At 70.4% G+C, this 56,601-nt stretch carries 52 protein-coding genes (2 of these 52 running past the window's edge); 40 read left to right on the top strand and 12 right to left on the bottom strand.

Annotated features, from left to right (window positions below; translation table 11 throughout):
- The 18 genes from ABZX12_RS00500 to ABZX12_RS00415 all read left to right on the top strand — a co-directional run.
- Positions 1–2, top strand: a 2-nt sliver of a protein-coding gene (locus tag ABZX12_RS00500; protein WP_355688488.1) for a class I SAM-dependent methyltransferase. Its footprint begins 1,225 nt before the window's first position; a 2-nt sliver of its 1,227-nt coding sequence is all that appears in the window; its start codon lies beyond the left edge, outside the window; only part of the stop codon is in view: it crosses the left edge, with 2 bases visible at positions 1–2.
- Positions 3–27: 25 nt separating this feature from the next.
- Positions 28–882: a sugar phosphate nucleotidyltransferase gene (locus ABZX12_RS00495; protein ID WP_355688486.1), complete on the top strand. Its 855-nt coding sequence runs from the start codon at positions 28–30 to the stop codon at positions 880–882.
- On the top strand, positions 882–1,532 hold the full coding sequence (locus ABZX12_RS00490) for a PIG-L family deacetylase (RefSeq protein ID WP_355688484.1): 651 nt from the start codon (positions 882–884) through the stop codon (positions 1,530–1,532). Before ABZX12_RS00495 ends, ABZX12_RS00490 begins: the two co-directional genes overlap by 1 nt.
- 14 nt (positions 1,533–1,546) lie before the next feature.
- Positions 1,547–2,686 carry a class I SAM-dependent methyltransferase gene (locus ABZX12_RS00485; protein ID WP_355688482.1) on the top strand — a complete coding sequence of 380 codons (1,140 nt, stop codon included), beginning with the start codon at positions 1,547–1,549 and terminating at the stop codon, positions 2,684–2,686.
- A gap of 1 nt (position 2,687) precedes the next feature.
- Positions 2,688–3,236: a dTDP-4-dehydrorhamnose 3,5-epimerase gene (gene rfbC / locus ABZX12_RS00480; protein ID WP_355688480.1), complete on the top strand. Its 549-nt coding sequence runs from the start codon at positions 2,688–2,690 to the stop codon at positions 3,234–3,236.
- Entirely contained in the window at positions 3,233–4,549 is a 1,317-nt protein-coding gene (locus ABZX12_RS00475; protein ID WP_355688478.1) for a glutamate-1-semialdehyde 2,1-aminomutase, read from the top strand. The genes rfbC and ABZX12_RS00475 overlap by 4 nt, the downstream gene beginning before the upstream one ends.
- Positions 4,550–4,558: 9 nt before the next feature.
- Positions 4,559–5,203, top strand: coding sequence for a phosphatase PAP2 family protein (locus ABZX12_RS00470; RefSeq protein WP_355688476.1), 645 nt, complete (start codon positions 4,559–4,561; stop codon positions 5,201–5,203).
- A complete protein-coding gene (locus ABZX12_RS00465) occupies positions 5,200–6,174 on the top strand; it encodes a glycosyltransferase family 2 protein (protein ID WP_355688474.1) in 975 nt (324 codons plus the stop codon). The genes ABZX12_RS00470 and ABZX12_RS00465 overlap by 4 nt, the downstream gene beginning before the upstream one ends.
- 1 nt (position 6,175) lies before the next feature.
- On the top strand, positions 6,176–7,396 hold the full coding sequence (locus ABZX12_RS00460; RefSeq protein WP_355688473.1) for a polysaccharide pyruvyl transferase family protein: 1,221 nt from the start codon (positions 6,176–6,178) through the stop codon (positions 7,394–7,396).
- Positions 7,393–8,706, top strand: coding sequence for a hypothetical protein (locus ABZX12_RS00455; protein WP_355688472.1), 1,314 nt, complete (start codon positions 7,393–7,395; stop codon positions 8,704–8,706). The genes ABZX12_RS00460 and ABZX12_RS00455 overlap by 4 nt, the downstream gene beginning before the upstream one ends.
- The gene (locus tag ABZX12_RS00450) at positions 8,703–9,869 is read left to right on the top strand and encodes a glycosyltransferase (RefSeq protein ID WP_355688470.1); all 1,167 of its coding nucleotides are present in this window, start codon (positions 8,703–8,705) and stop codon (positions 9,867–9,869) included. Before ABZX12_RS00455 ends, ABZX12_RS00450 begins: the two co-directional genes overlap by 4 nt.
- Before the next feature lie 12 nt (positions 9,870–9,881).
- A complete protein-coding gene (locus tag ABZX12_RS00445) occupies positions 9,882–10,775 on the top strand; it encodes a phytanoyl-CoA dioxygenase family protein (protein ID WP_355688468.1) in 894 nt (297 codons plus the stop codon).
- 194 nt (positions 10,776–10,969) lie between these two features.
- Positions 10,970–12,445 carry a sugar transferase gene (locus ABZX12_RS00440; protein ID WP_355688466.1) on the top strand — a complete coding sequence of 492 codons (1,476 nt, stop codon included), beginning with the start codon at positions 10,970–10,972 and terminating at the stop codon, positions 12,443–12,445.
- Positions 12,445–13,386, top strand: a complete 942-nt coding sequence (locus ABZX12_RS00435; protein ID WP_355688465.1) for a GDP-L-fucose synthase — start codon at positions 12,445–12,447, stop codon at positions 13,384–13,386. The genes ABZX12_RS00440 and ABZX12_RS00435 overlap by 1 nt, the downstream gene beginning before the upstream one ends.
- A complete protein-coding gene (gene gmd, locus ABZX12_RS00430) occupies positions 13,383–14,369 on the top strand; it encodes a GDP-mannose 4,6-dehydratase (protein WP_355688463.1) in 987 nt (328 codons plus the stop codon). The genes ABZX12_RS00435 and gmd overlap by 4 nt, the downstream gene beginning before the upstream one ends.
- Positions 14,369–15,148, top strand: coding sequence for a WecB/TagA/CpsF family glycosyltransferase (locus tag ABZX12_RS00425; RefSeq protein ID WP_355688461.1), 780 nt, complete (start codon positions 14,369–14,371; stop codon positions 15,146–15,148). Before gmd ends, ABZX12_RS00425 begins: the two co-directional genes overlap by 1 nt.
- Positions 15,149–15,157: 9 nt before the next feature.
- A complete protein-coding gene (locus tag ABZX12_RS00420; protein ID WP_355688460.1) occupies positions 15,158–16,420 on the top strand; it encodes a hypothetical protein in 1,263 nt (420 codons plus the stop codon).
- A gap of 258 nt (positions 16,421–16,678) precedes the next feature.
- Positions 16,679–17,629 (top strand): type IV toxin-antitoxin system AbiEi family antitoxin domain-containing protein, encoded by a 951-nt coding sequence (locus ABZX12_RS00415; protein ID WP_355688459.1) that lies wholly within the window; start codon positions 16,679–16,681, stop codon positions 17,627–17,629.
- Positions 17,630–17,780: 151 nt separating this feature from the next.
- On the opposite strand, the gene ABZX12_RS00410 is transcribed toward ABZX12_RS00415, so the two are convergent.
- A complete protein-coding gene (locus tag ABZX12_RS00410) occupies positions 17,781–19,310 on the bottom strand; it encodes a fibronectin type III domain-containing protein (protein ID WP_355688457.1) in 1,530 nt (509 codons plus the stop codon).
- A gap of 134 nt (positions 19,311–19,444) precedes the next feature.
- Positions 19,445–21,664: a LamG-like jellyroll fold domain-containing protein gene (locus ABZX12_RS00405; protein ID WP_355688455.1), complete on the bottom strand. Its 2,220-nt coding sequence runs from the start codon at positions 21,662–21,664 to the stop codon at positions 19,445–19,447.
- Positions 21,665–21,834: 170 nt separating this feature from the next.
- Between ABZX12_RS00405 and ABZX12_RS00400 the strand changes: the two genes are divergently transcribed.
- Together ABZX12_RS00400 and ABZX12_RS00395 are read left to right on the top strand one after the other, a co-directional pair.
- Entirely contained in the window at positions 21,835–23,457 is a 1,623-nt protein-coding gene (locus ABZX12_RS00400; protein WP_355688453.1) for a Wzz/FepE/Etk N-terminal domain-containing protein, read from the top strand.
- Between the two features lie 8 nt (positions 23,458–23,465).
- On the top strand, positions 23,466–24,740 hold the full coding sequence (locus ABZX12_RS00395; protein ID WP_355688451.1) for a hypothetical protein: 1,275 nt from the start codon (positions 23,466–23,468) through the stop codon (positions 24,738–24,740).
- Here ABZX12_RS00395 and ABZX12_RS00390 read toward each other — a convergent pair.
- Complete coding sequence (locus tag ABZX12_RS00390; RefSeq protein ID WP_355688449.1) at positions 24,726–26,240, bottom strand: right-handed parallel beta-helix repeat-containing protein; 1,515 nt, start codon at positions 26,238–26,240, stop codon at positions 24,726–24,728. The genes ABZX12_RS00395 and ABZX12_RS00390 overlap by 15 nt on opposite strands.
- A gap of 42 nt (positions 26,241–26,282) precedes the next feature.
- On the bottom strand, positions 26,283–27,695 hold the full coding sequence (gene uxaC / locus ABZX12_RS00385; RefSeq protein WP_355688447.1) for a glucuronate isomerase: 1,413 nt from the start codon (positions 27,693–27,695) through the stop codon (positions 26,283–26,285).
- 141 nt (positions 27,696–27,836) lie between these two features.
- Between uxaC and ABZX12_RS00380 the strand changes: the two genes are divergently transcribed.
- Both ABZX12_RS00380 and ABZX12_RS00375 read left to right on the top strand, forming a co-directional pair.
- Complete coding sequence (locus tag ABZX12_RS00380; protein ID WP_355688445.1) at positions 27,837–28,835, top strand: LacI family DNA-binding transcriptional regulator; 999 nt, start codon at positions 27,837–27,839, stop codon at positions 28,833–28,835.
- Between the two features lie 46 nt (positions 28,836–28,881).
- Positions 28,882–30,264, top strand: coding sequence for a mannitol dehydrogenase family protein (locus ABZX12_RS00375; protein WP_355688444.1), 1,383 nt, complete (start codon positions 28,882–28,884; stop codon positions 30,262–30,264).
- On the opposite strand, the gene ABZX12_RS00370 is transcribed toward ABZX12_RS00375, so the two are convergent.
- Together ABZX12_RS00370 and ABZX12_RS00365 are read right to left on the bottom strand one after the other, a co-directional pair.
- Entirely contained in the window at positions 30,239–31,822 is a 1,584-nt protein-coding gene (locus tag ABZX12_RS00370; protein WP_355688443.1) for a right-handed parallel beta-helix repeat-containing protein, read from the bottom strand. The genes ABZX12_RS00375 and ABZX12_RS00370 overlap by 26 nt on opposite strands.
- 130 nt (positions 31,823–31,952) lie before the next feature.
- Complete coding sequence (locus ABZX12_RS00365) at positions 31,953–33,656, bottom strand: right-handed parallel beta-helix repeat-containing protein (protein ID WP_355688441.1); 1,704 nt, start codon at positions 33,654–33,656, stop codon at positions 31,953–31,955.
- Between the two features lie 60 nt (positions 33,657–33,716).
- On the opposite strand from ABZX12_RS00365, the gene ABZX12_RS00360 reads away from it, so the two are divergent.
- From ABZX12_RS00360 to ABZX12_RS00340, 5 genes are read left to right on the top strand one after another with little or no spacing between them, the layout of a single operon-like run.
- Positions 33,717–34,934, top strand: coding sequence for a glycosyltransferase family 4 protein (locus ABZX12_RS00360; protein WP_355688439.1), 1,218 nt, complete (start codon positions 33,717–33,719; stop codon positions 34,932–34,934).
- 43 nt (positions 34,935–34,977) lie between these two features.
- Complete coding sequence (locus tag ABZX12_RS00355) at positions 34,978–35,439, top strand: adenylyltransferase/cytidyltransferase family protein (protein WP_355688437.1); 462 nt, start codon at positions 34,978–34,980, stop codon at positions 35,437–35,439.
- Positions 35,440–35,450: 11 nt separating this feature from the next.
- Positions 35,451–36,182, top strand: coding sequence for a CDP-alcohol phosphatidyltransferase family protein (locus tag ABZX12_RS00350; RefSeq protein ID WP_355688435.1), 732 nt, complete (start codon positions 35,451–35,453; stop codon positions 36,180–36,182).
- A complete protein-coding gene (locus ABZX12_RS00345; RefSeq protein ID WP_355688434.1) occupies positions 36,182–36,598 on the top strand; it encodes an adenylyltransferase/cytidyltransferase family protein in 417 nt (138 codons plus the stop codon). The genes ABZX12_RS00350 and ABZX12_RS00345 overlap by 1 nt, the downstream gene beginning before the upstream one ends.
- On the top strand, positions 36,598–37,788 hold the full coding sequence (locus ABZX12_RS00340) for a glycosyltransferase (RefSeq protein WP_355688433.1): 1,191 nt from the start codon (positions 36,598–36,600) through the stop codon (positions 37,786–37,788). Before ABZX12_RS00345 ends, ABZX12_RS00340 begins: the two co-directional genes overlap by 1 nt.
- On the opposite strand, the gene nadA is transcribed toward ABZX12_RS00340, so the two are convergent.
- Positions 37,785–38,966, bottom strand: a complete 1,182-nt coding sequence (nadA, locus tag ABZX12_RS00335) for a quinolinate synthase NadA (protein WP_355688431.1) — start codon at positions 38,964–38,966, stop codon at positions 37,785–37,787. The genes ABZX12_RS00340 and nadA overlap by 4 nt on opposite strands.
- Positions 38,967–39,048: 82 nt before the next feature.
- Between nadA and ABZX12_RS00330 the strand changes: the two genes are divergently transcribed.
- The 8 genes from ABZX12_RS00330 (at position 39,049) to ABZX12_RS00295 (ending at position 47,182) form a co-directional block, all read left to right on the top strand.
- On the top strand, positions 39,049–39,624 hold the full coding sequence (locus ABZX12_RS00330; protein ID WP_355688430.1) for a nucleotidyltransferase family protein: 576 nt from the start codon (positions 39,049–39,051) through the stop codon (positions 39,622–39,624).
- Between the two features lie 38 nt (positions 39,625–39,662).
- A complete protein-coding gene (locus tag ABZX12_RS00325; protein ID WP_355688429.1) occupies positions 39,663–40,538 on the top strand; it encodes a MoxR family ATPase in 876 nt (291 codons plus the stop codon).
- Positions 40,539–40,543: 5 nt separating this feature from the next.
- Complete coding sequence (locus ABZX12_RS00320) at positions 40,544–41,632, top strand: VWA domain-containing protein (RefSeq protein ID WP_355688427.1); 1,089 nt, start codon at positions 40,544–40,546, stop codon at positions 41,630–41,632.
- Positions 41,625–42,773, top strand: a complete 1,149-nt coding sequence (locus ABZX12_RS00315) for an XdhC/CoxI family protein (protein WP_355688425.1) — start codon at positions 41,625–41,627, stop codon at positions 42,771–42,773. The genes ABZX12_RS00320 and ABZX12_RS00315 overlap by 8 nt, the downstream gene beginning before the upstream one ends.
- A gap of 71 nt (positions 42,774–42,844) precedes the next feature.
- On the top strand, positions 42,845–43,309 hold the full coding sequence (locus tag ABZX12_RS00310) for a (2Fe-2S)-binding protein (RefSeq protein ID WP_355688424.1): 465 nt from the start codon (positions 42,845–42,847) through the stop codon (positions 43,307–43,309).
- Positions 43,306–45,705: a xanthine dehydrogenase family protein molybdopterin-binding subunit gene (locus tag ABZX12_RS00305; protein WP_355688422.1), complete on the top strand. Its 2,400-nt coding sequence runs from the start codon at positions 43,306–43,308 to the stop codon at positions 45,703–45,705. Before ABZX12_RS00310 ends, ABZX12_RS00305 begins: the two co-directional genes overlap by 4 nt.
- A complete protein-coding gene (locus ABZX12_RS00300; protein WP_355688420.1) occupies positions 45,702–46,556 on the top strand; it encodes a xanthine dehydrogenase family protein subunit M in 855 nt (284 codons plus the stop codon). The genes ABZX12_RS00305 and ABZX12_RS00300 overlap by 4 nt, the downstream gene beginning before the upstream one ends.
- On the top strand, positions 46,553–47,182 hold the full coding sequence (locus ABZX12_RS00295) for an SRPBCC family protein (RefSeq protein ID WP_355688418.1): 630 nt from the start codon (positions 46,553–46,555) through the stop codon (positions 47,180–47,182). Before ABZX12_RS00300 ends, ABZX12_RS00295 begins: the two co-directional genes overlap by 4 nt.
- Before the next feature lie 3 nt (positions 47,183–47,185).
- On the opposite strand, the gene ABZX12_RS00290 is transcribed toward ABZX12_RS00295, so the two are convergent.
- From ABZX12_RS00290 to ABZX12_RS00275, 4 genes are all read right to left on the bottom strand, one after another.
- The gene (locus ABZX12_RS00290; protein WP_355688417.1) at positions 47,186–48,964 is read right to left on the bottom strand and encodes an FtsX-like permease family protein; all 1,779 of its coding nucleotides are present in this window, start codon (positions 48,962–48,964) and stop codon (positions 47,186–47,188) included.
- Between the two features lie 5 nt (positions 48,965–48,969).
- On the bottom strand, positions 48,970–49,710 hold the full coding sequence (locus ABZX12_RS00285; RefSeq protein ID WP_355688415.1) for an ABC transporter ATP-binding protein: 741 nt from the start codon (positions 49,708–49,710) through the stop codon (positions 48,970–48,972).
- Positions 49,707–50,234, bottom strand: coding sequence for a PadR family transcriptional regulator (locus ABZX12_RS00280; protein WP_355688413.1), 528 nt, complete (start codon positions 50,232–50,234; stop codon positions 49,707–49,709). Before ABZX12_RS00280 ends, ABZX12_RS00285 begins: the two co-directional genes overlap by 4 nt.
- A gap of 77 nt (positions 50,235–50,311) precedes the next feature.
- Positions 50,312–50,707 (bottom strand): VOC family protein, encoded by a 396-nt coding sequence (locus ABZX12_RS00275; RefSeq protein ID WP_355688411.1) that lies wholly within the window; start codon positions 50,705–50,707, stop codon positions 50,312–50,314.
- Between the two features lie 62 nt (positions 50,708–50,769).
- Between ABZX12_RS00275 and ABZX12_RS00270 the strand changes: the two genes are divergently transcribed.
- The 3 genes from ABZX12_RS00270 to ABZX12_RS00260 all read left to right on the top strand — a co-directional run bounded on the left by ABZX12_RS00270 (position 50,770) and on the right by ABZX12_RS00260 (position 52,681).
- Positions 50,770–51,864 carry a glycerate kinase gene (locus ABZX12_RS00270; protein ID WP_355688409.1) on the top strand — a complete coding sequence of 365 codons (1,095 nt, stop codon included), beginning with the start codon at positions 50,770–50,772 and terminating at the stop codon, positions 51,862–51,864.
- A gap of 172 nt (positions 51,865–52,036) precedes the next feature.
- A complete protein-coding gene (locus ABZX12_RS00265) occupies positions 52,037–52,393 on the top strand; it encodes an iron-sulfur cluster assembly accessory protein (RefSeq protein WP_355688408.1) in 357 nt (118 codons plus the stop codon).
- A 102-nt stretch (positions 52,394–52,495) separates the two neighbouring features.
- Positions 52,496–52,681 carry a glycine betaine ABC transporter substrate-binding protein gene (locus ABZX12_RS00260; RefSeq protein ID WP_355688406.1) on the top strand — a complete coding sequence of 62 codons (186 nt, stop codon included), beginning with the start codon at positions 52,496–52,498 and terminating at the stop codon, positions 52,679–52,681.
- Here ABZX12_RS00260 and ABZX12_RS00255 read toward each other — a convergent pair.
- Complete coding sequence (locus ABZX12_RS00255) at positions 52,668–54,155, bottom strand: DHA2 family efflux MFS transporter permease subunit (RefSeq protein ID WP_355688404.1); 1,488 nt, start codon at positions 54,153–54,155, stop codon at positions 52,668–52,670. The two genes, ABZX12_RS00260 and ABZX12_RS00255, sit on opposite strands and share 14 nt — an antisense overlap.
- Before the next feature lie 84 nt (positions 54,156–54,239).
- Here ABZX12_RS00255 and ABZX12_RS00250 point away from each other — a divergent pair, with 84 nt between their 5' ends.
- Together ABZX12_RS00250 and ABZX12_RS00245 are read left to right on the top strand one after the other, a co-directional pair.
- Positions 54,240–54,950: a TetR/AcrR family transcriptional regulator gene (locus ABZX12_RS00250; RefSeq protein ID WP_355688402.1), complete on the top strand. Its 711-nt coding sequence runs from the start codon at positions 54,240–54,242 to the stop codon at positions 54,948–54,950.
- A 737-nt stretch (positions 54,951–55,687) separates the two neighbouring features.
- Positions 55,688–56,601, top strand: the 5' portion of a protein-coding gene (locus tag ABZX12_RS00245) for an MFS transporter (protein WP_355688400.1). The gene runs 448 nt beyond the window's last position; only the first 914 of its 1,362 coding nucleotides appear in the window; it begins with the start codon at positions 55,688–55,690; its stop codon lies beyond the right edge, outside the window.

Raw genomic sequence — 56,601 nt, 5'->3', positions numbered from 1 at the left:
GAAAGCTGTTGGGGGGAAGGAAGTCTGATGAAGGTCGTGATCTTCTGCGGGGGGTTCGGGCTGCGGATGCGCAGCGGCGTCGACTCCGCACCGAAACCGATGATGACGATCGGCGACCGGCCGGTCCTGTGGCACGTGATGCGGTACTACGCGCACTTCGGCCACACCGAGTTCATCCTCTGCCTGGGCTTCGGCGGCTCGGCGGTCAAGGAGTACTTCCTGCGCTACGAGGAGACGGTCTCCAACGACTTCGTGATGACCAAGGGCGGCCAGCGCATCGAGCTGCTCGACTCCGACATCAGCGAGTGGAAGATCACCTTCGTCGACACCGGGATCGACACCAGCATCGGTGAGCGGCTGCGCCGGGTCCGGCCGTACCTCGAGGACGACGACGTGTTCCTGGCCAACTACGGCGACGTGCTGACCGACGCGCCGATGGACAAGATCATCGACCACGTCGTGACCAGCGACGTCACCGCCAGCCTGCTCGCCGTGCCGCCGCAGGCGTCCTTCCACGTGGTCGAGTTCGGCACCGACTCCCGGGTCACCGGGCTGCGGTCGGCCGCCGACCTGAACGCGTGGATAAACGGCGGGTACTTCGTGCTCAAGAAGGACATCTTCGACGTCCTGCACGAGGACGAGGACCTGGTCGGCGACGCGTTCCCGCGGCTGGCCGCGATGAGCAAGCTGGAGGCGATCCCGCACCACGGGTTCTGGGCGCCGATGGACACGCTCAAGGAACGCAGCCAGCTCGAGGAGCTGTACCGGTCGGGGAAGAAGCCGTGGGCGTTGTGGAGCCACGAGAACCGAGGCCACCACGGCCGGGTGCTGGACAAGGTGTCCGACGGGCTGTCCGACGGTCCCGTGGTGGTGGCGATCTGATGCTTCCGTTCCAGCTCGGCCTGATCGACGGGCCGGTCCACCTGGTCGCCCTCGGCGCGCATCCGGACGACATCGAGATCGGCTGCGGCGGCACGCTGCTCAAGCTGGCCGAGTCGGTGCCGGAGCTGACCGCCGAGTTCGTGATCGCGACCGGTACGCCGGCGCGCCTGGAGGAGGCGCGCCGCGCGGCGGAGCTGTTCCTGCCGGACTGCGAGGTGAGCGTGACCTCGGCCGGGCTGCCGGACGGGCGGTTGCCGGCGCACTGGAACGAGACCAAGGAGTTGCTCGAGGCAACGGTCGCGGAGGGCCGCACGCCGGACCTGGTGCTGGCCCCGGGCAAGCACGACGCACACCAGGACCACCGGCTGATCGCCGAGCTCGCGCCGACGGTGTGGCGCAACCACCTGGTGCTGCACTACGAGATCCCCAAGTGGGACGGCGACTTCGGCCGGCCGTGGCTGTACGTCGAGCTCACCGAGGAGCAGCTGCGCGACAAGGTGGCGCTGCTGCACAAGGCGTACCCGTCCCAGGTGCCGCACGACTGGTTCGACGAAGAGGTGTTCGCCGGACTGGCCCGGCTGCGCGGCATGGAGTGCCGCGCGCCGTACGCCGAGGCGTTCACGACGGCCAAGGCCACGCTGACATGGTGAACGAGGAGGCTCTGATGACGTCACAGGCGGAAGTGAGCTTCGCGTGTCGTGGGTGCGCGGCGGACGACGTCGTACCGGTCGTGGACCTGGGACCGCAGCCGTGTGCGGACCTCTTCCCGCTCGCGGACGACCTCGGGCCGGATCCGCGGTGGCCGCTCGCGCTGTGGCTGTGCCGCAAGTGCACGTTGGTGCAGCTCGGCCCGGTCGAGGCGCAGATCGCCGAGGAGCCGCTGGCGGTGGAGTCGGCGACCAGCCGGGCGCATGCGGAGGCCTCGGTCAAGGAGATCCTTCGTGACTACCCCGGACTGACTGGCGGGGTGGTGTTCGAGTTCGGCAGTCCTCATGGCGGGTCCTGGCTCGACCACCTGACCGCGGCGGGCTGCCGGCTTGCGGGCGATGGCGAGAAGGCCGATCTCGTCATCGACGTGCACGGGATCGTGCACGAGCCGCAGTACGGGTCGTCGCTGAAGCTGCGGGCCGAGCGGCTGGCACCGGGCGGGCTGCTGGTGATGGAGTTCCACCACCTGCTGCCGTTGTTCGTCGGGAACCAGTTCGACACGATCCGGCACGGGCACTGGGCGTACGTGTCGCTGCGGGCGCTGCGCAATCTCGCCGCGTTGCACGGCCTGACGGTCGAGTCGGTCAAGCAGGTCGACATGTACGGCGGCAGCCTGATGGTGATGCTGCGGCACACCGCCGACGCGCGGCCGGACGCATCGATCGACGTGGTGCTGGAGGACGAGGAGGCCGCCGGCCTCGCGGACGAGGTGCAGCTCGGCAGCCTGCAGGAGGCCGCCTGGCACGCGGCCGGCGCGCTGCACGACGAGCTCGCCCGCCACCGGGCCGCCGGACGGACCGTGCTCGGGTACGGCGCCCCGTCGAAGGCGCCGGTGCTGCTCGGCCTCAGCAAGGTGACGACGGACCTGCTGCCGTTCACCGTCGACCTCGCACCCGGCAAGCACGGCCGCCGGATCCCCGGCAGCTGCCTGGTCCCGATCCGCCCGATCGCCGACCTGCTGGCCGCCGAGCCCGCCGTCGTCCTGATCCTGACCTGGGACATCGCCGACGAGATCATCGCCCAGCTGGAGGCCGACGGCGGCTGGGGCACGACGTACCTCGTCCCGCTCCCGGAACCGCACGAGAGAGGTCGCTGACATGGACGTCATCGAGATCCCGGGCATCGCCGGCGTCCTGCTGTTCCGGCCGGCGCCGCACCGCGACGAGCGGGGGTTCTTCTCCCGCACGTTCGACCGGGACGTGGTCGCCAAGGCCGGTCTCGACCCGGACGCCTTTGTGCAGGACAGCATCTCCCGGTCCCGCAAGGGCGTGGTCCGCGGCATGCACACCCGCTCCGGCAAGGGCGAGGCCAAGCTGGTGCGCTGCTCGTACGGCGCGGTGTTCGACGTCGTCGTCGACCTGCGCCCGGACTCGCCGACGTACCGCAACCGGGAGACCTTCGACCTGACCGGCGACAACCAGGTGACGGTCTACGTCCCGGCCGGTTGCGCGCACGGGTTCCAGGCCCTCACCGACCCGGCCGACGTCTCGTACCGCATCGACCGTGCGCACGACCCGTCCGAGGACGTCGCGATCCGCTTCGACGACCCCGAGCTGGACATCCCGTGGCCGCTGCCGATCACGCTGATGTCCGAGCGCGACAAGGCCGCCGCATCACTGGCACTCGCCACAGCGAGGCTGACATGACCAGATCGTTCGAGAAGTCCAACGCCGCGAACAAGCGGCTGCACGACGTGATCCCGGGCGGCGCGCACACCTACGCCAAGGGCGACGACCAGTTCCCCGAGCAGATGGCGCCGGTGATCGAGCGCGGTGACGGCGCCCACGTCTGGGACGTCGACGGCAACGAGTACATCGAGTACGGCTCCGGCCTGCGGGCGGTCAGCCTCGGCCACCGGCACCCGAAGGTGCTCGAGGCGGTCCGCCGGGAGCTCGACCGGGGCAGCAACTTCGTCCGCCCGAGCATCGTCGAGCTGGACGCCGCCGAACGCTTCCTGGCCACCGTGCCGACCGCGGAGATGGTGAAGTTCGCCAAGAACGGCTCGGACGCGACGTCGGCCGCCGTCAAGCTGGCCCGCGCGGTCACCGGCCGCCCGTTGGTGGCGATCTGCGCCGACCACGCGTTCTTCTCGATCGACGACTGGTTCATCTCCCGGACGCCGATGTCGGCCGGGATCCCCGCCGAGATCGGCGCGCTGACGGTCGGTTTCCCGTACGGCGACCTGGCCGCCACCGAGGAGCTGTTCCGGCAGCACGACGGCGAGATCGCCTGCCTGATCCTGGAGGCCGCGACCCAGCACGACCCGCCGGCCGGGTACCTCGAAGGCCTGCGCGACCTGGCGCACCGCTACGGCGCGTTGCTGATCTTCGACGAGATGATCACCGGCTTCCGGTTCTCCGCGGCCGGCGCCCAGGGCCTGTACGGCGTGACGCCCGACCTGTCCACCTTCGGCAAGGCGCTCGGCAACGGCTTCGCGGTGTCCGCGCTGGCCGGCAAGCGGGAGTACATGGAGCGCGGGGGTCTGCGGGACAGCCACGAGCGCGTCTTCCTGCTGTCCACCACGCACGGCGCCGAGTCGCACGCCCTCGCGGCAGCCATCGCGGTGACGGAGGTCTACGCGGAGGAGGACATCGCCGCGCGGCTGCACGAGCGCGGTGAGCGGCTGGCCCGGGGCGTCCGCGAGGTCGCCGCGGCGGCCGGAGTCCAGGAGCACGTCGTGGTCCGCGGCCGGGCCAGCAACCTGGTGTTCGCGACGCTCGACGAAGACCGGCAACCGTCACAGGTCTACCGCACCCTGTTCCTCCGGGAGCTGATCACTGGCGGCGTCATCGGGCCGTCGTTCGTCGTCAGCAGCGCGCTCACCGACGCCGACATCGACCGCACCGTCGAGGTCGTCGCGAAGGCGTGCACGGTCTACCGCCAGGCACTCGACGCCCAGGACGTGAACGCCTTCCTGGGCGGCCGTCCGGTGCGGCCCGTCTTCCGTAAGTACGTCTGAAGGAACCTCATGCGAGCTGCCCGGTTCACCTGGACCAACCTCCTGGCCGTAGCCAGCGTGGTGGCGTTCGCGGTGCTCGCCGTGGTGGCGTCGGCCGGGCACGTCAACGGCCTCGACCGGGACCTGCGCCAGGTCTTCCGCCCGGACGACGTCTGGGGGATCTGGCAACAGATCTTCGGCAACGTCGTCGACGGCGCGGCGCCCGAGGTCGCGCTGGTCGTCTTCGCCCTGGTCGCCGCGCTGACCGCGGTCCGGCGCAGGTCGTGGCGGCCGCTGGTGTTCGCGGGGATCCTCGCGGTGGCCGCCGTCGTGATCACCCAGGTCGCGAAGGCGATCGTGGCGCGACCGGATCCGCAAGGGCACGTCGGCTCGTTCAGCGGCTCGTTCCCGTCCGGTCACATGGTGATCCTGCTGACCTGTCTCGGCGGCGTCTTGCTGCTGTGGCGGGAACGCCCGCCGGCCTGGGCGTGGTGGGTGGCGGTGGCGGCCGAGCTGACGATGGGCCTGTCGCTCCTGCTGCTGTCGATGCACTGGTTCACGGACGTGATCGGTGGCCTGCTGCTCGCCGTACCGCTGCTTGTCGTTGCCGCATCGCCTCGCTTTCTCACGCCGGTCCACCGGACCGCGCCGCACTCAGTTGGGAGCCTGTCATGACCGCTGACCGTCTTCGGCCGCGACTCAGCATCGGCCTGCCGGTGTACAACGGCGAGGAGTACCTGCGTGCGTCGATCGACGCGGTCCTCGGCCAGACCTACACCGACTTCGAGCTGATCCTGTCCAGCAACGCGTCCACCGACGGCACCGACGACATCTGTCGCGAGTACGCCGCGCGGGACCCGCGGATCACCTTCTACCGGCAGGAGCGCAACGTCGGCGCCGCGCCGCACCACGACTTCGTCCTGCAGAAGAGCCGGGGCGAACTGTTCAAGTGGGCCTCCGGCGACGACCTGTGGGCGCGGGACCTGGTCGCCCGCTGCGTCGAGCTGCTCGACCAGCACCCGGACGCGATCCTGGCGCACAGCTACACGGCGGCGATCGACGGCGCGGACACCGTGATCCAGGCGCTGGAGTACCCGCTGCACACCGACGCGCCGGAGGCGCCCGAGCGGCTGCGCAGCATGCTGTTCGACGGCGACCTGCCCGGCGCGATCCAGGCCGACGACTTCTACGGCGTGATGCGCGCCGACGTACTGCGCAAGGTCAAGCCGCACGGGAGCTTCTACCACGCCGACCAGGTGTTCATGGCCGAGGTCGCGTTGCACGGCCGCTTCCTGCAGGTGCCGGAGTGGCTGTACTTCCGGCGCCACCACGACGGCCGGGCGCTGCAGGCGAACCCGACCATCAGCAGCTGGTCGCGCAACCTCGACCCGCGGCGCTCCAACAAGCTCGTCCACCCGCCGGTCCGGCTGGTCGCCGAGTACATCCTCGGATACTTCGCCGCCGTCCGTCGGGCTCCGTTGACACCCGCCGAGCGGCGCGAGTGCAACCGGCACATCCGCCGCTGGCTGACCAGCCGCGTCACCCGCCGGATGCCCGGCCGCCCGAAACCGGCGCCGATCCAGGACTTCGGTGCGATCGACACGCTGTCCGTCCACGCCGTGGTGGCCGGCTCGGAGGGGAACTGACATGCGGGTCGGTCTGTACGGGCGTCTCGGGGGCGGCAACATCGGCAACGACGCGATGCTCGACGCCGTCATGGATCACCTGCGCGCCTGGCATTCCGACGCGACGCTCGACTTCATGTGCGAGGGTCCGGACGAGATCACCGAGCGGTTCGGCGTACCGGCGGTGGAGATGCACTGGCTGCAGTCCCGCAAGCCCGCCCGGTCCAGGATCGCGCAGAAGCTGCTGACGCTGGCGCGGATCCCGGTGGCCGGTGCCATCGACACCTGGCGCACCGCACGCTGGGTGCGCCGCCACGACGTCGTCATCATCCCGGGCGCCGGCGTGCTCGAGGGGACGCTGCCGGAGCGGCCGTGGGAGCTGCCGTACACGATGCTGGTGATGGCGGTCTCCGGCCGGCTGTTCGGCGTCCGGACGGGACTCGTCTGCGTCGGCGGATCGCGCGTCGAGGAGCGGGCCATCAGGCTGCTGCTGCGCGCCGCGGCCCGGCTGGTGAACTACCGCTCGTTCCGCGACGAGTACTCGCTGGAGGTCGGCCGCGAGACCGGGGTGGCGGCGCCGCAGGACAAGGCCTACGCCGACATGGCGTTCTGGCTGCCCCTCGAGGTCACCCGGGAGCCCGAACCGAAGTCGGTCGGCCTCGGCGTGATGGCGTACTACGGTTCGCCCGGCGACCGGTCCCGCGCCGACGAGGTCCACGCCAAGTACGTCGACCAGATGAAGGAGCTCACGCGGCTGCTGGTCCAATCCGGCCGGAGCGTCCGCCTGCTCATCGGCGACCGTCTCGACGAGGAGGTCGCCAAGGAGGTGCTGGCCGACGCGCAAGGTGCTTGGGCCGGTCTCAGCCGACTGCCTGTGTCGTACGAGCCGTTCTCATCGTTCGAGGGTCTGACAGACCAGGTCGCAGCGGTGCAAACGGTCGTCGCGATGCGCTACCACTGCGTCGTCGCAGGCCTGAAAGTCGGGCGGCCGACACTGGCCATCGGCTACGGCCGTAAGCACGCCGCGGTGATGGCGCAGATGGGGCTCGCCGAGTACGTGCAGGACGTCCGGTCGCTGGACCTCGAGCGACTGGTCGAGCAGGTCGGCGAGCTCGAGGCCGACGAGGCCGTGATCGAGAAGACGCTGGCCGAGCGCAACGCCGACAACAGAGCACGGCTCGGCGAGCTCTTCCGCGACCTGTCCGACGCGCTCTTCAAGCCGGTTCGCGGGGCGGTGCGATGAGCGGACGCCACGCGACCAAGCATGCCGGCGGGCATCGCGGAGCGCTGCGCAAGCAGGTCGCGGGCCGGCTCGGCTGGGGGATCGCCGACCAGGCGGTGTCCAGCCTCGGCAACTTCCTGCTCGGAGTGTTCGTCGCCCGGCTGCTCGGTGCCACCGGTCTCGGCGCGCTGGGCCTGGCCTTCCTCGCGTACTCGGTGGCGCTGAACTGCTCGCGGGCGTTGTCGACCGACGCCCTGATGGTCCGCTACAGCGTGTCCGATCACGACGCCCGCAAGCAGGCGATGGCCGCGTCGGGCGGTGTCGCGCTGCTGGTCGGTGCCATCAGTGGAGTGATCTGCCTGCTGATCGGGTTCGGCCTGAAGCTGCACACCCCGGGCTCCGAGGTCGGCGCCGCTTTCGTTGCCCTGGGCATCGTCATGCCGGGGCTCACGTTCCAGGACAGCTGGCGGTCCGCGTTCTTCGCGGCCGGTGAGGGTGCGAAGACCTTCGTGAACGACACCGTGTGGACGGTGCTGATGCTGGCGGTGCTGTTCGGCGGCCGCTACCTGGACTTCGGGATCACGGCCGCGCTGCTCGCCTTCGGTGGTACGGCGGCGCTGGCCGGGCTCTACGGGATCAGGCAATCGGGTGTGCTGCCCCGGCCCGCGCACGCCGTCGGCTGGCTGCGGCGGCACAGCGACCTCGGACCGCGGTTCCTGGTCGAGAACGTCGTCCTCGGCGCCGGCGGCCAGGTCCGGACGCTGATCGTGGCCCCGACCGGCGGGCTCGCCGCGGCCGGATCCATCCGCGGCGCGGAGATGCTGATCGGCCCGGTTGCCGCGCTGCTGATGGGCGTGGGCCAGGTCGCCGTACCGGAAGCCGCCCGGGCACTGCAGCGCGGTGACCGGGCGTTGTGGCGGCTGTGTGCGGGACTGAGCGGCGGCCTGTCCGCGATGGCACTCGGCTGGGGTGCGGTGGTGCTGGTCATCTTCCCGCTCGGCCTCGGCGAGCTGGTGCTCGGCAGCGTCTGGCCCGGCGCTCACGCGCTGGTGCTCGGCGTGATCGTGAGCGCGGCGGCCGGTTGCCTGCACGTCGGACCGTCCGCCGGGCTGCGGGCTCTCGGGCGCGCCGATCGGACCATGCAGTGCCAGATCGTCGTCACGTCGCTGTTCGTCGGCCTCGCCGCGATCGGCGGCGTGCTCTGGGACGCGCAGGGCGTCGTCTGGGGCAGCGCGATCGCCTCGGTCGCCGGGGTCGGCATCTGGTGGAGCAGGCTGGCCAAGTCCCGGCACGAGTACGCCCGCACGACCGCGGAGGGCGCAGCGGTATGACCGGGTCCGGGATCGTCATCGCGACCCTGATGCGCCGGCGCGGCGGATCCGGGCTGCAGAGCCACGTCCGCACGTTCGACGAGTACCTGCGGGACTCGTCGCGGCCGGTCAGCATCGTCAGCCCGTTCGAGGCCCGGTCGCCGTTCGTCCTGCCGGTGTTCGCGGGCCGGGTCGGGATCCGGCCGGTCAGCCGGCCCGCCGCCGTGTGGTGGCACCAGTACTGGCACGCGCACTACCTGAAGGCGGCGCTGCGCACCCAGCTTGCCGCGCGTCCCGGCGCGGTGATCTACGCGCAGTGCCCGATCTCGGCCGGGGTGGCGCTGCAGGTCCGCCGTACCCAGCCTGTCGTGATGGTCGCGCACTTCAACATCTCGCAGGCCGACGAATGGGCCGACGAGGGCGAGATCCCGCGCGACGGGCGGCTGTTCGGCGCGATCCGGCAGTTCGAGGAGCGGGTACTGGGCTCGCTCGACGGCATCGTCTACGTCTCCGAGTTCACCAAGACCGGCCTCGAGAACCGGATCCCGGCGCTGCGCGACCTGCCGAGCGCGGTCATCCCGAACGCGGTCTCGCGGACCGCGGGCGCCGTCGACCGGGCGGAGCCGCTCGCGGACCTGATCACGGTCGGCCGGCTGGACTCCCGGAAGAACCACCGGTACCTGCTCGAGATCCTGGCCGCGGCCGCCGCGCGCGGCCACCGCTACACGCTCTCGGTCGTCGGCGACGGCGTCGACCGGCAGGCGCTCGAGGCGCGGGCGGCCGAGCTCGGACTCGCCGGCCAGGTGTCCTTCCTCGGATACCAGCCGGACGCCCGCGCGCTGATGCGTCGGCACCAGGTCTACTGCCACACCTCGACGACCGAGTCGTTCGGCATCGTGCTCGCCGAGGCGATGTCGGAAGGCCTGCCGGTGCTGGCGGCCGCCGTCGGGGGAGTGCCCGAGGTGGTCCGGCCCGGTGTGGACGGCCTGTTCTGGCCGCTGGACGATGCCGGCGCCGCGGCACGCGTCCTGATCGGCCTGATGGAAGACCCCGCACGACGCGCCACGCTGGCGGCCGCCGCGCGGGCCCGGAGCGCGGCGGAGTTCAGTGCCGCCGCTGCCGGGGAACGGCTGCTGGCATTTCTCGAACACACGGGGATCCGCCCCGCGCGGTCGATTGTCTGAGAGGAGACAATCATGCATTCCATCTACGTCGACGCCGACTTCACCGACGACGAGCGACGCGCAAAGCTCTACGACGGTGACCTGTTCGTCTACTCGCCGCGTCCGTCGACGCTGGCGCTGACGGAGTTCGCCGCGGCGATGGCTCGCGAGGCGTTCGCGCCGCTGGACCCGGAGACGGCCCAGTTCGAGATGGCGGTCGAGGACTACGCCGCGCTGCTGGCGAAGCTGAAGCCGGAGTTCATCCACCATCCGGAGTCGAAGCGGCTGATCCAGGAGATGCTCGCCGACTTCGGGTGTGACGACGAGCAGACGTACTTCGACGTCCCGCGGATGCGCAGCTCGACGTCGAACGACTACCTGACCACCGGGATCGCGTTCGCGTTCCACCCGCACCGCGACACCTGGTACTCGGCGCCGCACGTGCAGCTGAACTGGTGGCTGCCGATCTTCGCGATCACCGACGACAACGGCCTGGCCTTCCACCGCAAGTACTGGCAGACGCCGCTGAAGAACAGCTCGCGGGTCTACAACTACGCCGAGTGGAACGAGACCAGCCGGAAGATCGCCGCCACCCAGATCGGCACCGACACCCGCGTGCAGCCGGTGCCGGAGGAAGAGGTCGAGCTGATGCCGCAGCTCCGGCCGATCTGCAAGCCGGGCGGCATCATCTTGTTCTCCGGCGCGCAGCTGCACTCCAGCGTGCCGAACACCTCGGGCCGGACCCGGTTCAGCATCGACCTGCGGACCGTGCACCTCGCGGACGCGCTGGAGGGCCGGTCGGCGCCGAACATCGACTCCGAGTGCACCGGGACGACGATGGGCGACTACCTGCGCGTCCGCGACCTGGAGCACATCCCGGCCGATGTCGTCGAGGCGTTCGACATTCCCAAGGTCGAGGTCGCCTGAGCCCCCGGCAACCGCCCGCTCCACAACCTTGTGAAAAGTCTTCACAAGGTTGTGGAGTCTGTGTCGCCCGCGGCCTGCGCGCGTAGTAATGTTCGGTGACTCGTCGCCGACGCGCGGGTGAACAAGGACACGTTGCACGCCATCGCGGACACTGTTAGTGACCGGGTGGTTGCGGGAGGGAACGAGGGGCCGCAGTGAGCGGAGCAGAAGCGCCTGACGCTGTGGACAGCCGTCGGCCGCTCTGGGTCGTCCCGCACGAGGTTCCGGCGATCGTTCCGCTGCCGTCGCGGTCGACCGAGCCGCGCTGGGTGGGGGTGTACCGCTGGGCCGCGGTCGGCGGGGACCTGCTCGCCGCGATGCTCGGCGTCTCGATCGCGCTGCTCACTCGGTTCGGGTACCACGTCGGCTCGAGCTACCTGGTCGTGAGCAGCGTGCTGCCGCTGGCCTGGGTGGCCGCCGTCGCGTTGTCGAAGGGGTACGACCCGCGCTTCTACGGGGCCGGGCCGGACGAGTTCCGGTCGCTGTTGCGCGCCGGCGTCGGGCTCACCGCGGCGGTCGCGATGACGTCGTACGTGACGAAGGCCGAGATCGCCCGCGGCTTCGTGGTGCTGGCGATCCCGGTGATGGTGGTCGCCGCCCTCCTGCTGCGGTATGCGTTGCGCAAGGACCTGCACCGGCACCGGGTCCGGGGCCGCTGCATGCACAGGGTTCTCGTGGTCGGGCGCAGTGGCCCGGCCGCGACGCTGTGCGAGCACCTCGAGAGCCGCCCGACCGACGGGTTCCGGGTGGTGGCGACCTGCCGGCCGCGGGGCGAGTCCGGTGAGGTCGAGGCGCTGGACGAGCCCGACATCCTCGCCGCCGCCGACCGGCACGCGGTCGAGGTGGTCGCGATCGCGACCGACCCGGAGCTGGCCGGGCAGTCGCTGCGCCGGCTGTCCTGGGCGCTGGAGCAGCGCGGTATCGAGCTGATCGTCTCGCCGGGCATCATCGAGGTCGCCGGCCCGCGGATCTCGGTCCGCCCGGTGGCCGGCCTGTCCCTGCTGCACCTGGAGCGGCCGTCGGTCAGCGGCGGGCCGCACCTGATGAAGGCGGTCTTCGACCGGGTCGTTGCCCTCGGCATCGTCGTCGTGCTGGCGCCGCTGCTGATCGGCCTGGCGCTCGCGGTGAAGCTGTCCAGCCCCGGCCCGGTGCTGTTCCGGCAGCAGCGGGTCGGCCGCGCGGGCGTCGAGTTCACGATGCTGAAGTTCCGCAGCATGTACGTCGACGCGGAGGCGCGGCTCAGCGACCTGTACGCGTTGAGCGACGGCAACGGCGTCATCTTCAAGATGCGCAACGACCCGCGGATGACCCCGCTCGGCCGGTGGATCCGGCGGTTCTCGCTGGACGAGCTGCCGCAGCTGTTCAACGTGCTGCGCGGCGACATGTCGCTGGTCGGCCCGCGGCCGCCGCTGGCCGAGGAGGTCGCGCTGTACGCCGCCGACGACTCGCGGCGGATGCTGGTGAAGCCCGGCATGACCGGACTCTGGCAGGTCAGCGGCCGCAGCGACCTGTCCTGGGACGAGTCGGTCCGCCTCGACCTGCGGTACGTCGACAACTGGTCGATGACCTTGGACCTGCTGATTCTCTGGAAGACCGTGCGCGCGGTGTTCTACGGCGCGGGAGCGTATTGATGGCCACTGAGCTGGACAGGCATGCACCGGTGTACGTCGCGGGGCACCGCGGGCTCGTCGGGTCGGCGCTGTGGCGCCGGCTCGAGGCGTGCGGCTACACGAACCTGATCGGCGCTTCGTCGGCGGAGCTGGATCTGCGCGATCGGGCGGAGACCTTCACGTTCCTTCGCCGTCATCGCCCGGCGGTGGTGATCGACGCGGCGGCGCGGGTCGGCGGCATCCTGGCGAACCGCGACCACCCGACCGAGTTCCTCAGCGACAACCTGCGCATCCAGGTGAACCTGATGGACGCCTGCCTGGAGGTCCGGACGCCGCGGCTGCTGTTCCTCGGCTCGTCGTGCATCTACCCGAAGTACGCCGAACAGCCGATCCGCGAGTCGAGCCTGCTCACCGGTGAGCTCGAGCCGACCAACGACGCGTACGCGATCGCGAAGATCGCCGGCATCATGCAGGTCCAGGCGGTCCGCCGGCAGTACGGCCTGCGCTGGATCTCCGCGATGCCGACGAATCTCTACGGCCCGAACGACAACTTCGATCCGGCGTCGTCGCATGTGCTGCCGGCGTTGATCCGCCGCTTCCACGAGGCGAAGGCCTCGAGTGCGCCGGAGGTCGTGTTGTGGGGGAGCGGTACGCCGCGGCGTGAGTTCCTGCATGTGGACGATCTCGCGGATGCATGCTTGCACCTGCTGGAGCACTACGACGCGCCGGAGCCGATTAACGTCGGCGTCGGCGCGGACGTCACGATCCGGGAGTTGGCCGAGCTGGTCGCCCGGGTGGTCGGCTACACCGGTGCCCTCAGCAACGACCTGTCCAAGCCGGACGGCACCCCGCGCAAGCTGCTCGACGTGAGCCGGCTGCTGGCCCTGGGCTGGAAGCCGTCGATGTCCCTCGAAGACGGTGTGGCCGCCACCTACCGCTGGTACGTGGAGAACGTCACATGAAGAAAGCATTCATCACCGGTATCACCGGCCAGGACGGTTCTTACCTGGCCGAGTTGCTGCTGGCCAAGGGGTACGAGGTGCACGGTCTGATCCGCCGCGCGTCGACGTTCAACACCAAGCGGATCGACCACCTCTACGAGGATCCGCACGCCCAGGACAAGCGGCTGTTCCTGCACTACGGCGACCTGACGGACGGGTCCCGCCTGGTCACGCTGCTGGCGTCGATCCAGCCGGCCGAGGTGTACCACCTGGCCGCGCAGTCGCACGTGCGGGTCAGCTTCGACGAGCCCGAGTACACCGGTGACACCACCGGGATGGGGACGACGCGGTTGCTCGAGGCGATCCGGATGATCGGGCTGGACTGCCGGTTCTACCAGGCGTCGTCGTCGGAGATGTTCGGCGCGACCCCGCCGCCGCAGAACGAGGACACCCCGTTCTACCCGCGGTCGCCGTACGGCGCGGCGAAGCTGTACAGCTACTGGATGACCCGGAACTACCGCGAGGCGTACGACATGTTCGCGGTGAACGGGATCCTGTTCAACCACGAGTCCCCGCGGCGCGGCGAGACGTTCGTGACGCGCAAGATCACCCGGGCCGTCGCCCGCATCAAGCTCGGTCTGGAACAGCGCCTGTACCTGGGCAACCTGGAGGCCTGCAGGGACTGGGGCTACGCCCCGGAGTATGTCGAGGGCATGTGGCGGATGCTGCAGCACGACACCCCGGCGGACTACGTGATCGCGACCGGGACGTCGTACAGCGTCCGTGACTTCGTCGCGCTGGCGTTCGGGCATGTCGGGCTGGACTGGGAGAAGTACGTCGACCACGACCGGCGCTACGAGCGTCCCACCGAGGTGGACTCGCTGATCGGGGACGCGTCCAAGGCCACCACCGAGCTCGGCTGGAAGGCCCAGGTGCACGTGCCGGAGCTGGTCCGGATCATGGTCGACGCCGATCTGGCGGCGCTGACGGAACGGGACGACTGATGACCGACATCCAGGCCGAACCCGCGACGGCCGCCGACCGCGTCGACGTGCTGGGCATCCACGTCAGCGTGACGAACCTCGACCACACGGTCGGCACCTTCGCCGGCTGGATCGAGCAAGGGGACCGGCGGCTGGTCTGCGTGACCGACATGAACGCCCTGCTGCACGCCCGCGCCGACGAGCGGCTGACCGCGGTGTACAACACGTCCGGGCTCACCGTACCGGACGGGATGCCGCTGGTGTGGGCCGGGAAGAAGGCGGGCTTCGAGCAGATGGACCGCGTGGCCGGCCCGGACCTCCTCGAGCGGGTCCTGGCGGAGGCGGCGCAGCGCGGCTGGACGCAGTACTTCTACGGCGGGGCCGAGGGCGTGGCGGACGAGCTGCGCGAGCGGTTCCAGGAGCGGCACCCGGCCTTGAAGGTGGTCGGCGTCGAGTGCCCGCCGTACCGTCCGCTGACCGACGCCGAGGACGCGGCGACGGTCGAGCGGATGAACGAGGCCCGCCCGGACATCGTCTGGGTCGGGCTCGGCGCGCCGAAGCAGGAGCGCTGGATGGCCGACCACCGCGACCGGCTGAACGCGACGATCCTGATCGGGGTCGGCGCGGCCTTCGACTTCCACACCGGCCGGCTGGACCGCGCGCCGCGGTGGATGCAGCGCGCCGGGCTGGAGTGGAGCTACCGGCTGTACAAGGAGCCGCGGCGGCTCTGGAAGCGGTACGTGCTCGGCATCCCGCGTTTCCTCCTGGGTGTCCTGCGGCACCCGCCGCGTCCCCTCTAGAGTGAGGCGGTGAGAATCCGGCGGCCGAAACTCCGGCGGCTGGCCGGCCCGGCCGGTCGCGCGAGCTGGGGTTTGGCCGACCAGGCCCTGTCGAGTCTCAGCAACCTCGCCGTCGGGGTCGTCGTTGCACGGTCGAGCACGGTCGCGGACTTCGGTGTCTACGCTCTGGCGTTCGGCGGCTACACGATCGCCCTCAACGTGTCCCGGGCAGTCTCCACCGAGCCGCTCGCCGTGCGGCACTCCGGCGATCGAACGCCGGACTGGCAACGAGCTGTCCGGGCCAGCACGGCGACGGCGGTGCTGTGCGGCCTCCTGGCTCTGGCCGTTGGGTTGGCGATCGCGGCGTTCCCCGGTGTTCCGTCGAAAGGTGTCCTGATCGCCTTCGCCGTCACCATGCCGGGACTGCTCCTGCAAGACGCCTGGCGCTGGGCGTTCTTCGTCGTCGGCGAGGGGCAGAAGGCCTTCGTGAACGACCTCATCTGGCTGCTGGTCATGCTGGCGATCTTCGGCGGGCTGTACCTCACCGACACGGCGTCGGCGTTCTCGCTGACGTTCGCGTGGGGACTCGGCGCGGTGATCGCGGCGATCGCCGGGCGTTTCCAGGCGGGTGTCGCGCCACGCCGGCAGCTGATCCGCGAATGGGTCCGGCGGAACTGGGACCTGACCCCGAAGTACGTCGGGGAGATGCTGGCGGTCTCCGGCACCATCCAGGTCTACATGCTCGGCATCACCGCGGCCGCCGGCCTGGCCGCGACCGCGGGCATCCGCGGCGCTCAGGTCCTGCTCGGCCCGGTGAACGTACTGAACCAGGGCATCCGGATGATCTCGGTCCCCGAGGCGGCCCGCGCGCTGCGGCACTCGTACCGGCGGCTGTGGCTGGTCGGGCTCGCGATCTCGCTCGGCGTCGGCGCGGGCGCGCTGGCCTGGGGCGCGATCTTCCTGCTGCTGCCCCCGGTCGTCGGGCGGGAGCTGCTCGGCCCGGGCGTCTGGACCCAGGCCCACAACGTCCTCGTCCCCGTCATCCTGCTGCAGGCCCTCGGCGCCTCGAACGCCGGCGCCTTCGCCATCCTCCGCGCGCTGACCGCGGCCACCCGCGGCCTCCGGGTCCGCCTGATCTCGTCCGTCGTCCTGATCACCTGCGGCATCGGCGGCGCCTACCTCCGGGGTCCCGAGGGCGCGGCCTGGGGCCTGGCCGGCGCCTCCTTCGCCACGCTGCTCCTGTGGTGGAACGAGGCCCACCGGGCGATAGCAGCCCACCGCCGGGTCACCTGACCCCACGCCCCCCACGCCCCCCACGCCCCCCACGCCCCCCACGCCCCCACGCCCTCACCCCCGACCGACCGGCCCACCCGCTCCAGCGTCTGAGGGGTCAACCCCTCCGCTTGTGGGTTGGCCCCGCAGAATCTGACGGCCGAACCCGCCAGCCGGGGGGTTGGCCCCTCAGACGTCGGGGCGTGGGGTGCGGCGGTTGTCCACAGGGCGGCCGAGTGGGAGTGGTGGGCGGCGCTCGCGATCGGTGATGCTGGCGGAATGAATCCGGTTCTCGCCGCGGTCGCCCGCGACCAAGGTGGCGTCTTCAGCAGGGCGCAGGCGCTCGCCTGCGGGTACACGCCCCAGGGGATCCGCGATCGTGTCGGGGCCGGGCGATGGATGCGGGTGCGCTACGGGCAGTACGCCGAGGTGCCGGACCTGAGCCGGCTCGCGCCCTGGGAGCGCGAACTGGCCAGACATCGGTTGACCGTGTACGGCGCGATGAACGCGATGCGACCGGGAAGCGTTGCCGTCAGCCACCAGTCGGCACTCGTGCTGCACGCGCTCCCGATGTGGCGGATCGATCTCTCGGAGGTCCACCTGACCCGCCTCGACGTACGACGTCACAGCGGGCCGGTTGCCGGCGTGCGCTACCACCGAGGCGTTCTGTCCGCAGACGACCTCACCCGGGTAGGAAGTCTGCCCGCGACCACGGCTTCCCGGGCTCTGGTGGAGACAGCGTGCACGGTGCCTTTCGAGGAGACGGTGGTTGTCGCGGATGCGGCGCTCCGCGAACAGATGATCAACGAACACGAGCTGCGCAGGCTCCTGCGATTGACGGAGTTCTGGCCCGGGAGCGCGACGGCTCGCGCGGCGCTCGCGTTCGCGGACGGGCTGTCGGAGTCGGTCGGCGAGTCGCGTCTGCGGGTGCTCTTTCACACCGAGGGCCTACCGGCGCCGGCGATGCAAGTCGTGTATCGGGACAGGCACGGGATCATCGGGCGCGTCGACTTCGTGTTCATCGAGTTCAAGACCATCGTCGAGTTCGACGGGCTGGTGAAGTACGCCGATGCCTCGGGAGATGCTCTCGTCCGCGAGAAGATCCGGGAGGACCGGCTGCGCGCCCTCGGATTCGAGGTCGTCCGGACGATGTGGTCCGACCTGGATCGTCCACAACAGACAGCGGCCGGAATCCGCGCCGCCTTCGCCCGTGCCCTCCGCTCCGCGTGATCGCCCGCCCGCCGTACCGCGTGATCGTGAGGCGCTCTCGCTTCGTCTCAGGGGTCGGCCCCTGAGCTGGTGGGTTCGGCCGTCAGATTCTCAGGGGTCAACCAACCGGCGCCGGGGTTGACCCCTGAGACGTCGACAGGGGAGGGGACTGCTACGGGATCTTGATGCTGGCCGAGGGGCCCTTCCTGATGTTGCGGCCGTCGTGGACCTCCACGTGGTACGTGTACGTCGAGCCGCGCGCGAGGCCGCGGTCGACCACCTGGTAGACCTTGCGGGGCTGCCAGAAGTACGACGTGTACTTGTTCGAGCCGACGTTCAAAGAGCCGCGGAAGACGTTGTACGTCAGCGTCAGGTTGTCGAGGTCGTAGGTGTCGGAGTAGCTCACGTACACCCGCCCGGACGTGGTCGCGGTCAGCGTCGGAGCCTTCGGCAGGCCGGGAGCCGCGCCGCCGGCCACGTTCGTGAACCGGGTGATGCCGACCTGGATGGTGCCGTTCACGTGCAGGAAGTCACCGCCGACCCACAGATCGCTGGCGGTGCCGGCCATCGCCAGCGGACCGACCTGCGTGGTGCTCTTCGGGTTCGCGTCGGTGTTCGGGAACCAGGGGCCGAGGTTGCCGTTGATCGCGCTCTCGACGAGCAGGTAGTGCGTGCCGGTGCCGTCCGGGAACCCGTTCGGCGACGAGCTGCAGTTGTGCGCGTGCGAGCCCTTGTAGACCCAGTTGCCGATCGCCTTGATCGCCTCGGTCGCCCCCAGGCACTTGTTCTGCCACAGCAGCTGACCGGTTGACACGGAGGCCGCGAGGACGCCGTCGTAGCAGCCGCCGCCGTCACCGCCGTTCGAGACGAAGACCTTGTCGCCCAGGGTGTCGATGTCCTTCACTCGCGTGGTGCAGGTCGCGGTCGGCTTCGGGATCGCCGCCGCGGCCGGGAACGCGAAGGCCGCGCCGGTGGTGTTGTTCAGCATCGCCAGCGAGTAGTGGTCCTTGCCGTTGATCGTGCTGAACGGGCCGCCGACGAACACCCGGGTGCCGTTGTCGGACACGTCGACCGCGTACACGTCGTTGTTCGCGTTCGGGTTCCACGGCAGCAGGTCGCCCTGGATCAGCCGGACCGCGCCCAGCCGGTTGCGGGTGGCGCCGTCGATCGCGCGGAACGCGCCGCCGATGAACACGCTGTTGCCGTAGATCGCCAGCGCCTTGACCCGGGCCGCCACGACCGGGTCCCAGGCCGCGACCAGCTTGCCGGTGGCGACCGAGAACATCGCGATCTTGCTGCGCCGGATGCCGTTCACCGTGGTGAAGTCACCGCCGATCACCACCCACTTGCCGTCGGGGCTGGTGGCGATGGCGTACACCGGGCCGTTCAGCGTCGGCGCGAAGGCGGTCGGCTTGCCGGTGGTGCGGTCGAAGGCGGCGACGTACGTGCGGACCGCCTCGGGCGCCTGGCCGGAGGCCATGCCCGGCTGCCGGAGCCTGGTGAACAGACCACCGGCGAACACGGTGTTCCCGGCGATCGCCAGCGCGTTCACGCTGTTGTTGGTCTGCCACGAGGTCTGCTTGATCGCCGAGACCGCGGAAGCGAAGCCCGGCTGTGCCGCCTCCACCGGCGGTCCGGAGGGGATCAACGCCGCGGCCACCACGGCCACGACGGTGATGGCGGCCAGCACTAACTTCTTCATTTATGTCCTTCGACTGGGCGGGGATCAGTCAGCGCGTGCCTCATCACGCACCAGCGAAGGACCTTAGCGCTGCAGGAGGCCCACTGGAAACGGGCCTCCTGATCGCGTTATGAGTTTGTGCCAGAGTTAACTTTTCACTTTGCGGCGTAGTGGGACTGGACCTGCAGCGGTGACAGCGCGTACGGGTAGACGGCCGCCTCGTCGATGCCCATCCCGGTCTGCGTCGCTCCGCCGCCGGGCCACGAGTTGGTCAGGTCGTAGCCGACGCGCCACCATCCGTAGTAGATCGAGGCCGGTCCCACGAGCGCACTGCCGGACAGGACACCGTCGACGTACAGCTTCATCGCGCCGTTCTCGTAGCTGCCGACGACGTGGTGCCACTGGCCGTCGTTCTTGCCGGACGGGCTGGTCAGCGTGCGCTGCGAGCCGTCGTTCACGCCGAAGACGATCGAGCCGTTGGTCCGCATGTACAGCATCCGGTCGCCGCCACCGCCGCTGTTCCCGGTCTTGGAGTTGCCGAAGCCGATGATCCGGCCGCCGCGGTTGAAGCCGCTCTGCTTGACCCACGCCTCGACCGTGAACTGCTGCGGCATGCTGTACGCCTTCTCGCCGACCATCCGGCCGCTGCTCGTGCTCGTCGTCATCGAGGTGTTGCCGGCGATCGCCCCGGCGCCGCCCAGCGTGACGCCGGTGTACGTGCCGTTGTTGCTCTGCCCGGAGGAGTCGACCGACGTCGTCGTCCCGGCCGGCTCGCCGAGCCGCCAGTACGCCTGCGGGCCGTCGGCGTTGACGATCTGGTCGTACGCCGTGGAGGCGGCCGAGGCGACCGTGATCGGGTCGGAGTAGTTGCCGCGCACCGTCGTGCTGCCGTCGGTGACCTCGACGCGGTAGTTGGTCTGCTCACCCGGCGCCGAGGAGGTGTCGGTGTAGCTCAGCCACGGCCGGTCCCACGGCGTCGACTTGGCCGTCCAGGTCGCGATCGTGGTGTTGCTGAAGCCCTTGAGCAGCCGGTACGTCAGCGTGCTGTCGTCGTTGTCGACGACGGTCGGGAAGTGGATCTGCACGACCCCCGGCTGGACGCTGTACGGCGTCAGCTTGGCCGGCTTGGCCGGGGCCGCGCCCGGAGCGGCGTTGGTGAACCGGGTCAGGCCCTGCTGGCCGGTGCCGTTCACGTTCAGGAAATCGCCGCCGACCCAGAGGTCGTTGCCGCCGGTCGCGAATGCCAGCGGGCCGACGTTCGTCACGCTGTTCGGGTCGGCGTCGGTGTTCGGGAACCACGGGCCGAGCGAGCCGTCGGTCAGCTTCTCGCTCAGCAGGAAGCGATACCCGAAGCCCTGCGGGAAGCCGCCGGCGCCCTGGTTGGCGCAGTCATGCGCGTGGGAGCCCTTGTACAGCCAGCCGTTGACGACCTTGACCGCCTCGGTCGCGCCCAGGCACTGGTTCTTCCACTTCAGGGTGTTGGTCGCGATATCGGCCGCCCAGGTGCCGTCGAAGCACCCGCCGCCGTCACCGCCGTTGCCGAAGTAGACGGTGTCGCCGCTGGCGTCGATCGTCTTCACCCGCGTCGTGCAGGACCCGTTCGGCGGCGGTACGGCGGAGGCGCCGGGGAAGGGCAGCACCGCGCCGGTCACCGGGTCGAGGCTCGTCACGGTGTTCTGCGTGGTGCCGTTGACGGTGCTGAACTGACCGCCCGCGTACACCTTCGAGGCGTCATCGGCCGCGTCGACGGCGTACACGTCGCCGTTCACCGCGGGGGCCCAGGGCAACAGCGTGCCGGTATCGGTGGTGACCGCGGCCAGCCGCAGGCGGTCCAGGCCGTTCACGAGGCCGAACGAACCACCGAAGTACACCGTCGTGCCGGAGACCGCGATGCTCTTGACGCGATACGAGACCGAAGGCTTCCAGTTCGTCACCAGGTCGCCGGTGGCGGTGTCGAAGGCGGCGATCCGGTTGCGGGTCTGGCCGTTGACGGTGGTGAAGTCACCGCCGACGAAGATCCGGGAACCGTCCGCGGACGCGGCGACCGCGTAGACCTGACCGTTCAGCACCGGGGTGAACGAGGTGACCAGCGCGCCGGTGCCGGCGTCGAAGGCCGCCAGGTAGGCCTGCCCGACCTCGCCGGTCCCGGGCGTGGCGCCCGGCGGGCGGACGCTGGTGAAGCGGCCTCCGGCATACGCCGTACCGGCGGCGACCGCGATGCCCTGGACGCTGGCGTTGGTCTGCCAGGTCGAGCTGCTGGTGGCCGCGAGCGACGCCTCGATGCTCTGCGCCGGCGCCGCGATCAGCACGGTCCCGACGACGGCCAGTGCCGTCCCAACGACCCCCAGCCGTGTGAACAGCCGTCTCTTCGTCATGTAGCGATGTCCCCCCTTGGACATGATCGGCGCGCGGGGCGCCTGACCCCTCAGAAATCCCCCGGGAAGAGAGTAGGGCACAACCGCGAGATCGCGTGAGCGTCCCGTCCGTACCTGTGGATATCCTGGGGCGCCGGCGAACCAGGAGGCCGGCCAACTGGAGGTAGGCGATGGAACCGGGCACCGTGGTCTGGCGGGAGACCGCTCAGTCACTGCTGCGGCAGAAGTGGCTGATCCTCGGCTGCATCCTGCTCGGGCTGCTCGGCGCCTCGGTGTTCGCGCTCTCCCAGACCGAGCGCTGGACCGCCTCGAGCCAGTTGGTGATCGGCCCGGCCGTGCCGCCGGCGCTGGTCGGCAAGCTGTCGACGTCCGCGGACAAGAGCGGCCCGCTGGGGATGGACCTGCCGGCCGAGACACAGGCGCGGGTGATGGCGAGCCCGACACTGCTCAAGGCCGTCGTCAAGGCGCTCGGGATGCCGGACAACGACCAGACCATCCAGGACCTGGCCGCGGTCACCCGGGTGAAGGCCGTCACCGACAACGCCTATCTGGTCACCACCGACGGCCCGACCGCGCAGACGGCGGTCGACCGGGCGAACGCGATCGCGACGATCTACCTCGCGCAGCGCAACGCCGAGGCCAAGGCGCTGTTGACCAACCTGGCCGAGCAGGCGCAGGCCCGGTCGAAGACCGCGACCCAGCAGTCCCGCAGCCTGGTCAGCCAGATCGACGAGGCGGTCGGTCGCGGCGACAACCAGACCGCCGCCGCGCTGCGGGACCAGCGCGTCGGCCTGGCGACCGAGGCGCGGCAGGCCGCGGACGACGCGGCCGCGATGCTGAAGGCGCTGTCGACGGTCGGCTCGGGGAGCCAGCTGGTGACGCCCGCGACGACCGACACCGCGAGCTCGTCGCCGATGGTTGCCCGCGACATCCTCGTCGGCGGGATCCTCGGTCTGGTGCTCGGCTTCGGCCTGGCGCTGCTGCGCTCGCACCTGACGCCGTACATCCTCACCCGTGACCAGGCGGCGCGGGCGGCGACCGCGCCGGTGATCGCGGCCTCCGAGGGCAACCGGCGCCGGTTCTGGCAGCGGTCCGCCCCGGAGCTCCCGCAGTACGAGATCACCGCGCTCGGCGCGGAGGCGAGCGGCGCGCTGGCGCGGCGTGAACTGAACCCGCGGGCCTTCGCCGGCGGCGGTCCGGGCGCGCTCCTGGTCGTGTCGGCGTCCCCGACCCCGAACTCCGCCGGTATCGCGCTGGCCATGGCCGAGGCGAACGCCCGTGACGGCCGCGAAACCCTGCTGGTGCTGGCCGACATCGAAGGTACGCCGGTTCTCCCGCACCTCACCGGCCACGAAGGCCTGACGGATCTGGTGAACGAGCCTGCCGCCACCCGCGCGATCCGGGCCCGGAAGCTGTTCCGCCCGGGCACCGTCGCGGACCTCTACGTGCTGCCGCCGGGCCTGAACCACGAGGAGACCGCCGAGGCGGTCGGCCCGTCGCTGGTCCCAGGCATCGTCGCGGACCTCCCGCCGGGGTACTCCGTGGTGATCCACGGTCCTGCCTCGGTCGGGCGGCACGGCATCACGCCGCTGGCCGCGGCGGTCGACGCCTCGGTGCTGGTGGTCCAGGTCGGCCTCGACAAGGAGATGGACGTCGCGCGGCTGACGGGCGCGCTGCAGTTCGCCGGTGCCCCGGTGCTCGGCGTCGTCCTGATCGGCACGTCGACCCAGGACGAGACGCTCGGCATCCCGCTGAACTACAAGCCGCTGGACGCGGGCACGCCGTCGCGCTGATGGCCAGCATGTCGGGCATACGCTTGGCTCCGGCGGTGCCGGGCACGGTCGAGGGCGAGAGCGAGCGCCCCGCCTGGTTCTGGCTGCTGTTGTGGTGCCTGTTCGTGCTCGGCGTCCAGCCGTGGTCGTCGCGAGTCGCGGCGCCGCAAGGCACCACCGGTTCCACGAACAGCATCGCCAAGGGGTTGCTGCTCGGCGCGGTCTTCCTGGTCGCGCTCGCGGCGACCAAGCCCGGGTTCCGGACGCGGGTGAATCCGGCCTCCTGGCTGTACGTGATGTACGTGCTGTTCGCGTGCGCGACCGCGTTCCTGCTGGCCGAGCCGATGGGGCCGTTGACCCGCCTGGCCCGGTTCCTGATCGGCCTGGTGCTGATCTTCCTGCTCTGGCGGCCGCTGGTCCAGGTGCCGGAACGGCTGGTCCGCGCGCACCTGTGGGCCCACCTGTTGCTGGCAGCAACTGTCGTGCTGAGCCTTGCCTACGCGCCGTCGCAGGCGTGGCGCCCGCTGCGGTCCCTCGGCGCCGGCTACCGGCTGCAGGGCGTCATCATCCCGATGCTGCCGCCGCGCGTCGGCGAGGTCGGAGCGGTGCTGCTCGGGCTGGCGGTGATCGGGCTGGTCTGCCGGAAACTGGCCGCGCTGCCCGCGGTGACGCTGATCGGGCTCGGCGGTGTGCTGATCGCGGCGAGCCGGACGCGGACGTCGGCAGCGGCCGTCGCGTTCGGGCTGGTGATCGCGCTGATCATCACGCGCAAGACCTGGGCCGGCCGATTCGTGAGCCTGGCCGTCCCGGGGTTGCTCGGGCTGGCGTTCCTCACGATCGGCTCGCTGCACGACTGGCTGCTGCGCGGCCAGAGCACGCGGCAGATCAGCTCGCTGAGCGGCCGAACCACCAGTTGGCAAGCGGTCCTCGACGAGAAGGTGTCCACGCAGACCGCGATCATCGGCCACGGCCTCGGCAACAAACGGGTGCTGCTCACTCGCGGCGAGGGCGACGTCGACGTGATGGCGATCGACAACAGCTGGCTCGGCCTCTACTGGGAGACCGGGCTGCTCGCGGTCGCGATCGTCGGGCTCGCGCTGATCGTCGCCTGGGTGTCGGTGCTGCGCGCGCCGACCCCGTACGTCAAGGCCTGCGGCGCCCTGCTGCTCGGATACGTGACGGCTGCCTCGCTGAACGAGAGCGGCCTGTCGGACCTGTCGTCGATGACGGTGCACCTGCTGGTCGCCGCGGCGATCTGCGACGCGGACCGGCTCCGGCAGCGAAGACGTTCAGCTGCTCACTGAATCCTGGTCGAAGCCGGACTGCTGCCACTGCGACCAGGTCATCGTCTTGCCTCTGTAGGCGAAGCTGTCGGCGCCCTGGTAGCGGTTGCGGCGGAACGTGATCGCACCGTCCTCGGCGGGGGAGCGTTTGTTCTCCACGACCCCGAGCGTCCCTTCGGACATCACGACCAGGTTGCCCTCGACCAGGACGTTGCGCAGGACGTACGTGCCGCGCGGGCCGTCGCCGCGGGTGCGGGACTGGATCGACAGCGCGTTGCGGTTGTCCTGGATCAGGTTGCCGCGGACCTGGACGTCGGACGACGTGTTGACGTTGATACCGCCGCCGTCCCAGAGGGTGCCGCCGGACCCGCGACCGGTGCCGAACCCGTTGTGCTGGACGATGTTCTGGTCGATGACGCCGGCGTAGCTGATCTCGTACCGGATGCCGTCCGCGGCGTTGTCGCGGATCCGGTTCCCGGTGATCCGGCGGTCGTACTCCGCGATGTCGCTCCACATCCCGATGCCCAAGTTGGCGACGATGTCGTTACCGCTCACCTCGCCGGACGACCGCGTCGACTTGATCCCGCCGGACTCCCAGTCCGCGATCCAGAACCCGTCGGTGTTGTTGCGGGTGACGAGGTTGGCGGTGATCTTCACCTCGGCCGACTTGTACTGGCCGATGCCGAGCTGGCCGTTGTCGGCGACCGTGTTCCGGCTGACCTCGGCGTTGTCGCCCTCGATCACCATGATGCCGACGGCGTGGTTCCGGCGGACCTCGTTGCCGGTGACCTTCCAGCCGGTGCCGACCTGGACGGCGCCGCCCTGGGGTTTCGAGGCGAAGTGCTCGATCGTGAGGCCGGTGACGGTCACGCCGTCCGCGGACTTCTCGATCGCGGTCCGCGTCCGGGACATCTCGACGACGTGACCGGTTGGGTCGTCGGCGACGTACACGACGTTCGCGGTGTAGTCGCCGTAGAACGTGCCGGGCTTCAACTGTGCGCGGCTCATGACCCGGGTCAGATGGTTGCCGTCCACGAACAGCTGCTCGCCGAGCTGACAGGGGTTGGTCTTGTTGTCCTCACACTGGCCTTTGAGCGGGTACGCCGGGGGCAGCACGCCCTGCACCGACCAGACAGATCCGTTGCGGGCCCACCCGGTCAGCCGGATCGCACCGCTCAGCACTGCCCCCGGGTCGCCGGCGAGTGTGTCTTTCTGGCGTGGGCGGATCGCTCGCGTGATGCGGTGCACGCCTTTCGCAAAACAGAAGGTGGTGCCTTCGGGCGCGGCGTCGATCACCGGCTGCGGGTCGCGGCCGACCGCGATGGCGGTTCCTCGGCACGGTTTCGCCGTACCCGGGCCCGTCGGTCCGAGTACGGCGGCGGCCGCGGCCGGGGGAGCGGTTGGAACCGTCACCGTGACGGTCGGCGGGGCATTCGACGGTCCGGGAGCGGTGCCCGGGTCCGAACACCCCGACAGCAGCAGCACCGCGGCTCCAGCAGCCGCGACGGCCCCACGCCTCATCCCGGTCCCTTCACGCACCCCCGGCGAACAGATTGCGTGAGACTACCGGTTGGACAGGTACGTGTCCTTCGCCAGGTCGTACGCCAGCGCCTTGGCGACCTGGAGCGCGTCGTCCTCGTCCAGGCGGTGCTGGACGACGAGGTTGGCCAGGTAGCCGGCGTCGATCCTGCGCGCGAGGTCGTGCCGCGCAGGGATGGACAGGTACGCGCGGGTGTCGTCGACGAAGCCGCTGGTGTTGTAGAAACCGGCCGTCTCGGTGACGAGTTCGCGGAACCGGCGCATTCCGTCGGGGCTGTCGAGGAACCACCACGGCGCACCTAGCCGCACGGCCGGGTACACGCCCGCCAGCGGCGCGAGCTCCCGGCTGTAGACCGTCTCGTCGACGGTGAACAGCACCATCCGGAAGTTGTCGGCGTGGCCGAACCGCTCGAGCAGCGGCCGCAGCGACCGTGTGAACTCGGCCGCGACCGGGATGTCGTGCCCCTGGTCCGGACCGTACGTCGCGAAGATCGCCGGGTCGTGGTCCCGCAGGACACCCGGGTGCAGCTGCATGACGAGACCGTCCTCGGCCGACATCACCGCCGATTGGTACAGCATGTGGCCCGCGAACGCCTGGGCGTCCTCCGGCTCCACATCACCCTTCAGCGCGCCGGCGTAGATCCTTTGCGCTTCCGCATCGGTCAGCGGGACGGCGGCGGCGCTGAGGTGGCCGTGGTCCGTTGCCCTGGCGCCCGCGGCGACGAACGCCTGGCGACGCTGCCGCAGAGCCTCCAGGAATCCGTCGTACGTCGAGGTGTCGACGTCGGCCAGTGCGCCGAGCCGGCTGATGAGCTGCGGCCAGCCGTCGCGGTCGAGGTGGGCGACGGCGTCCGGGCGGAACGTCGGCACGACCCGGCCGGGCAGGTCGGCGGCGAGCTGTGCGTGCTGGGCGAGGTCGTCGGTGGCCGCGTCGGTGGTGGAGATCAGCTCGATGCCGAAGCGGTCCAGCAGCGCCCGCGGCCGGAAGCCGGGCTCCGCGATCCGCGCCATGATCTGGTCGTACAGCTCGTCGGCGGTCTCCGCGGACGGGTGCACCGTCAGCCCGAGCACCTCGGCGAACTCGTGCTCCAGCCAGTACCGGCTCGGGGTGCCGAGGAACAGGTGCCAGTTGCTGCAGAACTCGCGCCAGATCTCTCGCGGCTCGGCGGTCTGCCGGCCGTCGCGGCGGGGGAGTCCGAGCTTGTCGGGGGAGACGCCCTGGGAGATCAGCATCCGGGTCACGTAGTGGTCCGGCACGACCAGCAACTCGGCCGGGTTGCCGAACGGCGCGTCGGCGGCGAACAGCCCGATGTCGACGTGACCGTGCAGGCACAGCAGCGGCAGGTCCTTCGTCGAGGCGTGGATCCGGCGGGCGACGTCCCGCGCGGCGCCGGCCGGCAGGGCGCGGTCCGGATGGGGCTGTAGAGCCTTCGGCATTGATCCTCCGATGCTGGGCTGAAACGTGTTCTGCAAAGGATTGCAGTCAGGCCTTGTCAGCACAAGCTGCCGTCCACGACCCGGTGCCTTGACACAAACTGCAACCGATTGCAGACTCAACCCCGACCTGAGGAGATGACCATGGCGGCAACGATCCGGGACGTGGCGCGGCTGGCCGGCGTATCGCCGTCCACGGTTTCGCGGGCGCAGTCGCTGCCCGGCATGGTCAACGCGGCCACCAGGGCCCGTGTCGCGGCCGCGGTCGAACAGCTCGGCTACGAGCCGAACCGGGCCGCCCGCGGCCTGATCACCGGCCGGACCGGCACCATCGGCCTCGTCGTCCCCGATCTGGCGAACCCGTTCTTCGCCAGCCTCACCAAGGGCGTGCAGGCCCGCGCCCGGCACCACGACGTCGCCGTCTTCGTCGCGGACACCGACGAGGACCCGGCCGCCGAGGCGGGCCTGGTGCGGGCACTGTCGAAGCAGGTCGACGGTGTGGTGCTGTGCTCGCCGCGCGCGAGTGACGCCGAGCTGGAGGCGATCGCCCAGGACACGGCCGTCGTGCTGGTCAACCGCACCGCCGGCGGCCTGCCCGGCGTCACCTACGACAACGAGGACGGGATGCGGCAGGCCGTCGCCCATCTCGTTGCCCTCGGCCACCGCCGGGTCGCCTGGGTCGGCGGGCCCGCCACCTCCTGGTCGACCCAGCACCGGGGCGTCGGTCTGCGCGCCGCGGCCGAGGCGCTCCAGGCCGAGCTGGCGCCGGTCGGCAACTTCGCGCCGACGTACGAGGGCGGCATGGCGGCCGCCGATCAGGTCGTCGCCACCGGCGCCACGGCGGTCGTGGCCTACAACGACCTGGTCGCGATCGGTCTGCTCGCCCGCCTGCACAGCCGCGGCATCTCGGTCCCGGGCGACCTGAGCGTGGTCGGGGTCGACGACATCGCGATGTCCAGGATGGCCCGGCCAGCGCTGACCACGGTCCGGCTGCCGAAGCAGGAGGCCGGCCGGATCGCCGTCGAGCTGCTGCTCGCAGTGCTCGACGACCCGGACGCCGCCCAGGGCCAGCGCTTGAAGCACGGAGAACTGCACGGGGAACTGATCGTCCGGGACTCGACCGGACCAGCACCACAGAAGTGATCACCCCGGCGCGAGGAAGAACCCTCAGAGTGAAAGGTTCCGTCAGTTGAACAGGCTGAGTCTCACCCATCTCCCCGTCGCCCCCGCGGTCGACCCGCACGCGGTGTCGGTCGGCATCGTGCACCTCGGGATCGGCGCGTTCCACCGCGCGCACCAGGCCGTCGTCACGGAACGGGCGGCGGTGCAGACGGGCGAGACCCGGTGGGGGATCGCCGGCGTGAGCCAGCGCTCCACCACGGTCCGGGACCAGCTGGCGCCGCAGGACGGACTCTACTCGGTCCTGGAACGCGGTCTCGGTGAGCCGTCGGTGCAGGTGATCGGCAGCATCCGCGAGGTGCTGACCGCGCCGGAGGACCCGGAGGCGGTGGTCGCGCGGATCGCGGACCCGGCGGTGTCGGTGGTGACGCTGACCGTCACGGAGAAGGGGTACCGGGCCTCCCGCGCCGGGCTGAACCTCGACGACCCCGAGATCCAGGCCGACCTGACCGGCCGCCCGCCGCGCACCGTCGTCGGCCAGCTGGCCGCGGCGATCGCCCGGCGCGACGAGCCGCTGACGATCGTGTCCTGCGACAACCTGGTGGCCAACGGGCCGTTCCTGCGCCGGCTGGTGACCGACTACTTCGAAGCGCTCGGCAAGATCCCGCCGGCGTTCGAGGCGACGCGGTTCCCGGCCAGCATGGTCGACCGGATCGTGCCGGCGACCACCGACGCGGACCGCGACGAGGCCGCCCGGCTGCTCGGCGTCCGGGACGAGGCCGTGGTGGTCGCGGAGCCCTTCCTGCAATGGGTGATCGAGGACGACTTCGCCGGTCCGCGGCCGGCCTGGGAGCGCGGCGGCGCCGTCCTCACCGCGGATGTGGCGCCATGGGAGCAGGCCAAGCTGCGGATGCTGAACGCCGCGCACTCGATGCTCGCCTACCTCGGCGCGTTGCGCGGGTACGAGACGATCGCCGAGGCGGTCCGCGACGAGGAGCTCGGCCGGCTCGCGCGGCAGCTGATGACCGACGACGTCGTACCGACGCTGACGCCGCCCGACGGGCTGGACCTGGCCGCGTACGGCGCGACCGTGCTCGAGCGGTTCGAGAACCCGGCGCTGAAGCACCGCACCCGGCAGGTCGCGATGGACGGCTCGGTCAAACTGCCGGTGCGGATGCTCGGCACGGTCCGCGACCGGCTGGCCGCCGGCGCCGAACCGCGGATGATCTCGCTCGCGGTCGCCGCCTGGATGGTCTACGTGCAGCGCACGCCGGACCTCGACGACCCGCAGGCGGACCGCCTGAAGGCCGCGGTCGCGGGGGCGACCGGGCCCGGCGCGCTGGTCGATGCCCTGCTCGCCGTCGACTCGGTCTTCACCCCGGACCTGCGCGACTCAGCCGTCCTCCGCGGCCTGCTCGTCGACCACGTCAGCTCCCTGCAGGCAGGATCCTGAGGAGTCCGGTCGCGTCCAGGACTGCCTTGCCGATGGCGAAGACGCTCGTGGTGTCCTGGCCGGTGGCGCGCCACTGCTTCGCGGTGTACCACTCGCCGGTCTTCTGGAACCGCTCGGCGCTGAGACTGTCGAGGATGTAGGTGTTGTCGTTCAGCGTGACCTCGCCGGCCGGGATCACCGCACCGGAGTTCTGCACGATGCCGGTCGCGGTGGTCCCGCCGCGCATCGTCACCTGGTTGCCCGCGACGACGACGTCCCGCAGCACATTGGTGCCCCACGGGCCGGAGCCGCGGGTCCGGGACTGGATCGCGATCCCGTTCACGTTGTTCGCCACCACGTTGTCGCGGACCTGGACGTTCGACGACGTGTTCACGTTGATCCCGCCGCCGTCCCACAGCGACGTACCGGAGCCGCGGCCGGTGCCGAAGCCGTTGCCGCTGATCACGTTGTCCGCGATCACGCCGTTGCGGCCGATCTCGTAGCGGATCCCGTCCGCCGCGTTGCCGAGGATCTGGTTGTTGCCGAACGTCCGGCTGTCGTCGTACGCGTCGCTCCACAGGCCGACGCCCCGGTTGTACCGGATAAGGTTCCCGCTCACCGACCCGCCGCTGGACCAGGTGGTCTTGATCCCGCCGGATTCCCAGTCCGCGATCCAGAAACCGTCGGTGTTGTTGTAGCTGACCTCGTTGGCCGCGATGGTCGCCTTGAGTGTGCTGTACTGGCCGATGCCGAGCTGGCCGTTCGAGTGGATGTGGTTCCTCTCCAGGACGGCGCCGTCCGCGTTCACGAGCATCGCGCCGACCGCGTGGTTCCAGCGGATGTCGTTCGCGAACACCTTCCAGCCCAGGCCGAGCACGACGGCGCCGCCCTGCGGCGGGGTGGCGAAGTGCTCGATCGTCAGCCCGCGGACGGTGACGCCGGTCGCACCGGACTCGATCGCGGTCGGCGTCTTCGACATCTCGATCGAGTGCCCGGCCGGGTCGCTGCCCAGGTAGATGGCGTTCGCCGCGTAGTCGGCATAGAAGGTGCCGGGGGCAACCTTGTCGCGGGTCGCCACCCGGGTCAGGTGCTTGCTGTCCAGGAACAGCTGCTCGGCCAGATGACAGATGTTGGCCGTGTTGTCCTCACACTGCCCGGTCTGCGCGTACGCCGGTGGCAGGACGCCCGTGGTCACCCAGTCGCCGTTGCTCGCCGTCCAGCGGGTCAGCCGGATCGATCCCGTGAGGACGGCGCCGCTGTTGCCGGCGAGCACCTGGTCCGCCTTCGGGTGGATCGTCTCGGTGATCCGGTGCCAGCCGGCCGTGAAGCAGAACGTCGTACCGGTCGGGGCGTCGTCGACCACCTTGGCGGCGTTGTCGGTGGTGCGGATCGGGACGCCTTCGCAGGCGGGCGCGAGTGCGGGGCCGGTCCGGAACGTGCCGTCGGCCGGTGGTGTGGACACGGTCTGCTGGTCCTCGAACGTCAGGTCGTCGCCGACCGGCGCACTGTTCGCAGGCAGCGGGCCGACGGCAACCAGACCGGTGCCGACTGCAACAAATGCCAGAACTGTAGTTTTCATAGCGGAGCCTCCGGTGGCACAGGTAGCCCTGAGCGCACCCCCCATGGCGCGGCTTCGCTACGCAGGTTACCCCTACGTCACGTAGTCATGGCAATACGTAGCGCACAAATATGTTGCGAAGAGCAAGCGATCAGTTGGCGAGGAAGCTGCCGACTTCGTCCAGTCCGGCCTGTCGCCAGCCGGCGGCGGTCATCTTCGCGCCGAAGCGCGCGAACCGCTGGGTGCCGAGGTCGTCGAGCAGGTACTTGTTGCCGCTGAACACCACTTCACCGGCGGGCACCTCGGCACCGGAGTTCTGCACCATGCCGGTGGACTGGGTGCCGCCGGTCATCTCGATCGTGTTGCCGCTCACCTGGACGTCGCGCAGCAGGTAGGTGCCCCAAGGGCCGGTGCCCCGGGTCCGGGACTGGATCGTGACGCCGTTGACGTTGCCCGAGACCCGGTTCCCCTTGACCGTGACCCCGGTCGAGGTGTTCACGTTGATCCCGCCGCCGTCCCACAGCGACGTCCCGGAGCCGCGGCCGGTGCCGAACCCGTTGCCGGTCACCGTGTTGCCCTCGATCGTGCCGTTGCGGCTGATCTCGAACCGGATGCCGTCCGCCGCGTTGCCGACGATCTGGTTGCCGCTGATCACCCGGCCATCGTCGGCGACGTCGGCCCACATCCCGATGCCCTTGTTGGACTTGATCACGTTGCCGCTGACGGTGCCGGAGGAGCGGGTCGACTTGATGCCGCCGGACTCCCAGTCGGCGATCCAGAAGCCGTCGGTGTTGTTCGCGCTGATCACGTTCCGGGTGACGGCCGCGGCGGCGGAACTGTACTGGCCGAGGCCGAGCTGGCCGTTGTGGTGGATCAGGTTCTTGTCGACCTTCGTGCTGTTGGCCTTCACCAGCATCACGCCGACCGCGTGGTTCCAGCGGATGTCGTTGGCCGTCACCTTCCAGCCCGGCCCGGAGACCAGCGCCCCGGCCTGCGGTGCGCTGGCGAAGTGCTCGATGGTCAGGCCGCGGACGGCCACGCCGGTCGCGCCGGACTCGATCGCGGTCGCGGTCTTCGACATCTCGACCTGGTGCCCGGCCGGGTTGGAGCCGAGGTAGATCGCGTTCGCTGCGTAATCGGCGTAGAACGTGCCGGCCTTCACCGCGGCCAGGCTCGCGACCCGCGTCAGGTGCGTGCCGTCGAGGAACAACTGCTCCCGCAGGTAGCAGATGTTCGCCTTGTCGTCCTCGCACTCACCGCTCTTGCCGTACGCCGACGGCAGGGCGCCCCGCACGACCCAGACGGACCCGGAGCGCGCCCATCCGGCGAGCGGAACCGATCCGGTGAGTACGGCGCGCTGGGCGCTGGCCAGCACCTGGTTCGCCTTCGGGCGGATGGTGTCGCTGATCCGATGCAGGCCGGCGGCGAAGCAGAACGTCGTACCGGCCGGCTTGGAGCTGACGATCGACTGGGCGTCCTGACCCGGCTTGATCAGCACGCCGGTGCACGGCCCGGCGACGGCGGGCCCGGCCTCGTCGGAGTCGACGGCGGGCGGCGTCGGGATCTTGGGCTCGACCGGCTTCGCCGGCGTCGCGGCAGGCGTCCTGGGGTGCGTCGTGGCGCCGGGCTTCTTCGACGGAGCAGTGGTGGCCGTGGTCTTCGGCGCGGGCTTCCCGGACGGCGTAACGGTGGGCTTGCCCGGACGATGCGAAGGCAGCGCGCGGGACGCGGCCTGCTCGGACTCCTGCACCTTCGCCGCGGTCGTCGCCTTGTTCTCCTTGGCGATCACCGGCACCGCGACTGTAACGACCGCGACCGCCGCAGCGATGAGCGCTCCGAACCACAACTTCCTCAATGCACTCTCCTGGGAGCGGGCGAGACCAGGTGTAGTTACCTCGGGACTTAAGGTAGTGCCATGCGGGTCGCAATGCTGCACAACCGTTACCGAACCGGTCAACCCAGCGGGGAGAACACGGTTGTCGCGCAAACGGTTGATTTGTTGCGTAACTCAGGACATGAGATCGACTTCTACGCGCGGAACAGCGATGACATCGCCGAACTGGGGCGAAAGGATCGCGCGCTGTTACCGTTTCGCTCCGTTTGGTCATTTTCGGCCGAACGCGATTTAACGAAGCTATTGCAGGCCCAGCGGCCCGACGTGGTGCACGTGCACAACACTTTCCCGTTGTTCAGCGCCTCGGTCCTGCGCGCGGCGCACCGGCTGGACCTCCCGGTCGTGGCGACGCTGCACAACTTCCGCCTGCTCTGCGCCAACGCCGTCCTGCAGCGCGACGGCGGGCCGTGCGAGTCGTGCATCGGCAAGCTGCCGCTGGCCGCCGTGCGCCACGGTTGCTATCGCGAGTCGCGGGTGCAGACGCTGCCGCTGGCGGTGAGCATCGGCGTCCACAACACCCTGCACACGTGGCAGCGGTACGTCGACACGTTCGTCGTACCGTCCGAGTTCGTCGGCGAGCGGTACGCCGCGGCCGGGTTCGACGCGGAGCGGTTCGTGGTGAAGCCGCACGCCGTACCGCACTCGGGTGAGGTGCGCAGCGGCGCCGGGGACGCGGTCGTGTTCCTCGGACGGCTCAGCGAGGACAAGGGCTTCGCGGATCTCCTGCAGGCGTGGGATTCCTCGCTCGGCCGGCTGGTCGTCGTGGGCGACGGTCCGCTGCGGGCGGCGGCCGAGGAACGGGCCCGCAAAGACCTGTCGGTTCAGGTTCTCGGTCAACTACCGTGGGCGGCCGGCATGGAAATCCTGCGGTCCGCGCGCGCCGCCGTGGTGCCGGCGCGTTCTTATGAGACCTTCGGACTCGTGGTCGTGGAGGCTTTCGCCCACGGCGTGCCCGTGGTGGCGTCCCGGCTCGGGGCGCTCGCGGAGCTGGTCGACGACGGAGAAACCGGTGCCCTGACCGCGCCCGGTGATCCGGAAGGACTGCGGAAGGCGATCGGGTTGGTGGCTGATCCCGAGACTTCGATAGCCTTCGGCGAACGAGCCCGTCAGGTCTACCTGGAGCGCTTCACACCGGAGCGCGACGTGGTGGCCACGGAAAGGATCTACACCGATGCGATCGCCCGGCACTCCGCCAGCGACCGGGCGCGCATGGCAGGTTCAGGACACGAGCACGGCTGACGCAGGGGGCGGCGTCGTGCCGGAGGGACATCAGGAGTTTGCGTTGGGGGATGGCAGTTCGGGTGGTGCGCTCGGCGCGCCACGGGTCGGCTGTGTGGCCGGGGTCTTCGACCTGTTCCACGTCGGTCATGTCGACGTGCTCGAGCGGGCGCGGCGGCACTGCGACCGGCTGGTGGTGGCGGTGCTGTCCGACGACTGGGCGCTGGGCGCCTGGGGCGGGCGGCCGTTCGTGCCGCTGCTCGAGCGGGCGCAGATCCTCGAGCACCTGCGCTGTGTCGACGAGGTGGTTGCCGTGGACGACGTACGGCCCGAATGGCTGACCGGCGTCCTGGGAGCGCGGACCGTGTTCGCCGCCAGTGGCACGGACGGCGTGCTGGGGGTCGAGGAGCTCGACGGGATCCCGGCCGCGCTGATCACGGTCCTGCCTGCCGGCCGCGGCTCCCGCAGCCCGATCCTGCGCGCCGCGATCGACCAGCGGCAGTCCCGCAGCTCGAACGTCGCATGAGCGAGCGGCCCATGAGCAGCGCCGGGCTGCGGGCGACGGTCGCGCAGCTGTCCCGGGCGCAGAAGCCCTCGGCCGGGACTCCGGCGTACTCGCGGTTCGTGAACCGGCGGATCGGCCGGGTGTTCGCGGCCGCGGCGTTCCTCGGCCGGCGCACGCCAAACCAGGTCAGCCTGGCGAGCGGGTTCTGCTCGCTGATCGGGATCCTTCTGGTGGCCTGCGTGCGGCCGTCCCTAAGCCTGGCTCTGGTGGTGACGGCGCTGCTTGTGCTCGGCTACGGGCTGGACTCCGCGGACGGGCAGCTGGCCCGGCTGCGCGGCGGCGGGTCGCCGCTGGGGGAGTGGCTCGACCACATGATCGACGCGGTCAAGATCGTGCTGCTGCACAGCGCCGTGCTGATCTCGTTCTACCGTTTCGATGCCTTCGACAACGACCTGGCGCTGCTCGTGCCGCTCGCGTACGTGTGCATGTCGTCGGTGCTGTTCTTCGGGCTGATCCTGATCGACCAGCTCCGTCGGCGGCACGGCGCGGCCGGCGAGCCCAACCGGCGCGGGGATTCCGTGGCCAAGTCGTTGCTCATCGCACCGACCGACTACGGCGTCCTGTGCCTGGCCTTCCTCGCCTTCGGCACGCCGTCGCTGTTCCTCGTGCTGTACGGCGCGCTGCTCGCGCTGAATCTGCTGTTCCTGGCGGCCGCGGTCGCGAAGTGGTATCGGGAGATGGCCGCGCTGGGGGTGCGCGCCTGATGACCGTCGTCGGGTACGCACCCGGGGTGTACGACATGTTCCACATCGGGCACCTGAACATCTTGCGGCGCGCCCGTGAGCACTGCGACCACCTGATCGCCGGCGTCGTCGAGGACGACGTGGTGGCCCGGATCAAGGGCCGGCCGCCGGTGGTGCCGCACGAGGAGCGGATGGAGGTCGTCCGGGCGCTCGACCTGGTCGACGAGGTGGTCAGCGACTGGTCCAGCGACAAGTTCGAGATGTGGCAGCAGTTGCGCTACGACGTGCTCTTCAAGGGTGACGACTGGAAGGGAACGGAGAAGGGGACCAGACTGGAAAGGCTGCTGGGTGAGGTCGGCGCACAGGTGCACTACTTCCCGTACACCGCCTCCACCTCGAGCACCGATCTGCGCAGGCTTCTGGAAGGGATGAGCTGATGCCGGGCCGGCCGAAGGTACTGCTCAGTGCGTACGCCTGCCGGCCGGCAGGCGGGTCGGAGCCGGGCGCCGGCTGGGCCTGGGCGAAGGCTGCGGCGCGGGACCACGACGTCTGGCTGCTCACCCGGGGCAAGTTCGCGCACGAGATCGCCGAGGAGCTCGCGGCGCGGCCGGTGCCCGGTCTGACCGTCGTACCGCTGGAGCTGCCGGGGTGGATCCTGCGGCTGCGGCGGCGGCCGTCGGACGTGTACTGGTACTACCCGCTGTGGCAGGGGCTGGCGCGGCGTACGGCGCGGCGGCTGCACGCGGAGCATTCGTTCGACGTGATCCACCACCTGACGTTCGCGGTCGACTGGATGGGCGCCGGGGTGGTGGAGCGGTCGTCGGCGAAGGTGATCTGGGGTCCCGTCGGCGGGTCGACGACCGCGCCGCTGTCGATGGCGCACTGGCTCGGGGCGCGCGGTGTCGCGGGGGAGCTGGTCCGCCGTGCCTACACCGGGATCCGGCGCCGCGCGACCGGGCGGCGGATGGCGCAGATCGCCGACCTCATGGTTGCCCAGAACAACGACGTCGCCGAGGCGTTCCGCCCGTACGCGCGGGAGATCGTGGTCCAGCCGAACGTGGCGATCCGGCGGTTCACCGCGTCGGGTCCGTACGAGCCGTTCGGGGCGCCCGGCGTGAAGACGGCGCTGTTCGTCGGCCGGCTGATCCCGTGGAAGGGCGTACTGCTCGCGATCAGCGCGCTGGCCCGGCCCGAGGCCGCGGACTGGGAGCTGCGGATCATCGGCGACGGCCCCGACTGGGGGCGGGCGGAGAGCCTGGCCTGGCAGCTCGGTGTCCGGGACCGCGTCGAGTTCATGGGCGCGCTGCCGCGCGACGACGTCCTGGCCGCGATGTTCCGCGCCGACGCCCTGCTCGCCCCTGCCATCCGCGAAGCCGCCGGCTGGGCCGTCACCGAGGCCCTGGCCTCCGGCTGTCCCGTCGTCTGCGTCGACCGCGGCGGTCCCGCCGTCATCGTCGGCCCCGGCGAAGGCGTCACGGTCCCGTGGCGCGGCGACGTCGTCGGCGAACTGGCGCGAGGCCTGGCGTCACTGCAGGGCCGCATCACCCCGGTGGACCGCTGGGGCCCTGACCGCCTCCCCGACCTGCTGGCCGAGTGGTACACCCCGGCCCGCGTGTCCGCTGACTAGTCGCGGGCGGTCTTGCCGGGGAGGGCGAGCATCCGGTCGAGGGCGAGCTTGGCGAACTTCTCGGTGTCGGGGTCGACCTTGATCGGGTTGACGACGTGGCCGGCGACCAGATTCTCCAGGGCCCAGACGAAGTGCGGGAGGTCGATGCGGTTCATCGTCGCGCAGTAGCAGACCGTCTTGTCGAGGAAGACGATGTTCTTGTCGGCGTGCTGCTTGGCGAGGCGCTGGACCAGGTTGAGCTCGGTGCCGACGGCCCACGAGGTGCCGGGCTCGGCGGTTTCGAGCGCCTTGATGATGTACTCCGTGGAGCCGACCTGGTCCGCCTTCGTGACCACCTCGTGGCGGCACTCGGGGTGCACGATCACGTTCACGCCGGGGATCCGGGCGCGGACGTCGTCGACCGACTCGGCGGTGAACCGGCCGTGCACCGAGCAGTGCCCGCGCCACAGGATCATCTTCGCGGCCGCGAGCTGCCCGTTGGTCAGGCCGCCGTTCGGCTTGTGCGGGTCGTACACGACGCAGTCGTCGAGCGACAGGCCGAGCTCCAGGACGGTGGTGTTGCGGCCGAGGTGCTGGTCGGGGAGGAACAGCACCTTCTCGCCCTGCTCGAACGCCCAGTTCAGCGCGGTCTCCGCGTTGCTCGACGTACACACGACGCCGCCGTTGCGACCGCAGAACGCCTTGATGTCGGCGCTGGAGTTCATGTACGTGACCGGCACCGTCACGTCGGCGACACCCGCTTCGGCGAGCGCGTCCCAGGCCGCCTCGACCTGCTGGATGCGGGCCATGTCGGCCATCGAGCACCCGGCGGCGAGGTCGGGGAGGATCACGGTCTGCTGGTCGTTGGTGAGGATGTCGGCCGACTCCGCCATGAAGTGCACGCCGCAGAACACGATGTACGGCGCGTCCGGCCGGGCGGCCGCGTCGCGGGCGAGCTTGAAGGAGTCACCGGTGACGTCCGCGAACTGGATCACCTCGTCGCGCTGGTAGTGGTGCCCGAGCACGAACACCTGGTCGCCGAGCGCCGCCTTCGCCTTCAGCGCCCGCTCGACCAGGTCCGGGTCGGACGCCGGCGGGAGCGCGCCCGGGCACTCGACGCCGCGCTCGGAGTGCGGGTCGGTGTTCTGCCCGAGGAACAGCAACGGAAGGGACTTCGAGCCGTCTGCGATCGTCGTCACGTCAGACATCGTCGCACGCCCACCGCCGCACGCCGCGCGGCACGTGTCACTGCTCAGAGTGTGAAATCAGTACGCTGCCGGTGTGAAGAACGCGGGTCTCGTGCTGGCCGCCGGTGCTGGCCGCCGGATGGGTACGCCGAAGGCGCTGATCCGCGGCGCCGACGGCCTCCCGTGGGTCGTCCGGACGTCCCGCCTACTCGCCGCCTCGGGCTGCGCACCGGTTGTGGTGGTGATCGGAGCCGCCGCCGACGAGGTCCGCGCCGAGCTGTCGGCCGAACCGGTGCACGTCGTCGAGGCAACGGACTGGGCGGAAGGCATGGGCGCCTCCCTCCGGGCCGGGCTGAGGACCTTCGCCCCCGGCGTCGATGCGGTGGTTGTCGTGCCGGTGGACGTCCCGGGGCTGACCCTGGCGGCGGTGCGGCGGGTCGTGGAGAGAGCGGGGCCGGAGGCGCTGGTGCGGGCGACGTACGGCGGGGCGCCGGGGCATCCGGTGGCGATCGGGCGGGAGCACTGGGCCGGTGTGAGCGCGTCGGCGCGCGGGGACGAAGGGGCGCGGCGGTACTTGCGCGAGCACGAAACGGTGTTGGTGGAGTGCGGGGACGTGAGTGACGGTGCCGACGTCGACACACCGGAGGATCTGCCGCCGGGACACGGATGAGGGTTGGCAACGGCCGGAAGTAGGTGAATGCTGAAGGAGTGAGTGCCGTCGGCTCGGCGGCGGAGCTGGCCGAGTGTCTGCGGACGACCGGGTACCTAGCCGACGAGGGCTTGGCCACGGTCGGGTATCTCGCGCTCGCGCTGCATCGCCCGCTGCTGCTGGAAGGTGAGCCCGGCACCGGCAAGACCTCGCTGGCGTCCGCGATCGCCGAAGCGCTCGACCTCGACCTGATCCGGCTGCAGTGCTACGAGGGCATCGACGCCTCGCAGGCGCTCTACGACTGGGACTTCCCGCGCCAGATCCTGCACCTGCGCACCGTCGAGGCGACCAGCACCGACGCGGCCGTCGAGGAGGTGGAGAAGAGCCTGTTCGACGAGCGGTTCCTGCTCTCCCGCCCGGTCCTGCGGGCGCTCCGCGAGAGTCCCGCCGTGCTGCTCGTGGACGAGATCGACCGCGCCGACGACGAGTTCGAGGCGTTCCTGCTCGAGGTGCTGTCGACGTACGAGGTGACGATCCCGGAGCTCGGCACCGTCAAGGCCGAGGTGCCGCCGATCGTGGTGCTCACGTCGAACCGCACCCGTGAGGTGCACGACGCGCTCAAGCGCCGCTGCCTGTACCACTGGATCGACCATCCCGGCCTGGCCCGCGAGATCGAGATCGTCCGCACCCGCCTGCCCGAGGTGTCGGCGCGGCTCGCCGAGCAGGTCACGCGGTCGGTGCAGCGGATGCGCGACCTCGACCTGCTCAAGCCGCCCGGTGTCGCGGAGACGCTCGACTGGGCGCGGGCCCTCGATGCGCTCGGCACCGATGTCCTCGACGTCGAGACCGCGGCCGCGACGCTCGGCGCGGTCCTGAAGTACCGGGAGGACACCGACCGGGTCCGCGAATCCCTCGACCGGCTGCTGGCGAGCTGATCGCCATGTCGGGGCCCGATCTCGCGCTCGCCGGTTTCGCTACCGCCCTGCGCCACGCCGGGCTCGCCGTCACCGCCGACCGTGTGCACCTCTTCCTGCAGGCGGTCGCCGCTCTGGACGTCACCTCGACCGCGGACGTCTACTGGGCCGGCCGCGCCGCGCTCTGCAGCGGCCCCGACGACACCGCCCGGTACGACGAGGTGTTCGCGGCCTGGTTCACCGGGAGCCGGTCGCGCGGCGTCGTCCCGAGCCGCACCCCGCAGTCGTCCGTCCAGGCCAACCTCGGCGATGCCCCCGAGGAGACCGACGGCAACCACACGCTGAACGTCTCCGCGAGTCCGACCGAAGTCCTCAGGCACCGTGACGTCGCCGAACTGTCCGCGGCCGACCGCGCCGAACTCGCCCGCCTGTTCGGCTCGCTCCGCCCGCGCGTCCCGACCCGTCGCGCCAACCGCCGCCGCCCGTCGCATCGCGGCGAGATCGACCCGCGGCGCACGCTGCGCGCCCAGCTCCGCCAGGTCGGCGAACCGGACCGTGTCCGCTACCGGCGTCGCGGGGTCCGGCCGCGGCGCGTCGTCGTACTGATCGACGTCTCCGGCTCCATGCGTCCGTACGCCGACAGCCTGCTGCGTCTCGCGCACGTGATGGTCCAGCAGGCGCCGCGGTCGGTCGAGGTCTTCACCATCGGCACGCGGCTCACGCGCGTGACGCCGGCCCTGCGGCATCGCGATCCCGAGTTCGCGTTGCGGGTCGCCGGTGACGTCGTACCGGACTGGTCGGGCGGGACGCGGCTGGGCGAGGTGCTGAAGGTGTTCCTGGACCGCTGGGGCCAGCGCGGTACGGCGCGGCGGGCGGTCGTCGTGGTGTGCAGCGACGGGTGGGAGCGCGGCGACGCGGCGCTGCTCGGGGCGCAACTGCAGCGACTGGCCGCCCTCGCGCATCGCGTGGTGTGGCTGAACCCGCATCGCGGCAAGCGCGGCTACGAGCCTGTGCAGTCGGGCATCGTCGCCGTTCTGCCGCACCTGGACGACCTCGTCGCCGGGCACAGCCTGGCCAGCTTCGCCGAACTTCTGGAGGTGGTCGCCGATGCGTGATGTGCTCGACCGGTTGCTGACCTGGTGGCAGGCCGGTGAATCGGTTGCCGTCGGCACCGTTGTCGCGACGTTCGACTCGGCGCCGCGGCCGCCGGGCGCGGTGATGCTGGTCGGTCCCGGGCTGGAGGCGGTCGGCAGCGTGTCGGGCGGCTGCGTCGAGGGCGCGGTGTACCAGCTGGGCGAGGAGATCCTGTCCTCGGGCGAGCCGGTGCTGCAGCGGTACGGCGTCAGCGACGAGTCGGCCTTCGCGGTCGGGCTGACCTGCGGCGGCATCATCGACGTGTTCGTCGAGAAGGTCGACCGGGCGTCGTTCCCGGAGCTGGGGGAGGTCGCCGCGGACATCGCCGCGGGGCGCCCGGTCGCGGTCGCGACCGTGGTGGCGCATCCGGATCAGACGCGGATCGGGCGGCGCCTCGTCGTCCGCCCGGCCGTTGCCCCCGACGCCGAGCAGGCGAGTGCGGTGCTGGCGAGCGGAGGCCTGGGATCGGACCGTGCCGACGACGCGGTCGTCGACGATGCCCGCGGACTGCTGGCCAACGGACGATCGGAGACGCTGGAGTACGGCCCCGACGGGCAGCGGCGCGGCGAGGGGATGCGGGTCTTCGTGTCGTCGTTCGCGCCGGTGCCGCGGATGCTCGTGTTCGGCGCGATCGACTTCGCGGCCGCGGTCGCGCGCCTCGGCTCGTTCCTCGGCTACCGGGTGACCGTGTGCGACGCGCGCGCCGTGTTCGCGACGGCGTCGCGGTTCCCGTTCGCCGACGAGGTGATCGTCGACTGGCCGCACCGGTACCTGACGGGTGAGGCCGAAGCCGGCCGGATCGACGACCGGACGGTGATCTGCGTGCTGACCCACGACCCGAAGTTCGACGTACCGCTGCTGGAGGTCGCGTTGCGGCTGCCGCAGGTCGCCTACATCGGGGCGATGGGATCACGGCGGACGCACGACGACCGGCTGAAGCGGCTCCGGGAGGCCGGACTGAACGAGGCGGAACTGGTCCGGCTGGCGAGCCCGATCGGTCTCGACCTCGGCGCGCGGACGCCGGAGGAGACCGCGGTGAGCATCGCGGCCGAGATCATCGCGCAGCGGTGGGGTGGCGCTGGGCAACGACTTTCGGCCGCGGCGGGACCCATCCACCACTGAGCCTTGTGGTCGACAACTCAACAGGAGCAGGATCGAAAGTACGGCGGTTGCTGACATCTGGAGGCGGGGCGATGACCCGGATCACGGTGAAGGTCGACGGAAGCAGCTTCACGGACGACGTGGAGCCGCGCACGCTGCTCGTGCATTATCTGCGCGAGCAACTGGGAAAGACGGGCACCGTGGTCGGCTGTGACACCGGCAACTGCGGCGCCTGCACGGTGCACCTGGACGGGCGCAGCGTGAAGTCCTGCTCGCTGCTCGCGGTCCAGGCCGACGGTCATGAGATCACCACCATCGAGGGTCTCGCGACCAACGGCCGGCTGCACCCGATGCAGCAGGCCTTCCACGAGAACCACGCGTTGCAGTGCGGTTTCTGCACGCCCGGGATGATCATGCAATCCATCGATCTGATTGCCGACAATCCGGATCCCAGCGACGAGGACATCCGGCTCGGACTCGAAGGCAACCTGTGCCGGTGCACCGGCTACCAGAACATCGTGAAGGCCGTCCGCGCCGCCGCCGGAGGTGCGCAATGACCGCCACCGAGGAACGCCCGGCCGCCGAGGTCGGCAACGCGCGGCTGCGCAAGGAGGACGCCCGGCTGGTCACCGGCCGGACCCGCTGGACCGACAACATCGTGCTGCCCGGGCTGCAGCACATCGCGATGGTGCGCAGCCCGTTCGCGCACGCGCGGATCACGTCGATCGACACCGCGGCGGCCAGGGCGGCGACCGGTGTCGTCGCGGTGATCACCGGCGCCGACATCGCCGACGAACAGGGCGCGCTGCCGAACGCCTGGGCGGTCATCCCCGACCAGAAGGCGCCGGTGCACCCGTCGATGGCGGTCGACCACGTCGCGTTCGCCGGCGAGATCGTCGCGATGGTCGTCGCCCGCACCGCGGCCGAGGCGAACGACGCGGCCGACCTCGTCGACGTCGACTACGAGGAACTGCCGCCCGCGCTCGAACTGAAGGCCGCGTCCCGCGACGAGGTGCTCGCGCACCCGGATCTCGGCACGAACGTGTCCGCGGTCTGGTCCTACGACTCGGCCGAGTCCGGCACCGGCGGCGACGTCGAGGCGGCGATCGCGGCCGCCCGCGACGGCGGCATCGTGATCGAGGAGGAGTTCCGCCAGCAACGGCTGATCCCGGCGTTCATGGAGCCGCGGTCGATCGTCGTCGATCCGACCACCGAACAGATGACCGTGTGGTCGTCGACGCAGGTGCCGCACTTCGTGAAGATCTTCATCGCGCTCGTGCTCGGCATCCCGGAGAGCAAGGTCCGGGTGATCGCGCCGGACGTCGGCGGCGGCTTCGGCGGCAAGCTGCAGTTCACGCCGGAAGAGGTGCTCACGGTCATTGCGGCGCGGCGGACCGGGAAGCCCTGTAAATACAACGAGACCAGGTCCGAGTCGTTGATGGCCGCGCACCACGGACGCGACCAGTGGCAGCAGGTCACCCTGGCCGCGAACGCCGACGGCACGGTCACCGGCCTGAAAGTCGAGCTGATCGCGGACATGGGTGCCTACCTCGGCCTGGTCACGTCGGCGATCCCGCTGCTGGGCGCGTTCATGTACAACGGGATCTACAAGTTCCCGGCGTACCACCTCGGCATCACCAACGTGTTCACGAACAAGACGTGGACCGACGCGTACCGCGGCGCCGGCCGCCCCGAGGCGACGTACGCGATCGAGCGGCTGATGGACGAGCTGGCCGCCCGGGTCGGCGCCGACCCGCTGGAGATCCGCGAGAAGAACTGGATCAAGCACGAGGAGTTCCCGTTCTCGACGGTGTCCGGGCTGCGCTACGACTCCGGCAACTACGAGGCCGCGACCGCGAAGGCCCGCGAACTGTTCAGGTACGACGACCTGCGGGCCGAGCAGCGGCAGCGCCGGGAGTCCGGCGACCCGGTGCAGCTCGGCATCGGCGTGTCGACGTTCACCGAGATGTGCGGGCTGGCGCCGTCGCGCTGGCTCGGCTCGATGGGGTACGTCGGCGGCGGCTGGGAGCACGCGTCGGTGCGCATGCTGCCGACCGGGAAGGTCGAGGTGGTGACCGGGACGAGCCCGCACGGCCAGGGGCACGAGACGGCGTGGAGCCAGATCGTCGCGGACCGGCTGGGGGTGGCGTTCGAGGACGTCGAAGTGCTGCACGGCGACACGCAGGTCGCCGTCCGCGGGCTCGACACCTACGGGTCGCGCTCGCTCGCGGTCGGCGGGATGGCGGTGCTGGCCGCCGCGGACAAGGTGATCGAGAAGGCGAAACCGATCGCGGCGCAGCTGCTGGAGGCGAACGCGGACGACCTGGAGTTCACCGCCGGGCGGTACGGCGTCCGCGGCACGGAGGCCGGGATGTCGATGGCCGAGCTGGCGTTCGCGGTGTTCCAGGGACACAAGCTCGACGGGTCCGCCGAGGGCTGTCTGGACGCGGACGCGACGCTCGACCCGGACGACTTCTCGTTCCCGCACGGCACGCACCTGTGCGCGGTCGAGGTCGACACCGAGACCGGCGGGACGAAGATCCGGTCGTACGTCGCCGTCGACGACGTCGGCGTGGTGGTGAACCCGTTGATCGTCGAAGGCCAGGTGCACGGCGGGCTCGCGCAGGGCATCGCACAGGCGCTCTACGAGGAGGCGGTGCACGACGAGTCCGGGACGCTGGTCACCGGATCGTTCGACCAGTACCTGCTGCCGGGGGCGCCGGACCTGCCCGGGTTCGACACGGCGCGGACCGAGACCCCGGCGACGACGAACCAGCTGGGCGTGAAAGGGGTCGGTGAGGCGGGGACGATCGCGTCGACGCCGGCTGTCGTTAATGCGATTGTCGACGCCCTGCGGCCGATGGGCGTCACGGACGTGCCGATGCCGTGCACGCCGTTCCGGGTGTGGAAGGCGATCCAGGAAGGGGCCCAGAGGCAGGAGGCACGGTCATGATCCCGGCGGCGTTCGAGTACTTCGCGCCCACGACGGTCGACGAGGCGCTGGGGCTCCTGCGGGAGCACGCCGACGCGAAGGTGCTCGCGGGCGGGCAGAGCCTGATGCCCGCGTTGCGGCTGCGGCTGGCGGCGCCCGAGACGATTGTCGACATTGGGAAGATCGACGATCTGCGCGGCGTGCGCGACGACGGCGACGCGCTGGTGATCGGCGCGATGACCCCGCACAGCACGGTGCAGACGGATCCGCTGGTCGCCGAACACGCCCGGCTGATCTCGTTGGCGACGGCAACGGTCGGCGATCCGCAGATCCGGCACCGCGGCACGTTCGGCGGGTCGTTGGCGCACGCGGACCCGGCGGCCGACCTGCCGGTCGTCGCGGTGGCGCTGGAGGCGTCGTTCGTGATCGCGGGCGCCGGCGGACGGCGTACCGTGCCGGCCGCGGACTTCTTCGAGGGCATCTTCAGCACGGCGCTCGGTGACGACGAGCTGCTCGTCGAGGTCCGGGTGCCGAAGTACACCGGATGGGGTGCGCAGTACGAGAAGTTCAGCCGGGTCGCGCAGGGCTGGTCGATCGTGTCGGTCGGCGCGGCGGTCCGGGTCGACGGCGGGGTGATCGCGCAGGCACGGGTCGGACTCGGCAACATGGGGCCGGCCCCGGTCCGGGCGACCGCGGTCGAGGCGGCCCTGGTCGGGCAGCCCGCCACCGCCGACGCCGTACGGGAGGCCGCGGCGCGGGCAGCGGACGGGACGGCGCCGGTGACCGACCTCAACGGTGACGCCGACTACCGGCGGCACCTCGCCACGGTGCTCACGAGGCGCGCGGTCCTGGCAGCGGCAGGTACGGCGTGAAGCTCGAGCACAAGTTCGTCGTACCGGCGCCGGTCGAGCAGACCTGGACGGCGTTCAACGACCTCGAACGGGTGGTGCCGTGTTTCCCCGGCGCCACCCTGGAGTCGTACGAGGGCGACGACTTCACCGGGTCGTGCAAGGTGAAGCTCGGGCCGGTGTCCTTGCAGTACACGGGCACCGGCACGTTCGTCGAGCGCGACGAGAGCGATCACCATGCCGTGATCGAGGCCAAGGGCAAGGACCGGCGCGGCAACGGTACGGCGAGCGCGCACGTCACCACGAAGCTGACCGGGACGGCGGACGGGTCCACCGAGGTGTCGGTCGACACCGAACTGACCATCACCGGCCGTCCCGCCCAGTTCGGCCGCGGCCTGATCCAGGAGGTCTCGGACAAGCTCCTCGACCAGTTCACCGCCTGCCTGAAGACCAAGCTGGGCACCACCGCGGAAGCCCGACCCGAGCCGGCGACCGAGACACCGGTGAAGGAACCACCGACCACACCGGACTCCGACGAGGTCGCCCTCGACCTCGGCAGCACCCTCCTCCCAGCACTCGCCCGGCGCGCGGCGCCGTACCTGATCGGGGCTGTTGTGGCGTTGCTCTTACGCCGCCTGTTCAGCCGCTGACAGTCAGGCCGCCTCGGCGCTCAACGTGTGCGCGACCGACCTGCGGGCCGCCAGCCGTGCAGGCACCGCGGTAAGTGCCGCGGTCGCGAGCAGCGTTGTCAGTACGGCGGCCAGCAGCCACCACCGTGGCGGCATGGTCGTCGGCCCGCGGCTGGTGAAAGCGAACAGGACAACGCCCACATACGCCCCGGCCACAGCACCCGGCACGGCCGGCAGGAGCTGAGCGAAGGACAGCCCGGCCGAGACTTGGCCCGGTGTAGCGCCCAGCGCGCGTGTGATCGCCATACTCGCCCTGGCTTCCATCGCCGTCATCCAGGTCATCGCGACGGTATTCACGTAGGCCAGGACGACCAGCAGGACCGTTACCGTCAGGAGGAGTCGACGGTCGACCACGTCGCGTCCGTTCGGTAGCGAGGAAGCGATGCCGTAGCCCCGCACAGGCTGGGCGTAGAAGGTCAGCAACGCAGTCAGACCGGTCAGTGTGACCGCGGTCGAGCAGGCCTGCAGTACAGCCCGACCTGGTCTGCGTGCGGTCAGCCGCACCCCTAGCAGCAGCGATGTAGGCAACAGAGCCGACAGGGAGGTCAGCCAGGGACGGTGGCGTGGGTACTGCGCGGTGCTGGATAACGCGGCAACGGTTGCAGTGCGAAGAGCTTGTGCCGTCGGAGGCAATGTCGTCAGCAGCGCCACACCCAACGCAAGTGCGGTGCATGCGGCGAGAGTCAAGCTTGTTGGCCCCAGGACATCGCCGATGCGGCTGAGGGTCGGGTTGGCAATCGCGGGCTCGGCCAGACGTGCGACCGCCAGCCCAATTGCCTCTGACACCAGTGCGAGGACCAGGTATTCGGTCAACAGGATCACGCCGATCTGACCAGGCGTCGCTCCGACTGCCTTGAGCAGTCCGGCCCGGCGAGTCTGCTCGGCAGCACGCCCGGCCGCCAGCGCGGCCACGCCGGCGACTGCCAGGAAGCTGAGCAGCCAGCCTCCGACGACAAGTATCGGCTGGGTGTTCTGGACGATGTGCCCGTCCTGGACAGCAATGAACTGCCACGAATGGAAGTTCAGCCGGACGGACAGCTCACGGTGTGCGAGTCGGAAAGCCTCAGTGGCATCAGGGTCCCGCAGCTTGAGGTCCAATGCTGTCGTGATGGTCAGGTCCCGTCCCGCCAGCGCACGAGCATCCGGGGCGGTCAGCCAGAGCAGACCGGTGTAGTCGCTAGGGCCGCCGAGCGGGCCTATACCTGCTGACCACGGATAGATCGACGTCGCTGCGGTCACGGCGACGCCGACCACCGGGTACGTCCGGCCGGACACTGTCACACGGTCGCCGACATGTACGCCGAGCGCTGTGGCGAAGCCTCGCTCGAGAACGGCCCCGCCTGGACGCACCCAACCGCCTGACGTCACCAGCGGCCGGTCGACCGCGCCGGGCGTCGGGCTCGCGCCGTGGACTACCACGCTGGAGGAGAAGCCGTGCGCGGTCAGGGTTCCGTACACGATGTCGTACGGACCGTTGTGGTCAACGACGTCGGCTTCTGTGGCCAGTGCGCTCAGGGCTGCGGTCGATGCGGGGCCGGTGTCCGGTGCAAGTACGACGAGGTCCGGCCCGGCGGTCGCCGCTCGGGTCTGCACGTACAGGGACTGGCTGGCGTTGTACAAGGACAGCCCGAGCGCCAGGGTGGCACTGGCTGCTGTCACAGCGAGCACGACCATCGCCGCGTGCGCCTTGTGCCGTCGTAGGTCGGCCAGCACCAGCCGTACGACGAGGACGACGCCACCCACGCCGGTCAGCCCTCTAGCCCGATGAGCCCACCGAGGCGTCCGGCGCCGGTGCCGGCCAGTTCGGTGTCGTCGACGAACATCCCGTCGCGCATCGAGATGAGCCGGTCCGCGGTCGCGGCCACCCGCTCGTCGTGCGTGACGACGACCAGGGTCTGCCCCGCCGCGCGCAGGTCGGCGAAGATCCGCAGTATGTCGAGGGTTGCCGCGCTGTCCAGGTTGCCGGTCGGTTCGTCAGCCAGGACGACCTGCGGCTCATTGGCCAGGGCACGGGCGATCGCGACTCGTTGCCGTTGTCCGCCGGACAGCTCGGACGGCAGGTGCCGGGCCCGATCGGCCAGCCCGACCCGATCGAGCAGCGCGTCGGCGCGGCGCCGGGCCGCGCGGCGCGAACGCCCGGCCAGGAGTGCCGGTAGCTCCACGTTCTCGGTGGCGTTCAACTCGTCGACCAGGTGGAAGGCTTGGAAGACGAAGCCGATCGAGCGTCGGCGGAGTCGTGCCAGGGCGCGCTCGCTGAGAGCGTCGGTCCGGCGCCCCGCCAGCCGGACCTCGCCCGAGGTCGGTCGCTCGAGACCACCGAGCAGATGCAGGAGCGTGGACTTACCGCAGCCGCTGGGTCCCATGACCGCGACGGTCTGGCCCTCGGGTACGTCGAGGTCGATGTCGTCGACCGCGCGCACCCAGCTCTCGCCGTCACCGTGTTCCTTCACGAGGCCGCGGACCCGGACCAGGGGAGTCGACTCGTTCATGCGTCCTCGGATTCGTTTCGGCGCCGGGAGTAGCCGCGCTCGCAGGCGTCGAGCCAGCGCAGGTCGGCCTGCAGCCGCAGTACGACTCCTTCGAGCAACGTGGTGGCCGGTGAGTCGGACGGCTCGCCGAGCGTGGACTGCTGTGCCTCCCGCAGAGTCCGAAGCAGTTCGCGACGCTGGGCGGCGACGAGTTCGACCGGGTCAGCGAGTCGGGAGGCTGCGGCCACCACGAGCTTGAGATGGAACTCGACGAGGTCCGGCTTCGGCCAGCCCACCTCGGTCAGCCAGGCGGCGACGCGTTCCTGGCCGGCGGGCGTCACGGCGTACACCTTGCGGTCCGGCTTGTCGGCGTCCGACCGCTCGCAGACGACCAGTCCCGCCTTCTCCAGCCGCGCGAGAGTGACGTAGATCTGCCCGGGGTTCATCGGCTCGCCGAACGGCCCGAGACTGCGCCGCAGCCGGGCCCGCAACTCGTACCCGTGCGACGGCTCCTTGGCCAGCATCGCCAGCACCGCGTCCTGCACCCGACCCCCTAACAGTTAGCCGGTAGCTAACCGTTATCCGTATCGGATGTCAAAGCCTGTCGCGGCAGGCCAGTTCATCAGTCGAACGTCGGTGCCCCCGAAGGCGGCCACTCGACGAGTTCGATGCGGTAGCCGTCGGGGTCGACGACCCAGGACGTCTTCGGGCCGTCCGCGCCGCCAGGCAGTTCGACCGGGCCGGGCTGCAGGCCGCTGGCGGTGAGACGGTCGACGGTTCCGGCGAGCGACCCGACCTCGATCGCGAAGTGCTCGAACCCGCGCACCTCGACCGGCCCGTCGGCGGGCCGGTGGACGAGCTCGAGCGACACCGACGACTCACCCGGCAGCCGGAGCCAGACCAGACTGGACCCGTCGTCGAACGGGATCTTGCTCAGCTCGACGTACCCGACCGCGGCGTAGAAGCTCAACGACCGCTCCAGGTCACTCACCCGCAACGCGAACAGGATCGTCTTCATCCGCCGATCCAACTGGTGGCACCGGACGCCGTCAACCGCAGCGGGTGGGAGAGGATGTGCGCATGCGGATTCTGATTGCGCCGGACAAGTTCGCGGGGACGCTGACGGCCGTGGAGGCTGCGGCGGCCATCGAGGAAGGGTGGCGGCGGCGGGATCCGGAGGCCGAGGTGCTCGTCGCGCCGATGGCCGACGGCGGCCCGGGCTTCATCGACGTGCTGTCCGCCGTCGTCGACGGCAAGCTCCTGTCGGTCACCGTCCGCGGACCGCTCGGCGAGGAGACCCCGGCGACGGTGCTGCTGGCCGGGGAGACGGCGTACGTCGAAACCGCGCAGGCGTGCGGGCTGCACCTCGTGGAGCCGAAGCAGCGCCGCCCCGAGGACGCGACGACGTACGGCGTGGGCCAGCTCATCACCGCGGCCGTGGACGCCGGCGCGCGGCGGATCATCCTGGGCCTCGGCGGCTCCGGTACGAACGACGCCGGCGCGGGTCTGCTCGCCGCGCTCGGAGCGACGGCCGAGGGCGGTCGGCTGGACGCGGGTGCCGCGGGGCTGGCCGAGCTGGCCTCGGTCGATCTCGCGCCGGCCCGGGAGCGCGTCGCCGGGGTCGAGTTCGTGGCGGCGAGCGACGTGGAGAACCCGATGCTCGGGCTGCGCGGCGCGACCAGCGTGTTCGGCGCCCAGAAGGGCATCACCGACGAGCGTAAGCCGGTGGTCGACGGCTGGCTGACGCACTTCGCCGAGCTGGCCGACCGGAAGATCGCGGACCAGAAGGGCGCCGGCGCGGCGGGCGGCCTCGGGTACGCGCTGCTCCTGCTGGGCGCCGAGCGGGTCTCCGGCATCGACCTGGTCGCCGAGCTGACCGGGCTGAAGCAGAAGGCGTCGCGGGTCGACCTGGTGCTGAGCGGTGAGGGCGCGTTCGACTTCCAGTCCCGCGACGGCAAGGTGATCGCGGGTGTCGCGAAGGTGGCCAACGACGCGATGCGGCCGTGTGTCGTGCTGGCCGGGAAGGTCCTGATCGGGTCCCGCGAGATGCGCTCGATGGGCGTCGAGTCGGCGTACGCGCTGGTCGACGCGGTGGGCGAGGAGCGGGCCTTCGCGGACCCGCAGGGGTCGCTCGCGACGGTCGCGGAGCGTGTCGCCCGGACCTGGGCCCGGTGAGCGGCGCGCGGTGACTGGTTGATCACCTCGTGACCGGGATCGTTGATCTGTGAAATTGGTGTGCGACCATGGGAATGAGCGCGCGCCGGCCGACGTTGGCACGTGTTGACAAGAGACTTCCGTGCCGGGGCAGCCGTAGGCCCGGCACTTGAGTAGATGACTGGAGTCAGGGATGACTGAAGCGCAGACCGAGCAGGCCGTGGCCACGGGTGTTCTCCTCACCGACGGGGCCGCCTCCAAGGTGAAGGCGCTGCTCGACCAGGAAGGCCGCGACGACCTCGCGCTGCGGGTCGCCGTGCAGCCGGGCGGGTGCTCCGGACTGCGGTACCAGCTGTTCTTCGACGAGCGTCAGCTCGACGGCGACGTGGTGGCCGACTTCGGTGGCGTGAGCGTCGTCACCGACCGGATGAGCGCGCCGTACCTGAAGGGCGCGACGATCGACTTCGTCGACACCATCGAGAAGCAGGGCTTCACGATCGACAACCCGAACGCCACCGGCTCCTGCGCCTGCGGCGACTCGTTCAACTGAGCTGAGCTGAAGCACCCGAAGCCCCTGGTCACCCCGGTGTGACCAGGGGCTTCGGTCTGTCCGGACTTTGGAAGCGACCGTACCGATGTGTGAATCCAACGCTTGTTGGGTACGCGTTGCTGTGCGTGGGAGTACCCGCAGCTGCGGGACCTGCTGCAGCCGGTGTCGGACAAGCTGACCGACGAGGTGCTGATCGACCTCAACGCACAGGTCGACGTCGACGGACGTGAGCCCGCCGACGTCGCCATGGACTGGCTGGTGAAGGAAGGTTTCGTCAGCCGTGACTGACGCTCTCCTCGCGGGCCCGCTTCGGCAGTAGGCACGACACCGCGAGGCTGACGACGAAGAGTCCGATCGCGACCAGGACCGACGTCTTGGTCGCGCCCAGGAACGCGTGGCTCGGCAGCAGCTGGAAGAAGATCGTGCCGATCACCGCGACGCCGATCGCGCCGCCGTACTGCTGCATCGCGGTCAGGACGCCGGACGCCGAGCCCGCCGCCTGGTCGTCGATCGAGGCCAGGATGATGTCGAACAGCGGCGCGAACACCATGCCGGCGCCGATGCCGGTGGCGAGCGTCGCGGGGACCAGGTTCCAGATCGTGGTCGTGTCGCCCTGGGTGTGCAGCGTGAACCAGACGCCGGCCATCGCGACCGTCATCACCGCGATGCCGAGCTGGAGTGCCTTGCGGCCGAGCTTCGGGGCGAGCAGCGCGGCCGACAGCGGCGCGCCGATCGCGATGCCGAGCGAGAACGGCACCATCGCGAGGCCGGCCTTCAGCGGGCTGTAGTGCAGGCCGAGCTGGGTGAACAGGTTGAACACCAGCAGGAAACCGTTCATCGCGAGGAAGAACGTAGTGATCACGCCGAGCCCGGCGACGTACCCGCGGTTGCGGAACAGCGACGGGTCGATGACCGGGTTGCCGGAGCGCCGCTCGCGCCAGCCGAACAGGGCGAAGACCACGACCGAGCTGATCAACATCAGGATTGTCCACAACGGCCAGCCGAGCTCACGGCCCTGCACGAGCGGGTAGACCAACAGGCCGGAGGCGAGGCTGACCAGGAGGACGCCGGCGGCATCGAGCTGGGATGCGCCCGGGGTCTTGACCTCAGGCATGAAGCGGAGTGCGCCGACGAGTGCGGCGATGCCGACCGGGACGTTGATGAAGAAAATGGTCCGCCAGCCGGCGTCGAACCAGTTGGCGTCGATCAGGACGCCGGCCAGGATCGGGCCCGCGACCGCCGACAGTCCCATCACCGGTCCGAACATCGCGAACGCCTTGCCGAGCTCCTCGGAGGGGAAGATCGACTTCAGGATCGCGAAGCCCTGCGGGATCATCACCGCTCCGAGCAGGCCCTGCGCGACCCGGCTGCCGATCAGCAGTTCGGGGCTGGTCGCGAGCCCGCAGACCGCGGACGCGACCGTGAAGCCGAGCGCGCCGATCACGAACAGCCGCCGCCGGCCGACCAGATCGCCGAGCCGGCCGAACGTGATCAGGCCGATCGCAAAGGCCAGCGTGTAGCCGGCCAGCATCCACTGCATGGCCGACTCCGACCCGCCGAGCTCGGCGCGGATCGACGGGGCGGCGATGTTGACGATCGTCGCGTCGACCAGGTCCATGATCTCGGCGACCAGGATCGTGGCGAGCACGAGCCACCGCCACCGATACGGCGTACCGCGCGCGGCCGTCGTGGAGTCGGATGTGGAGTCGGATGTGGTGCCGGGCGTGGTGGCGTTGGGTGAGTTGTCGAGTGCGGTGCTCATCGGGCCCCTCAGGATTTCGAACGGTGTTCGTTGACGAACACTGTTCTACTCCCGAACGGTGTTCGCGTCAAGTACAGTGTTCGTATGACACAGCATCCGTGGCAGCCGATCAGCCCCGCGAAGCCCGCCCGTGCCGCGAAGGAGCCGCTCAACCGCGAGCGGATCGTCGACGCCGCGATGCGGGTCCTGGTCAGCAACGGGTACGACGCGGTCTCGATGCGGAAGGTCGCGCAGGAGCTCGGCACCGGGCCGGCGTCGCTCTACGCCCACGTCGCGAACAAGCGGGAGCTCGACCAGCTGCTCGTCGAGCGCGCCGCCTCACAGATGGACTTCGACGAGGAGGTCGATCCGGAGCGCTGGCAGGAGCAGCTCAAGTCGATGATGCGCGAGATGCTGCGCGTGCTGCGGGCCAACCCGGGAGTCGCGCGGGCCTCGATCGGCCAGGTGCCGCTGGGGGAGCGGGCACTGCGCAGCACCGAGCGGATGCTGGCGCTGCTGAAGGCCGGCAACCTCCCGGACCAGGCTGCCGCGTGGGCCGTCGACCTGATCCCGCTGTACGTCACCGCGATCGCGTTCGAGGAGACGGTGCAGAGCGCCTCGAACTGGACGCCCGAGGATGTCGAGGGCTTCGTCCGCGGGCTGCGCGAGTACTTCGCGTCGCTGCCGGCGGACCGATTCCCCCTGACGGTGGCGCTCGCGACGCCGATGACATCCGGAGCAACCGGCGACGAGCGGTTCGAATTCGGCATCTCCGTAATCACCGCCGGCCTAGCCTCCCTCGCCCAGCCGCACTAACCGGGCCGCACCGACCGGGTCGCACCGACCGGGCCGCACTAACCGGGTCGCCGACCCCGCCGCACCGACCCGCCGCACCGACCCGCCGCACCGACCCGCCGCACCGACCCGCCGCGCCGCACCGACCCCGCCGCACCGACCGCGCTGGGCTGACCTACCGGGCTGACCGACCGGGCTGACTGGGTTGGGCTGGGTGGGTCGAGCCGCGCTGACCGGACTGGGTTGTTCCAGCTGCGCCGACCGGACGGGGTTGTCCGGGCCGGCTGAACGCGCTGGGCTGACCGCTCCAGGCTGACTGACCAGGCTGACTGACCGGGCTGCCCGATCGGGCTCACGGCGCCGCGCTCACCGAGCTGGACTGACCCAGCCGCGCTGACCGACGGGGCTCACCGCGCTGGGCTGGCCGACCGGGCTGACCGCGCCGCGCTCACCGAGCCTGGCTTGACCGCGCCGTGTGACCAACTGGCCTGGCCGGTTGGGCTGACCGCGCCGGGTCATGTGACGGCGCTGTGAACACGGAGAGCAAACCTCATACGACTGCTTGTGGTTCACGAATGCACATGGCTAACCTTCGGATTGTCAACAAAACTACGACTTGGCCTGTTGGGCGTGTGGAGAACGCGCGGGTGGGCACACGGACCAGGCCGTATGACGACAGGAGGAAGACCGTGGATGCCGAGACCCCGCCAGTGAGCCCGCAGCCGGCCGGTGGTGGGCGAGCCCAGGACCGGCCGCCCGTGACCACCAGCGAAAAGGAGCAGCCGCCCGGGGTGCTCAGGAAGGCGATCGCCGCCTCGGCGATCGGGAACGCGACCGAGTGGTTCGACTACGGCATCTACGCGTACGGCGTGACGTACATCTCGGCGGCCATCTTCCCGGGGGACACCGAGAGCCAGACCCTGCTCGCGCTGATGACGTTCGCCGTCTCGTTCCTGGTCCGCCCGCTCGGCGGCCTGGTCTGGGGGCCGCTCGGCGACCGACTGGGGCGCAAGCACGTGCTGGCGATCACGATCCTGATGATGTCCGGTGCGACGCTGCTCGCCGGTCTGGTCCCGTCGTACGACTCGATCGGCCTGTGGGCGCCCATCCTGCTCGTGCTGCTGCGGATGATCCAGGGTTTCTCGACTGGTGGCGAGTACGGTGGTGCCGCGACCTTCATGGCCGAGTACGCGCCGAGCCGCAAGCGCGGGTTCCTCGGCAGCTTCCTGGAGTTCGGCACGCTGGCCGGTTTCTCGCTCGGAGCGCTGCTGATGCTGGGCTTCTCGCTGGTGCTCGGCGATGACGCGATGCACGCGTGGGGCTGGCGGCTGCCGTTCCTGGTCGCCGCGCCGCTTGGTCTGGTCGGCGTGTACCTCCGGTCGCGGCTGGAGGACACCCCGGTCTTCCGTGAGCTCGAGGCGAAGGGCCAGAAGGAAGAGGAGACCGCGACCCAATTCAAGGACCTGCTGGCCGGCTACTGGGGTCCGATCCTGCGGCTCGGCGGCATGGTCATCGCGCTGAACGTCGTGAACTACACGCTGCTCACCTACATGCCGACGTACCTGGAGAAGGAGATCGGCCTGAGCGCCGACCAGTCGCTGATCGTGCCGATCATCGGAATGTTGACAATGATGGTCTTCGTGCCGTTCGCCGGCCGCGCGTCCGACCGGAT

This window comes from Kribbella sp. NPDC003505 (assembly GCF_040610875.1).
Taxonomy (GTDB): Bacteria; Actinomycetota; Actinomycetes; order Propionibacteriales; family Kribbellaceae; genus Kribbella.
Note: the sequence above shows the minus strand (reverse complement) of the source record. Positions and strands in the feature narration are given on the sequence as shown.

Excerpts from the sequence above, each read along its gene's own strand:
- ABZX12_RS00435 (WP_355688465.1), top strand. The coding sequence starts at position 12,445 with ATGGCCACTGAGCTGGACAGGCATGCACCGGTGTACGTCGCGGGGCAC.
- ABZX12_RS00360 (WP_355688439.1), top strand. The coding sequence starts at position 33,717 with ATGCGGGTCGCAATGCTGCACAACCGTTACCGAACCGGTCAACCCAGC.
- ABZX12_RS00395 (WP_355688451.1), top strand. The coding sequence starts at position 23,466 with ATGTCGGGCATACGCTTGGCTCCGGCGGTGCCGGGCACGGTCGAGGGC.
- ABZX12_RS00265 (WP_355688408.1), top strand. The coding sequence starts at position 52,037 with ATGACTGAAGCGCAGACCGAGCAGGCCGTGGCCACGGGTGTTCTCCTC.
- ABZX12_RS00475 (WP_355688478.1), top strand. The coding sequence starts at position 3,233 with ATGACCAGATCGTTCGAGAAGTCCAACGCCGCGAACAAGCGGCTGCAC.
- ABZX12_RS00445 (WP_355688468.1), top strand. The coding sequence starts at position 9,882 with ATGCATTCCATCTACGTCGACGCCGACTTCACCGACGACGAGCGACGC.
- ABZX12_RS00345 (WP_355688434.1), top strand. The coding sequence starts at position 36,182 with ATGACCGTCGTCGGGTACGCACCCGGGGTGTACGACATGTTCCACATC.
- ABZX12_RS00305 (WP_355688422.1), top strand. The coding sequence starts at position 43,306 with ATGACCGCCACCGAGGAACGCCCGGCCGCCGAGGTCGGCAACGCGCGG.
- ABZX12_RS00415 (WP_355688459.1), top strand. The coding sequence starts at position 16,679 with ATGAATCCGGTTCTCGCCGCGGTCGCCCGCGACCAAGGTGGCGTCTTC.
- ABZX12_RS00460 (WP_355688473.1), top strand. The coding sequence starts at position 6,176 with ATGCGGGTCGGTCTGTACGGGCGTCTCGGGGGCGGCAACATCGGCAAC.
- ABZX12_RS00470 (WP_355688476.1), top strand. The coding sequence starts at position 4,559 with ATGCGAGCTGCCCGGTTCACCTGGACCAACCTCCTGGCCGTAGCCAGC.
- ABZX12_RS00250 (WP_355688402.1), top strand. The coding sequence starts at position 54,240 with ATGACACAGCATCCGTGGCAGCCGATCAGCCCCGCGAAGCCCGCCCGT.
- ABZX12_RS00450 (WP_355688470.1), top strand. The coding sequence starts at position 8,703 with ATGACCGGGTCCGGGATCGTCATCGCGACCCTGATGCGCCGGCGCGGC.
- ABZX12_RS00315 (WP_355688425.1), top strand. The coding sequence starts at position 41,625 with ATGCGTGATGTGCTCGACCGGTTGCTGACCTGGTGGCAGGCCGGTGAA.
- ABZX12_RS00495 (WP_355688486.1), top strand. The coding sequence starts at position 28 with ATGAAGGTCGTGATCTTCTGCGGGGGGTTCGGGCTGCGGATGCGCAGC.
- ABZX12_RS00390 (WP_355688449.1), bottom strand. The coding sequence starts at position 26,240 with ATGAGGCGTGGGGCCGTCGCGGCTGCTGGAGCCGCGGTGCTGCTGCTG.
- ABZX12_RS00300 (WP_355688420.1), top strand. The coding sequence starts at position 45,702 with ATGATCCCGGCGGCGTTCGAGTACTTCGCGCCCACGACGGTCGACGAG.
- ABZX12_RS00275 (WP_355688411.1), bottom strand. The coding sequence starts at position 50,707 with ATGAAGACGATCCTGTTCGCGTTGCGGGTGAGTGACCTGGAGCGGTCG.
- ABZX12_RS00400 (WP_355688453.1), top strand. The coding sequence starts at position 21,835 with ATGGAACCGGGCACCGTGGTCTGGCGGGAGACCGCTCAGTCACTGCTG.
- gmd (WP_355688463.1), top strand. The coding sequence starts at position 13,383 with ATGAAGAAAGCATTCATCACCGGTATCACCGGCCAGGACGGTTCTTAC.
- ABZX12_RS00425 (WP_355688461.1), top strand. The coding sequence starts at position 14,369 with ATGACCGACATCCAGGCCGAACCCGCGACGGCCGCCGACCGCGTCGAC.
- ABZX12_RS00310 (WP_355688424.1), top strand. The coding sequence starts at position 42,845 with ATGACCCGGATCACGGTGAAGGTCGACGGAAGCAGCTTCACGGACGAC.
- ABZX12_RS00270 (WP_355688409.1), top strand. The coding sequence starts at position 50,770 with ATGCGGATTCTGATTGCGCCGGACAAGTTCGCGGGGACGCTGACGGCC.
- ABZX12_RS00350 (WP_355688435.1), top strand. The coding sequence starts at position 35,451 with ATGAGCAGCGCCGGGCTGCGGGCGACGGTCGCGCAGCTGTCCCGGGCG.
- ABZX12_RS00255 (WP_355688404.1), bottom strand. The coding sequence starts at position 54,155 with ATGAGCACCGCACTCGACAACTCACCCAACGCCACCACGCCCGGCACC.
- rfbC (WP_355688480.1), top strand. The coding sequence starts at position 2,688 with ATGGACGTCATCGAGATCCCGGGCATCGCCGGCGTCCTGCTGTTCCGG.
- ABZX12_RS00370 (WP_355688443.1), bottom strand. The coding sequence starts at position 31,822 with ATGAAAACTACAGTTCTGGCATTTGTTGCAGTCGGCACCGGTCTGGTT.
- ABZX12_RS00405 (WP_355688455.1), bottom strand. The coding sequence starts at position 21,664 with ATGACGAAGAGACGGCTGTTCACACGGCTGGGGGTCGTTGGGACGGCA.
- ABZX12_RS00340 (WP_355688433.1), top strand. The coding sequence starts at position 36,598 with ATGCCGGGCCGGCCGAAGGTACTGCTCAGTGCGTACGCCTGCCGGCCG.
- ABZX12_RS00485 (WP_355688482.1), top strand. The coding sequence starts at position 1,547 with ATGACGTCACAGGCGGAAGTGAGCTTCGCGTGTCGTGGGTGCGCGGCG.
- ABZX12_RS00380 (WP_355688445.1), top strand. The coding sequence starts at position 27,837 with ATGGCGGCAACGATCCGGGACGTGGCGCGGCTGGCCGGCGTATCGCCG.
- ABZX12_RS00490 (WP_355688484.1), top strand. The coding sequence starts at position 882 with ATGCTTCCGTTCCAGCTCGGCCTGATCGACGGGCCGGTCCACCTGGTC.
- ABZX12_RS00455 (WP_355688472.1), top strand. The coding sequence starts at position 7,393 with ATGAGCGGACGCCACGCGACCAAGCATGCCGGCGGGCATCGCGGAGCG.
- ABZX12_RS00285 (WP_355688415.1), bottom strand. The coding sequence starts at position 49,710 with ATGAACGAGTCGACTCCCCTGGTCCGGGTCCGCGGCCTCGTGAAGGAA.
- ABZX12_RS00410 (WP_355688457.1), bottom strand. The coding sequence starts at position 19,310 with ATGAAGAAGTTAGTGCTGGCCGCCATCACCGTCGTGGCCGTGGTGGCC.
- ABZX12_RS00320 (WP_355688427.1), top strand. The coding sequence starts at position 40,544 with ATGTCGGGGCCCGATCTCGCGCTCGCCGGTTTCGCTACCGCCCTGCGC.
- ABZX12_RS00465 (WP_355688474.1), top strand. The coding sequence starts at position 5,200 with ATGACCGCTGACCGTCTTCGGCCGCGACTCAGCATCGGCCTGCCGGTG.
- uxaC (WP_355688447.1), bottom strand. The coding sequence starts at position 27,695 with ATGCCGAAGGCTCTACAGCCCCATCCGGACCGCGCCCTGCCGGCCGGC.